Source organism: Arthrobacter sp. NicSoilC5 (assembly GCF_019977395.1).
Lineage (GTDB): Bacteria > Actinomycetota > Actinomycetes > Actinomycetales > Micrococcaceae > Arthrobacter.
The window spans coordinates 1,939,507-1,997,177 of sequence record NZ_AP024660.1; the positions used below are offsets into that span (position 1 = coordinate 1,939,507).

The window sequence follows — 57,671 nt, forward strand, 5'->3', positions numbered from 1 at the left end:
ATCAGCACAGCTAAGTCAGCCTTGATCTTCACCATGGCGGCCCTAGCAACCCTGGGCGCCGGCGTCGTCCTTGAGCGCAGCGGTGACGCCATCGCCGGGCATATCGGCCTGTCCGGCGTCCTGTTCGGCGCCACTTTCCTGGCCCTGGCCACGTCCCTGCCCGAGATCTCCACCGGCCTGGCATCCGTGAAGCAGGGCGACTACAAGCTGGCCTTCAGCGACATCTTCGGCGGCAACGCGTTCCTCCCGGTCCTGTTCCTGGTGGCGGTCCTCATCACCGGCAAACCGGTCCTGCCCCAGGCCCAGGCGACGGACATCTACCTCACCGCCCTGGCGATCCTGCTGACCCTGGCCTACCTGCTGGGCCTGCTGTTCCGCCCGAAAAAGAAGCACCTGGGCATGGGCATGGACTCACTGGTGGTCCTGGTCCTGTACCTCGTGGGAGTCGCCGGACTGTTCGCCGTGGCCACCATGTCCTGACCGCCACCGACGCACACCTTCAGGACGTTTGCGACGCCGCCGCGGACGGATCCAGGTCGGCGAGCGTGAGCGGGTGGGCAGGTTGGTCCGGGAACGGGAAGGTGCAGGTCACCGCCAGGTCCGGACCAACGTGCACCAGCTCCCCCGGCGCCAGGGGACGCCATCCGGGGTTGTGGTCCATGGGTTCGGTGGCAAAGAGGACGGACCGGGCAGCGGACAGTTCCGTGCTTCGCGAGTGGATCCGGTGGCTCCGCGCATCCAACGGTGCCACCGGGGCCGGCTCCGCGGACGGGTCGCGTTCCAGGATGAACAGCGGGTGGGTTGCCGGGTAGCGGAGCGCCCAGAGATCGGTGGCCGTGGTGACGATCAGGTTCAGGGCCAGGACAGGAAGCTCCGCGGCGATCCAGCCCACCGCACGTGCGATTCCTTCCGTCACGTCCCCGCCAGCGCGCCGGGTCTCAGCGGTGATCAGGGCGAAGAGCCGTTCGCTGTCGGTCTGTCCCTGCACCAGCTCCACCACGCCCAGCTCTACCAGCCGCGCGTCGAGCCGGTCCAGCCCGTGGAAGGCGCCGTTGTGGGCGAACAGCCGCCCGTCCTGCTCGAACGGGTGCGTGTTCACCAGGGTGTGCGCGCCCGTGCTGGCGTACCGGACGTGGGCCAGGAAGGTGGTGCTCACCAGCTGCCGGGCCTCCCGGGCAAAGGCGTGGTCCTCCCATGCGGCGAGCGGCCGTTTGCTGACCCGCGCGCCGCCGTCGGCCTCAAACGTGCCGATCCCCGCGCCGTCGGGCTCCCTCCTGCTCTGCTGGGACAGGCTGTCCGGGGCGTCCAGCAGCCAGAAGGTGGCGCGGACCGGCCGGGACCCGGCGTGGAGGCCGAACAACCGGCACATGGCCGCTCCTCACAAGCTAGTGGTGGAATGCTTCCTTCTGCTGCTCCGTCGGCATGGGCCCCGTCAGCGCATCCAGGTAGGCCACTTCCTTCTGGAGGTCGGCCAGGAAGCTGGCGGCAAGGTCGCGGGTGAAGCCGTTGCGGACCACGATCCGCTGCACCGTGATGCTGCTGAGCCCGTCCGGCAGCGGGTAGGCCGGGACCAGCCAGCCGTTCATGCGCAGGCGCTCGGAGAGGTGGTGCAGGTTCCAGTTCTTGGTGTGGCCGTCGGTGAGCTGCCAGGCGAAGACCGGGATGTCGGACCCGTCACTCCAGAGGGTGAAGGCGTCCATGGCGCCGATCTCGTGGGACAGGTACCGGGCCACGTCACGGCAGCTGGCCTGCACGGACCGGTAGCCGGCAAAGCCCAGCCGGAGGAACAGGTAGTACTGCAGCAACACCTGGGCGCCGGGCCGGGAGAAGTTCAGGGCGAAGGTGGGCATGTCCCCGCCCAGGTAGCTGACGTGGAACACCAGGTCCCCGGGCAGTGCGTCAGCGTCCCGCCACACGATCCAGCCCAGGCCCGGGTACACCAGCCCGTACTTGTGGCCGGAGGTGTTGATGGAGGCAACCCTGGGGAGCCGGAAGTCCCACACCAGTTCCGGCTGCAGGAACGGCGCCACCATGGCCCCGGACGCGCCGTCCACATGAATGGGGATGTCCAGGCCGGTGCTCGCCTGGATGGCGTCCAGCGCGGCGGAAATCCGTTCCACGGGTTCGTAGGCGCCGGTATAGGTCACGCCCATGATCGCCACCACGCCGATGGTGTTCTCATCCACGTAGCGTTCCAGGTCATGGCCGTCCAGCGTGGGGTGGTCGGCGGACACGGGCACGTAGCGGGCTTCCACCTCGAAATAGTTGCAGAACTTCTCCCAGCACACCTGCACGGCGGAGCTGAGGACGATGTTGGGTGAGTCGGTGGGCTGCTTGGCGGCACGACGGCGGTGTTGCCACCGGCGTTTGAGCGCCAGGCCACCGAGCATGCACGCCTCAGACGAACCAACAGTTGAGGTGCCGACGGCGGCGGCCGGGTCCGGGGCGTTCCACAGGTCCGCGAGCATCCGCCAGCACCGGGTTTCGATCAGCGCCGTCTGGGGGTATTCGTCCTTGTCGATCATGTTCTTGTCGAACGTTTCCGCATAGAGCTGGGAGGCTTCCCGCTCCATCCAGGTGCCCACGAACGTGGCCAGGTTCAGGCGGGAGTTGCCGTCCAGCATCACCTCGTCGTGGACCACCTGGTAGGCGGTGCCGGGCAGGGATTCCCCGTCCGGGATGGTGAAGCGGGGGAAGATGGTGGACTCCCCCGGCCGGCCGAAAAGGGGGTTTAGCTCTACGCTCGCCGCGGGCTCATGCCGTGCGCTCCGGTGTGACCTGGCCATGTCCGCTTCCTTCGCCCGCCGTCGTGGCAGGCTTGCCCCTGCCGTTGCAGATCCGCTGTTCCCAGCACTCCGTATTATTCATGCACCCGGGGAGAACGGCAGCAGGCACGGCGTTGCTATCAATCCCTGAATCCGCCGTTCGCAGCTTTAAGACTTTTGCTTGTTCTTACAACCGAAATGGGCTTGATAGCATCACTAAGCTCCAGTATCACAATTTTCCGCGAAAGTAGACCCATGCCGCGACTCCCGCAGTCCACGTCGGCCGTGCTGAACACAGCCCGGCCGAGGCTTCTCCTCCTCGACTGCCTGCGTCTCACGGCGGCCATGGGGGTGGTGCTCTACCACTACACAGCTTTCGCCGGCTCGGAGTTCTGGGGTGTTCCTGCCAAGGAGGTGTTTCCGCGCCTGTCTGGAATCACTGCTTACGGCGCGCTGGGGGTCCAGCTATTCTTCATCATCAGTGGATTCGTGATCCTCATGTCTGCTTACGGGCGGTCTGTAGGCCAATTTGCCGCTTCCCGCATCTCGAGGCTCTTCCCGGCCTATTGGACTGCAGTAATCCTGGCGGCAGTCCTGCTTCTCGTCATCAGCCCCGGGAACCTGAATACGGTGTCGTGGGCTGATGCCGCACTCAACCTCACCATGCTGCAGCAGGCCGTCAATGTCCCGTCCTTGGACGGGGTTTATTGGACCCTCTGGGTCGAGTTGCTGTTCTACGTGACCATTGCTCTCTTTCTCTGGCGCGGAATGACGGAGCGGAAACTGCTCGCATTCATTTTTCTCTGGCCACTCCTTGGGATGCTCTCCATCCAAGCGGACGCCGAAATGGTTCAGGCACTCCTCATCCCCGTTTATTCACCGCTTTTTGCTGTCGGCATGGGTATCTACCTGATCCATGCTTATGGACATAACCTGGTTCGTTGGCTGGCCGTCGCCGTCAACGTCCTGCTCTCCTGCCACCAGACATCGGTGGGTTTCCTCCCCGCCATGTCTCACAGCACAGGCCAGGACCTTTCGCTTGGGGTGATGTGGCTGGCGATCCTGGCCTTCGTCGCTGTTGTGGCCCTGATCACCACCACCCCGCTGCGCCACCGCGGTTGGAAATGGATGAGCGTGGCCGGAGCGTTGACGTACCCCTTGTACCTGGTTCATGAGATGTGGGGCTGGTGGATCATCAGGACCGTGCATCACGCCCTCGGCCCTTGGCCTTCCGTTGCCCTCGCCGCGGCCTTCGCCGTCACGCTGGCGTGGCTGATCCACAGACTGATCGAGCGGCGCTTCGCATCACCGTTCAAGAAGGCCCTCAGCCGGGGACTCTCACCGGCACCTGTTCATCCCGATCGATCCCTGAGCGACGCAAACGCAACGCCGGTCATGAGCTCTTCCCTAAGCTGAAAGCCTGAACCATCGCGCTGCGTTTCCCCTTGGCGGTTGACGCGAACTCCACGGAAGACACCTCCAGTACCCGCCCACCGCGACGGCCTGGACCCGCCAGACGTACGACGGCGGCCGGGGCTGGGGAACCGGCGGCAGCCCCTGTAAAGCGTGCGGTGTGGACCGCGGCCCGGTCGCCCGGAGTTCCGCCGCGGCTCATAACGACTGACCGGCCCGGCGGAAAGCAAAACGTGCCGCCGCCTCAACTTGGGGGGTTATGAGGCAGCGGCACTGCATCCAAGGTACTCCCGGACACATCCGATCAGCCGGGATCCGGCCGTCACGGCCGAAACCTTGACGAATTTTTTACGCCGCGGTTCCACGTCCGGCACTCCGCACCATTAGCGCGCTGGGACGGGCGGCAGCATGCACAGCGCCTGCACAGGGCCGCCCTAAACCAGTGACAGGCAAGGCCCCGATGCTTGGTGTATTCCCTCCAGCGGGAGGGCCAACATCTAAGGAGCCCCCATGAAAAACAGCATGAAGTCAACGCTGGCCGGCCTGGCCCTGGCAGCAGCGATCGGCGGCGGCGCCCTGGCAACCACCGCGTTGCCGGCGAATGCCGCCAGCACCGACTCAAGCCAGTCGGGCTCAACCCAGTCCACGGCCCAGGCGCAGCCGCGCGACGAGTCGAAGGGCGGCCACCAGGCCAACGGGATCACGGAAACGCTGCTGACCGGTGACACGGCAACGAAGGTTACCGACGCCGCGCTGGCCGCCAACCCCGGCGCCACGATCCAGCGGGTGGAAAACGATGCCGAAGGTACCGTGTACGAGGCGCACATCATCACGGCGGACGGCACGCGCGCCACCGTCTACCTGGACGCCTCCTTCACCGTGACCTCCACGGAAACCGGCGGTCCTGGCGGTGGCATGAAGGGCTGACTAAACGCGTGCGGAACGCCGGATGATGATGATCCGGACGGCAACTCCCGCGATAACCATGAAGACTCCCAGGGCCATGAGGGTCCAGACCGGGACGGAATCGGCGTCGATGTTCTTGTAGCAGACGGCCGCCGCCCCAATACCGGCCTTCTGCAGGCCTATCAGTTCCGCCGCATGGCTCTCCCGCAGCAGCGGACTGCCACAGAGGGGGCCCGATGGCTGGAGTCCGATGACGAAGCCGAGGATGTACACGTCCAGTCCGGCAGCAACAATCCACATCCACATCCGCCGCCGCCACAGCCCTTGGTTCCCGGGGGCAGTGGGCTTCGCGGGAGAATCGTGCATTGCCATGGTTCGAGCATAATCGGCCCTCCGAACGGGCGGGTAAGGACCGGGTGAAAGTCAGAGCCTGCATTCAGCTTTTCCCCAGCCTGCGCTCTTACAGTGAACGCGTGCCGGTCCATGCAGTCGGGCCTGGGCGCACGCGCAAATTGTGGAAGGACACACCGTGGTGAAGCCATCAATCCCGTCAATGAAGACCCGCATCGGAGTCGGAGCGGCAGCTCTCCTGGCCGCCGGCGCCATGGCCGCGGCGGGCGTGGGTGCCGCGTCCGCATCACCCAGCACAACGGCGCCGGTCTCGGCCGCATCCACGTCCTCTGCTGCCACCGGCGGGGCAAAGGCGGAAAAGGGCGCCGGAGGACTGCAGGCGTTCCTGAGCCTGAACGCGGACAGCCCGCAGGCTGCCGGGGACCGTGCGGCCAAGGCAGCCGCGGCCCTGGTCAACCACCCGCAGCTGTTCGCCAAGCTGCCCGCGGCCCTGCAGGCGGACGTGACCACGCTGAAGGATGCCGCTCCGGCGGACCGGGTGAAGGACGCCTACAAGATCAAGACCACCGCCCTCTCCGGCGGGTACGGCGCCGAGATCCAGAAGCGTGCCGAGGCGCTCGAGAAGACCGCCACCGGCCTGGCCGGCCTGCGCCAGGAGCTGCGGACCGCGTTCAGCTCTGATAACCCCGGCGCTGGGCTGCAGCAGGTGGCGGACCAGCTCATCAGCCACCCGAAGGTGTTCGCCAAGCTCCCCGCGAATCTTCAGGCGGACCTGACGGCCCTCAAGGACGCCGCCCCGGCAGACCTGGACGCCCAGGCGAACAAGATTAAGGACACCGCGCTGAACGGTGGCTACGGTGCAAAGGTGCAGAAGATGGCGGAAGCGCTGCAGAAGAAGGCTGCGACGCCCAAGACGTAGGGAGGCCGCGCCGGGAAAGTTCGACGGCGGGTCCCCGGCTGAGGCCGGGGACCCGCCCACGTCGTGGCATTACTGCGGTGCAGCAGGAATCGTCCAGTCGTAATTGCGCGGACGGGGATCGCGGCAGCACCATGCACGCCAACGAGGACCGGTTTGATGCCCTGATGCTCCGCCAGCGGTCCATGGTGGACCTCCGCGGCCTGACCACCTCCACCACCGTGCTGGGCCATTCCCTGGCGATGCCGCTGATGGTGGCGCCCATGGGCATGCTCACCATCTTCCACCCGGGATCGGACCCGGCCGTGGCCAGGGCAGCGGTCCGGGCAGGCTCAATTTTCATCCACAGCGCCTGGGCGGGCTGCTCGCTGGAGGAGGTGGCCAAGGTGGCGCCGGACAACCTGTGGGCACAGATCGCCTTCTGGAAGGACCCGGCGGAGACGGCCAGCTACATCAGCCGGGCACGGGCCGTGGGCGTGGAGACGCTGGTGGTGGCGGGCGACGTCGGGTCCTCCAGCAAGCGCGAACGGGACCTTCACCACGGGCTGTCCATGCCGCCGCACCCGCCGGTGGCGGACTACTTCAACGCGGCCACCCGCCCGGCCTGGCTGTGGCACTGGCTCACCGGCCGGAAGATGACGTACGGGAACTACCAGATCAACGGCCGCCCGCTGCGCATGGATGAGATGAACAACTGGATGGCGTCCAACAAGAACCCGGGCGCCAACTGGGAGGACTTCGCCAGGCTCCGTTCCGAGTGGAAGGGGAACCTGGTGATCAAGGGCATCATGGACGCCGAGGACGCGGCCCGGGCCGTGGACGAGGGCGCGGACGGCATCTTCGTCTCCAACCACGGCGGGCGGCAGTTCGACTCCCAGCCCGCCACCATCGACGTCCTGCCCTCCATCGTTGACGCCGTGGGCGGCCGCGCGGAGATCTACCTCGATGGCGGCATCCGCCGCGGGCACGACATCGTCAAGGCAGTCGCCCTCGGCGCCAAGGCGGCCCTTGCCGGCCGGCCGTTCGCCTACGCGCTGGCCACCGGCGGGGAGCCGGCGGTGGACCGGGTGTTCGGGATCCTCCAGGAGGAGTTCAAGGGCGCCATGGGATTCGTGGGCAAGTCCTCGGTGGCGGACTTGGACAGCAGCATCTTCGCGGCGCAGGCCCAGCACGCGGCGGCCGAGGGCATGCTCGTGTAAGGCATCCCCGGCCACCGATAGGCATACGATGCCCGCCCGCTCCCGCGAGGCGGGCATCTTGCATTGCGGGTCAGGAGTGCGACGGCGGCGCGCACCGAGCGGGAAGCGCTAGTTGATGAGGTAAGAGTCCTCAGGCTCTGCGGGACCGACGACCTTCTTCGCAAAAGGCAGGCTACTCACCACGGCCTTGACTCCAATCGCCGGGAGCAGCACTGCTGCGGCAGTCACCGACAGGGCGGTGAAACCTACCATCTCCAGCGTCTTGCGCTTAGGTAGGCGGCGACGCTGGCGCCCACCGTCCATGAGTTCCATCATGATGACGAGCTTAGGGTTCCGCAGCGAGGATTACCCCGGTACCGGATACCTGTCTTTGGACCGAAGCACTACTGGAGACTACCGGTACCCGTCCACGATGGCGGCGGCTATCTCCTTGTACGCCCGCCGAGTCTCGGGCTTCAGCACGTCGAGGGTCACCAGGTCGCCGTCGGCCACGCCGCGGTCGTGGGGCACAGCAATTAGTTCACGGCAGATCCCGGACAGATGCTCCTCGATGGCGTCCTTGTCCACGCGGGAGGACACCTCGTCTTTGTCCGTGATCACCACAATCGCGTTGCGGGCCAGGTCCTCATACCCGTGGCTGGCCAGCCAGTGGAGGGTGCTCCGGGCACGCTTGGCACCGGACACCGCGTAACCGGCGGCGATCACCAGGTTGTCGGCCGACTGCAGGATCCCGCTCATCGCGTTGTGCGTCACACCGGTGCCGCAGTCGGTCAGGGCCACGGAGTAGTAGCTGGAGATGAGTTTGCGAATCCGCAGGTATTCCTCAGCCGTCAATGAGTCCGAGACTTCCGGGTCCTGCTCTCCCGCGATCAAATGCAGCCGGCCCGCGTGGTGCATGTAGCGGGCGAGGGCCGTCAGCGAGTCGACTGAGTCGATGTTCTCCAGCAGGTCCGTGATGGTCCGCGGGCTGGACTGCTGGTAGATGCCCTCACCCAGCGCGCGCTCCACCAGATCGCCTGAATCGGGGTTGGCGTCGATGGCGCAGGGAGCGTCCCCGCGGTATTCGGCCAAAGTCAGACCGACACCCACAGTGGTGGAGGTCTTGCCGATACCGCCCTTGAGGCTCAGGATCGCCGTGTTGTAGCTGCCTTGGAGCTGGCGCGAGATCCGTCGGCCCAGCTCGTCCTCCTGACGCTGCTTCCGCCCGGGGCCTAGGTTCCAGGCGCCACCGGTCAGGTTGTACAGGGCTCCGCGGATGCCTCCACGGGGGCGCGGCTTCTGCTCCTTGACGAACAGGCCCGGCGAGCTGATGAAGTCCGGCATGGGGCTGTCCGCGATTCCGTCGGCCACGGTGGGCCGGCTCCGGCGGAAGGACGGAGCGTCCGACGGCGGCACGGAAGCTTCGGGAGCAGGCTCGGCTGTGCGTTCGGCCAGTGGAGTGGCGGGCGGCACGGAAGCGATCGGGGGCGCAGAGGGTGCGGCAGCGGGGGGCGCGGGTTGCTTTGCGGGCTGTGCTGGGGATGGGTCGCGGGACGGTTTCGTGGCGTCGGCCGCGGCAGCCGCTTCAGCCCAGGAGGACCGGCGCGTCACCGGCTTCCCGGCATCGTTGGAACTGGTCATATCGGGTCTTACGGCTGGCATGGTTCCTGTCCAGGCATCCTCCACTGAGCCGTCGGCACGACGAAGGTCGCGGCGTCGACGCAATTGCGGCTGCCCTGCATCCTCTGCTTGGGCGCCTGCATTCTGATCCGCCGGATCTGGCATGTCTGTCCCCCCGGACGTTTTCGGCAAACGGTTCTGCGGCACTGGTTCAATCAGTAAGTCTAGGTGCTGGGTCCGGGTTGCCCAGCCAGCTTACTTCTTAGTGGTGAGTGAGGGCGGCCGCTACCACGGCAACGGTGAGTGCCAGGAGAACGGCAAGTACAGCGTAGCCAACCCATTTGGGGCGGCCTTTATGGGGGTTGATATCGACATACGGCATGATCAGCGTTGATTACCTCTGGGTGCGGGTGCGGGCCGGATGGGGATCCGGAGTGTGCGGCGCTTAAGCCGCAGCATCTGATAGAGAACTGCAAGAGGGATCAACAAGCTGCCGAGCAGCGCGGAGAGCGCCAGTGCATAGTCAGAAATAGCCATAACAGCCTCCGTTGGTGATAGTGAGCCCCCATAGACCCAACCATTGGACAAAGAAATTGACAAATTGAGTCAATAACTCAAGGTTTGCTCAAGAAACGGGCGCCACCTAACCGTGGCTCATGATTCTGAACTCTACGATGGGAGACAAAACCGCAGACCACGAGGGGGTTTCGCTTTGCCTGAAGATCATTCCACGGACAAGTCCGTGTCCCGGCACGAGGAGATAGCGGAGCGGGTCAGGTCCTGAGGGAGCGGCGGTGCTGGCCGTGGGGGGATCGGGGTGGCCAGCATCTCCAACGGCCTGGCGCAGCGGGCCCGCACCCCGACTGCTGACCAAAGCCAGGGCGCAGGGACGGGGACGGACCTGGCCACGTCCGGAGTACCCGCCTGCCTGGTGGCGGACCGTTCCAGCGGGCCTGGGGCCGCACCAGGGCGGGCTGTTCGGGGTAGACCTGGATACGTCCGCCAAGCCCCTGGCGCAGTATGCCGCCGACTGACCTGGGCCACAAGCCCGCTGTCACGGTCACGTTCGTTGATTTCCCGTACAGGGACCACGACCGTGCCGACCTGCAGCAGGTTGCCGCGCAAATCCGCACCGACGGGCAGTTGATGTTGCTGACGCCAGAACCCAAGCAGGGCCTGGCCGCCGTCACCGTTGACGCCGTCGCCGCCCTGGTGAAGGACCTGGCAGCCCTCAATAGCCGGGGCGTCCCGGTGCAGGTCCATCTTGGCCAGGAGATTAACGTCTTCCGGTTACCGTGGGCCAAGCAGCAGGTGGACTACCCGGGGGCGTTCACCAAGGTGGCCACAGCCGTCCACGCCGGGGCTCCCAGTTCGGCCATGATGTGGGCGCCGTCCTATGCCGGCGGCTACGCCTACCCGGGTCGGATGAATGATGCCAGGCCGGGGACGCCGGATTTCGCGGCCCTGGACACCAACCAGAACGGCGCCCTGACCATCGCCGATACCCCGTACGCCCACTATTACCCGGGGGATGCCGCGGTGGACTGGGTGAACCTATCTCTCTTCCATTGGGGTGTCACGTATCCGTGGGGCGTTCGCGGCCCAACTAACGGGCAACTACAACGGCCCGGGCGGGGACGAGCGCCCGCTCCCCGACTTCTACGGCGAGTACGCCGTGAAGCACGACAAGCCGCTGGCCATCCTGGGCACGGCCCCCCTGTACAACCCGCCCGTGGGCGCCCCGGCCGAGACGGAGATCAAGAAAGCCTGGTGGGACCAGGTGCTCGGCGCCCAGACGCACGCCCAGTTTCCCAACCTGAAGATGGTGGCCTGGTACGAGTGGGACAAGGACGAGGCCGAGGTCAACGGCCAGATCGACTGGACGCTCACCAGCACCCCCGCCATCCGGGAAGCCTTCAGGGCGGCACTGCCGGACTGGCTGCAGTACGGCACCGCAACCAGCTGCCGCCCGGCGGGGTCCTGATTCACGATAATGTGGCCTTCTTCGGAGACAACGGCATCGGCTACGGCCATGTCTACAAAGCTGGCCTTCGCGCCGTTCGGGAAAGCGGTCGGCATCGCCGCCACAGCAGCCTACAGGTTTAGGAAGCTCGATGCCGCCTACGCGGGCAACGCCGTGCAGGTTCGCCGGTCCAGCGACAACACGACGCTGGACACCGGCTTCGCAGCAAGCGCCGACTCGGATACCGAAACGCTCCTGGCTTTCGAGGGGTCACAGTCTGCCTACATTGATAATGTTGTACGACTAGTCTGGCAATGGGGCGAACGTCGCACAGGCGACTCCATCCAAGCAGCCGGCAATTGTCTCGGCAGGCACCTTGAACACGATGAACGTCCGCCCGAGATCGATCTTCAACGGGACGGTAACGAACCTGACCGGGGCCAGCGCTATCCCGTCCGCCACGGGCGCGACGGTCATGGCTGTGGCGCAGACGCAGAGCAAGGCGACCGAACAGGCGCATACTCCAGTCCGGCGGAAGCTAGACAGACTAGGCTCCTTGTGCAGTTCGCGAACGCAACGAGCCGTGGCATTGTTGTGTTCAATGACGCTGTACCGGAATCAGCACGGGTTGTTCTGCTCCCGACTTGCCAACCGGGCGAAGATGAGCTTCGCAGACTACGGCGCCACGCGAAGAACTTCACGAACGGCGGCATCACGACAGCCATCACAATGAGTACCCGTGGGACGACAACCCTCACCCGATGCCACATTTGTTCACGTGGCGGAACCACCAAATGGAACCTCGGCGCTATCTTTGAAGTTGGCGGATACTACACCCAGCCGACCGACACTGGGCACCAAGCTGGAGAGGCCAATGAGAAGGCCTAGTTAGCGACCCCAAAAGGAGCTAGTCAGCTAACACGAAGGGCGGAAGCAGCACGCCCCGACCCTTCGTGTTAGATCTAGGCCCCCTGCCGCACCACGCGATTTAGCGCCACCCGAAAAGCCCACGCGATCCGGTGAGGCTTGCGGAGGACATGCACGGCTAGTGACGCTAGGTTCTTCGCCTGCCCTGCCCGAAGCGCAAGCTTCGATACGGGAGCGGCCTCCAAGTTCACAGTGAAATGCTGGCGAAGCAGTGAGGGGTCAGCCTGAATACCCACCAGCGCGTTTCCAAGATTCAGGTCATGCACCATCTGGAGCCACATGGGATGCGCATGGACCTGTCGGATCGGGCCGTAATCGGCAATCTTGTCGTGGCGGCCAACGTAAACGCCCCTCAAGCCATCCTCTCGCTTCTCAATGAGCGAGATGAATGGGGAAGCCGGATCGGACCGGCTGTACAGAAAGCCATCCTTACTGAACTGGACGCCAGACTGGAAATTTATGAACTCGAACGCCTGCCTTTCGAACTGCGACTGTGTCACTTCTACGTAGTCCCTGGCAATTGCATCGTCATTATCGACGCGGCTGGTAATAATCCATGGCGATACAGCCAGTTGGGCAACGTGGTCCGCAATACCTTGCGGGCTGATGCCTCCGCCTTCCAGCCATACCGGTGTGAAGATACCCTCGGACAGGCGGTCGATCTCGGCCTGAAACCACGGCTCCCGGTCACCGTCGAGGAACACCAGCCACCGGAAATTCTGGCTTGTCTGTCCGGTTATCGATGGCAAGCATAGCGCCTCGAAGTAGTGGAGTCGGTGACGCAGCCAGCTTTCACTCGCCGGCACGGCGCCCTGGCGGATGTTGAATCGGGTCAGGATGAAGTGCTCAAAGTCAGGCATATGGAGTTCCCCCAAAAAGATTCGATTGCGGATAGTCTACGGCCTAAAGCTGTGGCCGCACCTGCCCTTTTTTATTTACCCTTGACGTTCTCTCACCCAAGCGCGTAAGCGTTCAGAGCTCCGAACAAGAACCCTAGGTAGAGCAGTACACCGCAACCGATCATAAAGCCTTCCGTGATCCCTCATGAATGTATGTGAAGACCATAACGAAGGTCCCGGTCATCAACTCAAAGACCGCCAACCCGCCTTAGCACGGCACGCGGTACGTCTTGCGCATCCGTGTCGCCTGTCTGCTCTTCAGTGCTCATCGGGACTTGAATCGAACCACTTATGGGCTGCGTTTAGCGGCCAGATAAATCCGGTGATGTACCAGCAAAAATGTTGCGCCCCATCCCATCGGAGGCAGGGGGCAGGGTGCCACCGGCTGGTGTGGGAGGCAGCCGGCCCTGCCTGCAGTGGCTGCGGCGGTTACTGGAGCGGCCGGGGGCTGTCGCCGGCGCGGCGGCGCAGCCGCAAGCTGGAGCAGGACGGCGTGAGACTAAAGCTCACTGCCGGGTAACGTAATAATGTGCCTCCATACTTGCGGGGCTTACTCAATTACCCTGCCGACTACCCTCAAGGTTGGTTAGGGAGGGTACTTGCGCGGGCGAGGTGTGCATATGGGGGCTATGCGCAGAACGAGCGGCGTCGGCGTTCCATGGCCACCGCACCACTCCGATGGCGGCCACCGCCAGGGTAGACAGTGCCACGTATGAGATCAACCGCAGCCTGCGCTGCCGTGTAGCCCGCATCGAATAGTGAACGTCGCAACTTCCCCCTCATGCACATGCGCGGGCTATCAGCATTTAAGCTCGAGATTGGCTGGGTACTGTGATTTATTACGAGGCGTGGCTGTTGCGCCAGTTTTCTTGGAGCCGCTTAATGAACCACCGGGACTGCTCGGGGCCGTATGGCAGAACGGGAATGGCTTTGGTGGCGTCGTTAGGGGTGTCTCGGATGGACTGCCGGGCCTGGCGGACAGCCGTTGTCATGGTGTTGGCCATGGTTTTCACGAACTGGTCGCTGCACGGCTTTCCATGACCCGGTATCAGGAATTCGTAGCGGTGCCGGAGGGCTGAGATGTGGCGGAGGGCATCAGCCCATTCCTCGGGGTAAGAGTCCTCGAAGGAGGGGTGGGCGCCGTGTTCCACCAAGTCGCCCACAAAGAGCGTCGTGGGCGTCCCTATGAGGAGGTCTCCATCAGTGTGGCCCCGCCCAAGGTAGAATAGAGTCGCAGTGAGGCCGCCGAGGTCAACCAGGACGGGCTGGTCCTTGACGATGGCGTTGGGAACCACAAGCTCCACGTTCCCGCCCTCACCGGCGGCCATCTCCGGCTCCAGGGTTCCAACGTGAGGGCGCTGCACATCGCCGCGCTGGTCGATTTCGGTGGCACAGTTCTGGTGGGCCCAGAACTCTGTCACACCAGCTTCGGCAAAGACTGCGTTACCGAAGAAGTGGTCGTAGTGGGCATGGGTGTTCACCACCACGAGGGGAAGGTCGGTCTTTGCCCTGACCGCTTCCAGAATTTCGCGACCCTGACCAGGGCCACAGCCAGTATCGATGACCATTGCGCGTTCGGAGCCAACGATCAGGCCCGTGTTTACCAAGGATCCTTCAGTGACACGTACATAGTTGTCCGTGCCGACTTCGAGCCATTCCGACATTGTTTCTCCGTACCTCCGGCGAAGCAGTCTGCGTTCGTCTTGGTGACCGATTCTACCCGCGACAGCTGCGGACGCTGACTTTGCGCCCCTGGTGGCGGGGCTGAGGGAAGATCGAATGGTCTGCACGAATGTTTCTAGGGAACGAAAACAACCTTCGAGGCCCTGACCTTCGGAAGAAGCAATGATTCTTGAAGCCGGCCGACCGTTCTCGCGGCGATCCACACCGAAATAGACAACGTCAGCTTGACCTCCTGCCAGCGCAGTACGGAATGGTCCCTGCCACACCATCCGAAGATGCATTGATCTGGCTCAGGAATAATGCAGACGCCGCAAACAGAGTGGATGCATGCGGGTAAGCCACAGTAAAAGGCTAAAGTAGGCCCGAGACAGGTTTGCGGTGCTACCCTCAGCCCCATTCGACAAATCGAAGGGAGCGCTTGGGTTAAATAAACCAGGGGGCGCCGCTCTTTGCATCACTCCACTCATAGGTCAGGTCACGGTTGCGCTGCCCAATGACCTTAGCCGGGATCCCGCCGACGATTGCGTACGGTGGCACATCCTTGGTTACGACCGATCCCGCGGCAACGACCGCGCCCTCCCCCACAGTCACGCCAGGCAGAATTGTGGACCGGAAGCTCAACCAGGCACGGTCGCCGACTACAACAGGGCCCCCGACATTACCGAATTCGGGGTCCCGGTGGTCATGTTGCAAGGTCCAGATAGCGACCTCGCTGGAAATATTCACGAGGTCGCCGATCATTATGCCTCGCCGCCCGTCCAGCGAGGACCAGAGCCCCACCACACTGTTTTCCCCCACTGTAATTTTTTTTGCCCCACGAATCTCTCGCCACCGGTAAAGCTGCGCGGACTCGGCGAGATTCAGGCCGAGTACTCTCTTCGCCAAGGTGTTGCGAACGCCGCGGACTGGTACCCTACCGAGCGCATCAGAAAAGAGGAACTGAATACCGGCTACAGCCTGCCGAATCTTCGACGCGTAAGGTGATGCCTTTATTGCTTCTCTAAGATTCACAGGAATACGCTCTTCATGGAACCAATGTTTGAAACCTTTCGGAGCCTTGCACATGGGCGTTCCACGTCAAGATGGAGCGTCGCGGAATCTCTGATCCCCCGAGCGCCCGCGCTCAAAGCACAGGCTGATTGAGGGAAAACATCGGTGGCTATGGTTCTCACGGGGTTATCCTAGTCTGCGCTGGGCCGGTTATTTGCTGGGCTGAAAGCAGAGGCGTAAAGGCATCCGAAAACGAAAGACTCTGCGAGAATCACAGCACATAATGCCCAAAAGATGGGCTGTCCCTTGCCAGGGAGCGCCACAACAAGAACCATTCCCACTGTTACGAAGGCAAGTACTCCAAGAACACAGAGGGTACGCCGACCTAGCAGCCTCTGGCTCCCACCAGCAACGGTTTGCTTCTCAGCTTCTTCCACGCTCACAAGGAACAGTCTACCGACAACATTCGATATTCCGAGCCTCACGTCTACCTGCAGGCCAACCCAGTAGCGCACAGGTAACGGCGATATAGCGAGACGTGGCAATGATTCCCTTTGAACATGTCTCCCCAAGAAGCGGGACACCAAAAATGCCGACATAAGCTAGTGTCTCGACGCAGAAGATCCGCGTAACCCCCGTCGTCTCTGAGACCGGGCTGTCATAGAATTCTTCAGGAAAGACGTGCTGGCATCAAAGAATCAGCAGGTCAACTATCGCGTATGACCAGCCTGCTTCGGTGAACTAGTTAGCCCAGTTCGTGAATAGTGACCCGGCCTACGTCGTTCAAAAACCAGGACGGTAGCGGCTGACCAGATCCGTTCGCGACTTTAGGAACGCCTCCAAATTCGGCTGCGAGATCCCAACTGCAGGCAAGTACATCCTTAGGTGCGCATCAACCGCCCACGCAGCAGCTGTGTCGATTTCTCGGCTTTCAGATTTGCTAGCACCTTCTCATCGGATTTCTTCGAAAGCCCATATTCATTCAAAGCACCACTCTTAGCCGCGATATCAGCTATTCCTACGGCGCATAACCAAAGAAGACCGCAGAGACCGGTCACAGTTGAAACGAAGGGCACAGTAACACTTAGAACGGCGACGGCAACTAACGAAGCAACTAGCGAACGTCGTAGTCGCTCTCTAGTGGAGAGTAGACGCAACGAGAGAATAAAAAAACCGCTCACAAAACAAATAAGACCCAAGTATCCGGATTTCAAAATGATGTTATTGTAGGCATTATGGGTCAAGTTTTTCACTTGGTGAATTGCGGAGTCATTGAATGAAACAGACGACCCGGGACCGGTTCCAATCAAAACCACAAGCGGGTCCTGGTTGTAGATTCGATCCAACGTATCCGCCTCTACGACGCGGTATTGCACCGAAGATTGCCCAAGTCTCTCAGCGACATTGAACCGCGCCGTTGTATCTGCATTGGCAAGACCCGTAGTCTGCTGGCCGCCCAAGGCGGCAATAGCGCCAGCAATCAAAGCAACGGTAACCAAAGTCCGCTTTAGCGACGTTAACGCTCTCCAGTTTAGAAGGAGTGCAATCAACGCGCCCGCAGCCGCCGCAATCACAATGCTCAGCGTCTGGCTAGCCAGTATCTCACCCACAAGCAAAAGATAGGACAAGAGTCGACTTCCAAGGGCCAATGGAGCCGAGCCCGCTACCAACAGGACAATGACAATAGGAATCAGAATCTCGCCACCGGGCCTTACGTCGCCGGCACCTCCTGCAGATACATTCACAAGCAAGTAGCTGCCAGGGGAAATTAACTTCAGCCGAGTGAGTACCAACGCTAGTATTGCAACAGCCGAGGCCGCGTATGCAGCATAGACACCAACTCGCAGTAAGAAACCAATTCCTTCACGTGTAGCAAGAACCCACATTGGAATTAAAACAAAAAAAGCGGACAATACTCGCAAATCGACCAGCGGCGACCCGAAAATGACACTTCCTATTTGCGGCATTAAAGTTCTGACGAGCATCCAAGTCGGCCAGAGTAAGATCGGCAGCCACATAGACAATGTGGCAGGCAGTGGTCTAAGGCTTTTGTTGCGAATAAAACAAGACGCAAAAATGCTCAAAATAATTAGTACATCAATTTCGGTAACCGTCACGCCCCCCAGAGATGTCTCAAACAGTCGCGTCCCGGGACGGATGATTAAAACAAGCGTGATGGAGACGACGGCAGTTGTTTTTGGAAAGAGTACCGATACCAAAAGTACAGCACAAGCAAGGGGCGCGATCGGAAGCGCTCCGGGTGACAAAGTAAGAACAAGGGTCGCTGCCGCCGCAATGACTATCAGTGTCGCATATGACACAGAAAACTTCGGTGCCATCGCACGAGGCTTCTTAGGAGGTATCAAGTCTCTAAATTCCTTAGGCGCAGTTATGAGTTAGTAGCAAAGAATGCCAGCATCTTGCAACATCTTTGCCTGGAGAGACCACAGAACATTAATTGCTTTATAATTTGCACTTCTCAAAACTGTCCTGGCAGGGAAGGAATCGGTATCACGGGTAATCTGTATTTTGATCTAATCTCGCCGCTGCTGGAAATCGACTTTTGCGATTCGTCTCATCATAATTAGCCCAAGCATTCAAATCGGCATCGGATCGAGATTTTTCACCTCTCTTCTTGGGAAGCGCAGGGTTTGAAGATGCGTCATCTTTCGAGTAGTAAGTGTAGGAATAGGAATCAGGGCCTTTTCCAGGCAGTCGATTTAACACCAGACCCAAAACGTTAGCACCGACTAGGTCGAGTGATTTGAGGGATTTCTGAAGGTCTTGTCGCCTTATTCGCTGCGAGCCAACCACGACTGCGACCCCACCCACATGTTGAGCAAGGACGGCAGCATCGGTCACCGGAAGGAGCGGAGGGGCGTCGATGATGACGGTATCGAATGCGTCCTCAAGGCCTTGAATGAGCCGTCGCATCTCTTCTGATCCCAGAAGTTCGCTGGGATTGGGAGGGATGCGTCCCGACGTCAATACGTAGAGATTGTCTGTACCCCACGAATGCAGAAGTTCATTCACGTCTGCCATGCCGACAAGAGCAGTCGTCAAACCGGCTGTTGCATCGAGGCCAAGATACTCGCCGACCATCGGCCGACGAAGGTCCGCATCGATCAGACACACCGAGTGGCCGGCCTGCGCCAATGCGATTGCCAAGTTTATTGCCGTCGTGCTCTTTCCCTCCCCCGGAAGAGATGAACTGACCAAGACAGTCTTGGCATGACCGGTGATATTGGCGAACTGCAAGTTTGTCCGAAGCTGGCGATACGACTCAGCTCGACGGCTGTGTGGAGGCGACTGAGTAAGTAGCGGCCTTCTCGTTGCGTCCGGATCGAAAGCAATTCCGCCGAGAATTGGCAGCGTAGTTATCTCCAGGACATCAGATTCACCACGCACCTTTGTGTCAAGGGCCTTCCGGCCGAGCGCTAGGGCCAAGCCACATACTAAGCCCATGCAAGATCCTAGAATCAGGTTTAACTTGGTATTTGGACTAGTTGGGTTTCCTGGAGGTGTGGCAGGCGTGATGACGGATAGCTTTACAGGTGACGCACCGCCTAATTTTGGCCTCTCTAGGTCATCAACAACCTTGATCAGACTGCTTGCTATAGCCTGCGCAACAGCGGCGGCTTGCACCGGTGAGTTGTCGAGAACCGAAATATTAATGACGACAGTATCTAAGTCAGTGCTTGCCTTCACCTGCTTCGCAAGTTGTTCGGCTGTAATCTCAAGTCCCAGTGAGTCGATGACTGGTTGAAGGACGACCGGCGTTGTAGCTGTCTTGACATAGGACTGGACGCGTCCTTGGCTGAATGTATTTCCTTGCTGTAGCTCTGTCACAGTTCCCGAACTCTGAATTGCCACGAACAGTTCTGTCTGAGCCGAGTAAGTCGGTTTGCTGAGGATCGAGAGAGCACCGCCTCCCAACAGACCAGCCAGCGTGACGGCTACAATCAGAGCCCAGCTACGTCGGACAACGTGCAAGTAGTCTTTCAGGTCCAAGCTGGGTCCCCCCGTGTTATTCTCGCCGTCGCCGGTCGACGTCGAGTGATTCAAGTTATGCAGTCCACGCAATTCTACCTATCTATCCCTCCATCGCTGCGCCATGTCGGCAACCCGAACCGTCGACATCGGCCGGGATGATCTCATTAGGTCACTAGTCCTTCTACGTCGGTGTCGCAGGGCCACGCGCGGGGAATCACCGGACTGATGATCTGGCCCTCGGCACGATGGCGGCTTTGCCCATGAAAATTCGTTGCAATCCCGCTGTTCGGCAGGCATCTACAAGGCGTCGAACAAACAAAATGCCAAGCCAGCCATGCCGCGCGGTCGAAGTAGGCCGCCAAACACTAGTGGCTGACGGCACACAATCGCCGCCAGCCCCAAGGCCGTCCGCTCAAGACGCGCTAGAAGGGATAGGAGCCGAGCCTGGGACCGAATTCTGCAGAATCTTTGTCTGCAAGACATAGAGAACAGAGTTTGCTGCCTCGCGTCGCAGCTGGAGCGAGTTTCGCATGGCACTTCCTGCAAACAGCTTCCGGATGAGCTTTTGAGTCACTCTTGGGTTTTTCCACGTAGGATATCTGGGCGGCCCTCAGTATCTTGGTCCGAAGCGCAACGATGATTCTCATACGCCGAACCTAGCGGCCTTCAAGAACTCTCTGAAGAGTAGCCGGTACCTACTTCTTAGCTTATGTACTACCTGCTACTAAGATGGCTCACCTTTGGATACTCGCTCTCTGCGCAAGGCCGCCCACGACTGGCATACCCAGACGGCAAATGCGGATAATCGGGCAACAACTAAAAGTGTGGCATGAATTTCGATGACCAGAATCTGATGATATCTCCGCCTGATGCGCAGATGTAGAATTACCGATCTGCAAACAGTAATTTTGCCCGCGCCGGGGTCAGAATGAAGAAATGCCAAAGAGGAACTCGGGCAAGATGCTTGCGGGCTAGAACAAGGAGAGCGATCAGACTTAGGCAATTCCCGAAGAAGTTCGCAGCAGCAGCAGCAAATATTCCATATACTGGGAACAAAAGAAGAACGGCGCCGGCAGTAGTTATAAGAGCGATAGCCTCTCCAATAAATGGCGCACCGGGGCGGCCAGCACCAACTAAGCAGAAAGTCAGTACAATGACACCCGACAGGGGAATTTGGGCCCCAGCAAGCATGACCATCAAGGGCACAGCTGAATTGAACGCTGGTCCGAGTACCAGCGGAACTACCCAGCCCAAATTTAGACTCAGGACTACAGCCCCTCCAAATGTGAGCAACTGAACCAGTGCAACCGTTCGGGCGATCCCCTCGTTGTCGCCGGTTGCCACCTTATTTCGAGCGGGGATACCCACCGCAGTAGGAATAGCGTTGAGGACTGAAGCTACGGTCGTAGCTACCGCGTAATAGCCTAAATCTGTTTTGGCTGCCATCGCGGTAAGGAGAAGTAGATCAACGCGCTGATTTAGCAGCCCTAGAGCCCCTGTCGTCCATCCTCGTAATCCGAAAGACACAGCTTCCCTGACGTTTCCGAAGTCTAGCTGTCCTTTAGGTCTTATAGCTTTACCTAAGAGGGGCAGCAGCAGACCGACTAAGCTACTTAAAATCAACAGAGTGCCGACCGTCAGGGCGTTTGCGGAAAAAAATGACATGATCAGCAAGCCACAAATAGTCAGAGCCTGCGGGAGTATCTTCGTAATTGCCACATAGCTCCACTTGGATAGACCCATGCAAATGGCTACAAGGCAATAACCAAATATAAACAGTGGGGTGGAGGAAGCATACAAAGCGAGAAGCCACCACGCATCCGTCTCGGGACGCGCAAGAAATTGCACCAAGAGAATATACGGCCATATCGCAACGCACCCGATCGCAGTGCTGAGAACTAGAGCGAGCTTGGCCGCTTTACCTCCGTTGCCGTCCCTAGCAGCGCGCCGAGCAAAATAGTCTGGGAGACCAAGGCACAAGAGCATCGACAGTACCGTCCCAGGCACAATCGCTGTGGCCAGCTCTCCCCTTCCTTCTGGACCGAGAATGCGAGCTTGGATGGCAGCTGAAAACACACCTAGCCCCATGGCAAAGATGTTCGTGACTGTCAGCATACTGCTCGGTCGGCGCAGGAGCGCAAGCATCAACGAAGTCTCCTAGCACGAGCAAAAATATTGAGAACAAAGGAAGCCGCAAGAGCCGCATACGCCGTGCAAGAGTGCAATCCAAGGCCTACTTCATTCATATATCTTGAAAAAATAATTTCACGCAATTGTTGGCAAAACAAAGATAGCGGAAGTGCTTATAGGCCACTGGAGACTAGCACCCCTGGCCGGTTGCTATCTAACCGCAACCTCTGAAAGATTTCGGCTAGAAAAAGATGTTCCGCCAATTATAGTCTCTTCTTTGAAGAGATACGCGAAGCTAAAGCTTCAAAAAGCAAAGTCGGCATCACTGAAGCGGCTTGAGCTATTCGGGGAACGAAACGTTTGGGATCCTGGAGTGTCCTCTGGAGCCATTCAAGGCCTAACGATTGAAATATACCGGGAGGAGGTTTTCGGAGCCCAACCGCAGTTTCTATGGAGCCACCCACTCCGATGACCGTCACCTCCGCAGCGTCTGCAATTCTCCGCCCCCAGAGCTCTTGCTTCGGGCTTCCCAAGGCAATGAAAACGAGAGAAACGGAATGCCTTCGGATACTTTCTATGACACTCGCCAATCTTTCCTCATCGATTGTGGTGGCAAACTCTCCACCGAAACAAATCCATCCTGGTTTTGCCTCGTGGACCCTATCCAGCGATTCTTGAGAAGAACCTAAAATCGCAATTTTATGTATGGTCGGTTTACTAAAGTGCCACTGCACTATCGAACGCCCAGTTACCAGCGGAAGATTTCTCCCTGCAAGCTTCAGACAAACATTTAACCAGCGGCCATCAATAGTGACCGCATCAGCTTCCCTGACAGCAGCTGCGAAAGCAGGACTCCGGCGTGCAAGCCACAACTGCCACGGTGCCAACGTAATAACCTGGCGTGATCCCGGCCTAATAGCCGATGTCAACGATCGTTCGTCCGCCACGTTTTCCACAAGCGACAAGAGAGACTTCACGACCCTTGAACCACTCTTTCGTAGATTTCGGAGATGCGAAGACTCGTTGCTTCCCAGGAGTATTGTTGAACAGCTCGCTCGTGCGCGGAATTCTGAAGTTCCTTGAGCTCATCCGAGAGGGCGAGCTCATCAAGGCGGAGGCGGAGATCTTCGACGTTGCCCCAGCGGAAAGGCTCCGTGATGCCTCCGCTGATCTCGGGGAGAGCCCCAGAATCCGACACCAGTGGCACGCAGTAATTAGCCATCCCCTCGACAAGTGCCCTCGAAAACTGCTCGCTCCAGCCCTCAAGCTCGTGGGACGGGACGCAGATAACGTCTGAGCGGCGCATGATTGCGGCAGCCTCATCTATCGAAACAGCCCCTGTGAAAGTAATCCTGCCTGCCAAGCTTGGGAGTTCAGCGACCCGGGCCCTCAAACCGCTTTCTAAGGGACCGGTCCCAACAAGCGTAAGGTTCACATGACGCTGGCATTTGGCAACCGCCGCAACAAGGTCCTGCACACCCTTACGCTCAATAAGCCGACCAACGCACACGACTTCCAGAATATCTGCAGGAGAAGAATCGACACGCGGTTCCTTTGGAACCGCCACCCCATTGCCCACAACCGTAATGGGGCGGCGAAAATTCTTTTGTCGAAGTACCTCAGCGGCTTGCGCAGACGGAACATACGCCTCGGCGCTCACACGGAAAACGTAGCTTTGAAATGCGGAAAAGGGGAATGGATATCTTTTGTACTCATTTTGGCTCGATCTAAAGATCACTCTTGCCCTCGATCGAGCCAGGCTTCTGCCGATAAGGATAGACATCGCTGCAAGGCTGTACGGCTCTTCATGAATATCAATTACATCGGCACGAAATTTCAGCATAGACGCTGCAATCCGAAATGGATTGTAAAAAAAGAACGGATTGCGACGCAGCCCGTAAAGGCCAATGGGCGTCACCTTAATAGAGTCATTACGACGCAAGGCAACTGTAGCAGTTGGCAGTTCCCGAAAGACCTTGGGCACCAAGAGGTGGACGTCGTGTCCCAGAGCCGCGAGTTCTTCATCTCTGCGCTGGTAAGCGGGCACACCTCCCCCATGGAAAATCCTAAGTACTTTCATCGCTTCTCCTTATGCCTTCGAAATACTGTCTCAAGCTAAGCCGGCGATCACCGAATCTCGGGTCGATTGAAATCTTCGACAGATTGGTTAGCACCGCGATCAGACCCTCGAGATAAGTAAAGTGCTTGAACATGTAACGTGTATGCCCCACCATTCGCTCAACAGAGCGCCATCGATCCGTCACTCCTAAAGAACTCGCACCGCCAGGCGTCTCCACCACTACGTCGCGGCTCACGGCAGTGCGTCCACCCGAGTCTTTCAGCCGCCTGTGCAGGTCCATCTCTTCACAAAACATGAAGAAGTCGCTATCGAAGCCGCCGAGAGCTTCAAACTTGGACGCCGTGAGAGCCATACAACACCCGCTTATGGTCTCGGCAAAGATCAACGTTCCGTCTTCTGAATATCCACGATCTCTACGCCGCCATGGTGGCCTAATCGTCCGACCCCACGTCATTTTCTCGCGACCATCAGGACCAACAACCCGAGGGCCCACGCAGTCCAAATCCCCGGCTTCCGCTATCGACACTAGGGTCAGGAGTTGCTCAAAACTCACCGACACGTCAGGATTCACAAATGCCAGCCATCGACCAGTTGCAGCCGCTGCACCTAAATTCGAACCTCTGCCGTAACCAATATTCTTTTCACTGACTACAACAGTGGCCCCAGCCTCCCTCGCGACTTGGACAGTGGTTTCAGTATCAGCCGATCCGGAATCCACGATTATGATCTCACAATCAGGATGATGACTAAGATCTAACCTCTGGACAAAATCACTCAGAATATGACTCGAATTGTAGGTGACAGTCACGAGCGAAAGTCTCATCACTCGATCCCGCCCAGAACTGCATTAGCGACGGCGGTCCAGTCAGTTAAACCTACATTCGCAAGATTCCAGGAAGAAATTTGATGGCGAAACTCCTGATCTTCCACGAGTCGTCTAATACTCTGCGCAATAGATGAAACCGAATACGGATCAAAAGTACTGGGAACTCGAGAACTTCCGTAAACAAATCCAAGGTTTCCCAGCGCGCTAACGACGGTGGGTGCGCCCGCAGCGGCTAGATCCAGGGCAGGTATGCAAAGTCCCTCGTCAAAAGATGGCTGAACGTAGCCCGAGCATCCAGCAAGAAGGGATTCATACGCATAATCGTCCAAACCCGACACTACCTGAACCGACTCGTCCAAACCTAGCCTCTTGATGGTGTCCCGTATTTCAGGACTAGCCGCTCCAGGGCGCCCACAGAGGACCATGCGCCACCCGCTCACACCAGCCTCACGCCAAGCCTCCACAAGTCTTGCAAGATTCTTGTGGGGTTCCTGCGCAGCGACACACAGTAAGTACCGATCGTCTGGGGCGGGTGTCCACTTGATCGGATGAATGGCCTGAATTGGCAACGGCAAGACGGAGGTCGACAGTCCAGCCTCCGCAAGCTCGTTTGCCGTGTACTCCGATATTGCGACGATCTCGCGACACCTGACTGCGTACTTCGTCGTCAAATCTCGTATCAAATGCTTCGAGTAGAACTGAGGAACCCGCAAAAAACCGATGTCCATAAAGACAGGGATGGATCGAACAGCAGAAATGAACGGCACTGTTTGTCTCGGAATAATGATGCGGTCTGCCCTATGGCGTAGAGCGGCAAGGGGGAGACTGAGGTGCATAAAGCCCTTAGAGGGCAAAATGATATCGATTTCGTCATGCGCTCTATCGCCAGCAATGACGAGATCTAGCTTGCCATCTTGTGCCAGTCGTCGAAAGCCCTCAACCAAGCCCAAAGTGATATCACGCACGCCCGACGGCTTCGAAGTCAGAAGTCGTCCATCAAAAATTAGCTTCATTTGAGAGCCCCAACTTTCGGCCGTCTAATGCTCGCAAGCTTCTCCACAGCCTCGGCTATGGTGACCGCAACATTTCCCGGAACTCCAAGCCACTTCCGAGAATAGATTCTTCGACTCTGATCGCTGTACTTTTTCAATAATTGAGACGGCTCTTTACCATGACCCTGGTCATGAATTGCCTTCGCACCGGAGACCGTTGCGACTCGAAGGTCCGCCTCCCATGCCTTGCGGCATATGTCCACATCTTCAAAGTAGAGAAAGTACTCAGACGAAAATCCTCCGATTTTTTCGAATGCGCTCCTTCTCCACAGCATAACTGCCCCGCAAACCCAACCCACATTCAATATTTCATTGTCAGCAGGTATCTGCTCTCTTACCACTCGTGAAGCGATGGTCCAGGGCGTAGGCAAGGCCCGCGCAGACGAAACAGGCCGCCCGTCGCTGGTGACAAGCTGAGGGCCGACGCACGCTAGTCGACTGTCCGAGGCCAAAGCAGCCTCCAGGACCGGCAGTGTGTCGGGTCCTAGCTGCACATCGGGATTGACGATTAAAAGAAATTCGTTTCCACTGTCGAAACTCTTGATGCCTTGATTCATTGCTGCGCCAAATCCGATGTTTTCATCATTGGCAATAACCCTGAGGGGTCCGCCCCACTGCAAACCCTCGGCCACTGCAGGCGACCCATCCGAGGAAGCGTTGTCTACGATGACGACTGACCCGTTAAGGTGCATTCCAGAAAGGCTGGATGCGAGCCTCGGAAGGTATTGGCTCGAGTTATATGAAACGACTACGACATCAAGGCCCATGTTAATCTTTCCAAAATCGATGTTTCCGATCATAAAAGCGCTGCAATGATCCAATCTCCTGAGAGATATTACTGCTAGTCAAGAGATGCCGCTTGTAATCCAATTCTTCATCTCTGAAGCAAATACGCTTTTGTCGAACCTCCAAGCTTGCGCTACGCACTCAGCGCCGCCGAGCGATATCGCCGAATGAACCGCATCAGCGAGATGCTGGGATTCAAAGCTTTCAAGCAGGTATCCCGTTTTGCCGTGAATGACGGTTTCAGCTGCGCCACCCACGGCATTTGCAAGCACAGGTGTTCCTGTGGCCATCGCTTCGACCGGCATTATCCCAAAGTCCTCAACCGGAGGGAAAACGTACAAGAGCGATCGGCGGTAAAGCTCGCGAAGCATCTGGAACGATGGCGCTTCGACAAATGTTACGTGGCCAGGATATTGGGCCGCACAATGCTCTAAAAAGCGAAGGCTGGGCCCGCTACCGGCAAGGACAACGGGAATACCTGCGGCAGCGCCAGCCTTGATGACGAAATCGAGTCGCTTGTATGGGATGAAACGGGAAGCCCCGAGAATGAACTCTGAGGGAAGCTGATGCAGCAGCTCTTCCTCCCTAGAGGACAAGGTAATCTCTCCACCGGCGTAATCTGCCACGCTTACAGGCGGATAGATGACTTTTGCACTTCGGCCCCAACACTTCTCAATTCGGTCTCTAACGAAATGACTTATGCCGGCTATGGAAGAGGGTTCCTGGGCCCGAGCCTTGTCGAGACGCCTGAGCGGCACCGCGGCAGCGCGGGCCGCTAGTGACTCCCCGCGCTCGTCCAACTCCGGGGTCCAGATATAACGGGCCGGTGTGTAGGCGTATATAAATTTCGAAGCTTCACGAGCGGGACCTGAAAACCTCGCATGATGGGCGAATAGATGCGAACTGCACAAAATCCACTCCGCATCTTCGATTCCCAAATTGCGCCACGTGATTGGCATGAAGGGAACTGCAAACTTCTTATTCTTACGAAGTGGAGTCCGCGCTAGCCACGTCTCTGTTACACGCCCTTCCGAAAATCTTTGCGGGGCATCATCCCATAGAGACCGAATCGGTGCATCGGGAAATATCTCCGCAATTTCTTCCATGACCTTTTCGGCTCCGCCATGAGGTTCGAGCCACTCGTGTACTATTATGCCGCTCATACCTCGGGCTCCTGGTAGGCCGGTGTCGACAGGGATCGCTTTTCAAGTATGATGTCGTTTCGCACCATACGTGCGACCATCTCATCAAAAGCTACTGTTGGTTTCCATCCCAGCAAACGTTGAGCTTTCGAGGAATCTCCACGCATCTCGTTAGCATCCGCAGGCCGGACAAACCTCTGATCAATCTCTACATATTGTTGCCAGTCGCTTATGCCCACGGCGCCAAAAGCACTAGAGACAAAGTCAGCAACAGTATGAGACTGCCCCGTAGCAATAACGAAGTCCTGGGCATCGGAATAAGTTGCAATTCGATACATTGCATCGACATAGTCAGGGGCCCAACCCCAATCACGTCGAGCTTCCAAATTGCCCAATAGTAGGGAATCAGCTCGACCTAGGGCGATGCGGGCCACTTGAGAGGTTATCTTTCTGGTGACGAACGTTACTGGCCGACGCGGAGACTCATGATTATACAGAATTGCCGAAGCCGCAAACATTCCCCGATTGCGGTAAATCTGCACCAAATTGTGGGCCAGCGCCTTAGAAGCGCCATAAGGAGAAACCGGGCAAATTATGCAGTTTTCATGCTGAGGAATCTCCGTGGCGTTACCGAAAATTTCCGCGCTCGAGGCCTGCACGAAGCGGATGTCGTTTCCAGTCGTTTCACGAAGGCGCCACGTCGCCTCAAGAAGCGCAGCCACGGCTGTCGAATTCACGGAGACAGTTTCTGCCGGATCCTCCCAAGAGCGAGCTACCGAACTGCTTCCTGCGAGGTTGAAGACGACGTCTGGCAAAGCAAGTTCAAGCGCTCCCTGCAGACTCTCATGATCGGTCAGGTCACCCGGATGGCTACTGACTCCCATCGGCAGCTGCGCTGCTGCGGCCTGATCATTCCTTGTCAAAGCATGTACGGACCATCCTAGATCCAGAAGTTGCTCAGCGAGGTAACTTCCATCTTGGCCGCCAACTCCAGTTATAAATGCTGTCCTCACTGCTACCGGACTAATGCAGATTGTTCAGCGAGGTCATTTTCGACCATCATCTGAATCAATTCCTGGAATGCAACCTGAGGCTTCCATCCCAAAACTGCCTTAGCCTTCGAAGGATCCCCAATCAAAAGGTCAACTTCAGCCGGACGCATAAACCGAGGATCTTGGCGAACATAGGGTTCCCAGTCTTCGACGCCGATACTCTCGAAGGCAACATTCAGCAGGTCACGAATGGAGTGAGTCTCCCCTGTAGCGATTACATAGTCATCGGCTTCCGGCTGTTGGAGCATACGCCACATAGCCTCGACGTAATCCCCGGCGAAACCCCAGTCTCGCTTTGCATCGAGATTACCAAGCACAATTTCTTTCTGAATTCCCAGCTTGATCCTCGCAACTGCCTGAGTAACCTTTCTGGTTACAAATTCCGGTCCGCGGCGGGGGGATTCGTGATTAAAAAGAATGCCGCTCGAAGCGTGCATTCCGTATGACTCACGGTAGTTAATGGTCATGTAATGGCCGAAGACTTTGGCTACGCCATAGGGGGATCTGGGCCAGAGCAGAGTGCTTTCGCTCTGAGGGACCTGCTGAACCTTCCCAAACATCTCCGACGACGAGGCCTGATAGAACTTGACGCGATCGATGTCATCGCCGGCATACTGTCGTGTTGCCTCGAGCATGTTCAGCACTCCCTTGCCCGTAACATCCGAGGTCAACGACGCATTCTCCCAGGAGTAGGCGACGTAGGATATCGCTCCGAGATTATAGACCTCGTCCGGAACAGCAACATTAAGTACTCGCGTCAGTCCGGCGACGTCCGACAGGTCACCGGGGAGAAGTTTCACTTCAGGTGCGACAGCAGCAACCAGATCCCTCTTGGGATTATTTTGTCCACGAATCAGGCCAAAAACTTCGTAACCCTTTGCAAGCAGCAGTTCAGATAAATAAAGCCCGTCCTGTCCCGTTATACCCGTAATGAGTGCCCTTGGCATGCTTCCCCCTGTGTAAATAGAGCCGTCCCCGGATATCCACGGACATCGATGGTTGTGATTGACCCGCCGACGACGTTCACCGCGCGATATACGAGCGGCCTCGTCAAACAAGAGCCTTAGATGCACCTGCTTCAGGCTACGGCGCCCGGTCCTTAGGCAATAGTAGCCCGTCTGCCTCGGGGGAAGAAAAGTTGTGAACTTTACGCTCTTGGGGTTGCCTCCCACGTTTTCCACCCTAGACAGTAGGCGATAGCTCCGTAATCGGCCTTGAGACACTGCCCTGTCCGAGTCAACAACCGGGCACCGCTATGATTGCTCGCGGGGTCCTGTGCCCAGATGTTCAGTTGCAGTAGATGGGGAAAGCATGGGGGGCAGCAAGAGCTGGAGAGCGCGTTACGCTCGGCGGCTGGCCGTGATCGACGCATTTGTTATTACGTGGGCCGTTGCAGGTGCGTACATATTGCGCTTTGGACTGGATTCGGAGAAAGGCCTCCAGAACCAGGACGCTACTTATGTGGCGACCTCTTTTGTTCTGGGAATCACTTGGTGGCTCATGCTGGGCGCCTGGAGTAGTCGCGAGAGCCGGATATTAGGGGCGGGCGCCGACGAGTATAAACGCGTGGCCGCCGCATCGCTGTGGTTGTTCGGATTCATAGCGATCATCTCCTACGTGCTCAGGATCGACACCGCGCGCGGTTACGTGGGCGTGGCCCTTCCAGTGGGTCTTCTTGGTTTACTTATTTCGCGTTGGTTACTCCGGCAGCATCTAACCCTTGACCGGGCCCGGGGCCACAGTATGTCGACCCTGCTTCTTCTCGGGGGACCCAGCGCCATAGCTCATTTAGCTTCATCCCTTGAACGTTCCAAACACGCGGGATACGTCCCAATCGCAGCGTATGCCCCTACGAATTCTCCCGACTCCTATGCCGACTCAATAGCGGGACTTCCTCTGCTGGGCTGCAGTCCGGACGCGACCTCGATCTTATCGGCAATTGACTCCTGTAAGGCTGACGCGGTCGCGGTTTCAGCAGGGGTTCAGCTACATCCCCAGACATTGAGACATCTGGGCTGGGAGCTCGCCGCACGTAACGTGGGCCTGATAATGGCGCCCGCTCTAACAGATATAGCTGGCCCCCGTATCCACACCCAGCAGGTAGCGGGGCTTCCCCTAATTCACGTTACGACTCCTACTCTTGAGGGTGGACAGCGTGTAGCAAAGCGCCTGTTTGATATAACAATGGCAGGCCTACTCATCATCTGCACTGCCCCCATAATGCTTTTACTAGCACTTCTTATAAGGCTGGATAGTCGAGGACCGATACTATTTCGGCAAGAGCGAGTTGGAATTGAAGGTGTTCCATTCCACATGCTCAAGTTTCGTTCCATGGTTCAAGATGCAGAGTCCAAGTTGCCTGAATTAATAGACCTCAATGAGGGCAGTGGCGTGCTCTTCAAGATGAAGAATGACCCGCGAGTAACGCGGCTCGGGCGAGTACTGCGCAGATATAGCATGGATGAGCTACCCCAGTTATATAACGTTTTCGCCGGGTCAATGAGCCTGGTCGGACCACGACCACCACTACCACGCGAAGTCCAATCGTACGAATACGATGTCCGGCGGCGACTATTGGTGAAACCCGGACTTACAGGTCTCTGGCAAGTTAGCGGCAGATCCAACCTCTCTTGGCAAGATTCTGTACGACTCGACCTCTACTATGTCGAGAACTGGTCGCTGGCCGGTGACCTCATCATCCTGCTGCGAACTGTCCGAGCTGTATTTGGGAGTTCCGGTGCGTACTAACCACTCTCACTTTGGCCATCCACCCCTCGGGGAAGGAATAAGTAATGCGAATATCAGTAATCGGCTGCGGCTATCTCGGAGCGGTCCATGCGGCTTGTATGGCAAAGCTGGGACACGAGGTAGTCGGCATCGACGTTGACGAAAATAAAATTCGTGCACTCTCGGAGGCACGAGCGCCCTTCTTTGAACCCGCATTGGATGACCTTCTTAAAGAAGTGCAAGCTACTGGACGCCTGTCCTTTACTTCCGATATGGCCGCAGCACACGGAAGTGCAGTGCATTTCATCTGCGTCGGGACTCCGCAAAAGAAAGGAGAAAATGCCGCAGATCTCAGCTACGTTGATGCAGCAACATTTGCTCTTCTCCCCCATCTCGAGGCAGGCGATGTCGTCGTAGGAAAGTCGACTGTACCCGTTGGTACAGCAACTCGATTAGCGGCGCTCATACAAGGGGCTGAACCAGGTACCCATTTGATGTGGAACCCAGAGTTTTTGCGCGAAGGGCATGCAGTTTCAGATACTCTCCGCCCGGATCGGCTTGTTTATGGCGTAACAGGAGGGTCGGAGGAACACGAGGCCGTCCAGACTCTGGATGCGGTTTACGCCACTCAACTTGATTCGGGCACGCCTCGATTGGTTACCGACTTGCCGACCGCTGAGTTAGTTAAAACGGCTGCCAATTCCTTCCTTGCTACCAAAATTTCGTTCATCAATGCCATGGCAGAACTCTGTGACGCTGCCGGTGCCGACGTGACACTACTGGCCGATGCGATCGGCATGGATGAAAGGATCGGCCGAAAATTTTTGAATGCCGGAATCGGATTCGGTGGGGGGTGCCTTCCCAAGGACATACGTGCGTTCATGGCGCGTGCTGGCGAGCTTGGCGCGGACCAAGCACTCACGTTCCTGAGAGAGGTTGACGCCATCAATATGAGACGTCGAACTCGCGTCGTGGAATTGACCCGGGAAATTTGTGGCGGATCGCTTTTGGGACAGCGGATTACCGTCTTAGGAGCAGCTTTCAAACCCGAAAGTGACGATGTAAGAGATTCTCCCGCGCTCAGCATCGCCGCTCAACTTCAACTCCAGGGGGCTGTAGTGACTGTAACTGATCCCGAGGCACTACAAAACGCCGCGCTGCGCTTTCCCGAATTGCACTATGAAAAATCTACGGACGCGGCCCTTAACCGTGCAGATGCTCTCCTGCTCTTAACTGAATGGCGGGAATACCAATGTCTGGATCCATACGAGACAGCGACTAGAGTGTCTCGCACGAAAATACTCGACGGAAGAAACGTACTGGATGCTACCAAGTGGCGAGCAGCTGGATGGATGTACCGAGGGCTGGGCAGGCCCTGACTATGAATGATGGTGGATTGCAGCAGACGAATCCAGCCTTTGGAGAAGCCGACACCCGTAAATGCAGGCGCCGTGCAAGACGTCGCCTTCTTCTGAGAACTGGCATCGCCCTTGTCGCTCTCGTTCTGGTGCTGGGCGGCAGCACTGCATGGATAAGTCTCAAGGCGACTTCCGTCAAGGCAAACCTGGAAGCCGCATCGAATCTTGTCCCACAGTTGAAGCAAGAAATTGCTGTATCGGACTCGGATTCGGCTGCCGACACCGTGGCGCAGCTGCGGGACTACACGTCCAAAGCGCGAAGCGACGCAGAGGATCCCATATGGACCGTCGCCTCAGGACTTCCATGGCTGGGACCCAATCTTGCTGCCGTTTCGGAAGTGGCACGCACCGCGGATGACGTCGCCGTCCTCGGCCTGACACCATTGGTCAATGTATACGAGTCCCTAAACTGGGATGCTCTGATGCCTTCGGGCGCCGGATCGAATCTCGAACCGATTAGGGCGGCCGCCCCAACTGTAGCTTCATCTTCGTACGCGGTGCAGGTGTCCTCCGAAAGGCTTCAGGGGATAGACACATCGCAACTCTTGCCACAAGTGACAACCCCACTGGTAAAAGCGAGTGCAGAACTAAATCAAGTAGTCGGAGCTCTGAGTTCGGCTGCGGATGCTGCCAGCATAGCTCCAGCCATGCTTGGCGCCGACGGGCAGAGGAGCTTTTTGCTCATAATTCAGAATAACGCCGAAGCCCGGGCTTCCGGAGGAATACCCGGCGCCTTGGCCATCCTCAGTCTTGACCACGGCAAACTGTCACTGGGCGCACAAGGGAGTGCCGCCGACGTCGGAATTATGAACCCAAGTTTGCCTGTAGATCCAGAGCAACAACAAATTTTCTCCACAAGGCTTGGCAAGTATATCCAGGACGTGAATTTAACGCCTGATTTTCCCACAGCTGCCGCAACTGCTAGGGAGATGTGGGAGAAGAAGACCGGACAACGCGTAGATGGAGTTATTTCCATTGACCCTGTCGTCCTCAGCTATGTCCTTCAATCTACGGGACCAATTTCAGTCGACGGCCCCGAACTGGCGGCGGTCAAGTCGTCAGGCCTGCCAGCGCAGCTGACTGGTGCCAATGTTGTGGCAACTCTGCTTTCAGATGTTTATGCAAAAATCCAACAGCCAAAACTGCAGGACGCTTATTTCGCCGGAGTGGCCAAAGAGATTTTCGCCGCCCTTTCTAGCGGCAAGGGAGAAGCCAAAGGACTCATCAGCGGGATCACACGCGGGGCGCAAGAAGGTCGTGTCCTTGTGTGGTCAGCTGACAAGTCCGAGCAGTCCATAATTTCAAAATACGCGTTGAGCGGCTCTGTTTCCGGGCCCAGTATTTCGCCGGCCCAATTCGGCGTCTACTTTAACGACGGCACGGGGGCCAAAATGGATTACTACGTCAAGCACACGGTGCAGTTAATCAAGCAGTGCCAGAAGGATGGCTACGAACAGACGACGGTTCGTATCGAAAGTACGAACACCGCACCCTCTGATGCAGCAACCTCACTCCCGAGATATGTAACGGGCGGAGGTGCCTTCGGCGTACCTCCGGGTACCGTGCAAACCAACGTCGTTTCCTATGGGCCCGCTCAGGCGAACGTGGAATCAGCAACCGTCCAAGGCCAGAAGGCCCCGTTTGCCCCCTACCTTCACGCCAACAGGCCGGTGGGCGTGGTTGCCCAGCAACTCGCTCCAGGTGAAAGCAAGACCGTGGAGTTCACCTTCGGTAAAATCGTTCAGCACACGGAGCCTAACGTGGTTGTCACACCTACGGTCCAACCTGTAAAGGACGTTGTCCTTCCGACGGAAAATGCGTCCTGCGGCTAAGTCCGTAACAGCGCGGTTAACACTATGTAAACCGACTGGATTGAGGTTGGTCACAGCTAGTTATGGATGGTAACGTCTTTTTGGGATATCTATCCGTAGTTCCGTACATGGTCTCGTGCGGAGGGGGAATCTCCCCAAAATCGGGTACCACAACTTAAACGTCTCCGGGGGGACACACATGAAGAAGACTCTTGCTGCGCTCGCACTTGCCGGCTCCATCGCACTCGTCGGTTCCGCGCCTGCCATGGCCGCAACCTACCCTGCCCTGCCGCCGCAGGCCGCCGTTTCGGACGGCACTGTTGGCCCGGGTGAAACCTTCGTCTTCCGCGGCCAGGGCTTCCTTGCCGGCGAAGGCCTTACCATCACCGTCACGCCGGGTCAGGCTCCCGCCTCCAACGGTGCCGGCCTGGGCCGCTCCGTCGGCGTCAAGATTCCTGTCTTCCAGGCACCGCAGACCCTGTCCGCAACGGCTGACGCTCAGGGCGCAGTCTCCCTGCCGATCTCCATCAGCGAAGCAGGCACCTACTCCCTGACCGCCACCGGCAACACCTCCGGTGTCACCGTTGGTCCCGTCACCGTTACCGTGGCTGCCTCGCTGGCCAACACTGGCGGCAACGCTGCCGGCAGCGCTCCGCTGGCAAACACCGGCTTGGCCAACACCGGCGCCGACTCCGGCCTGATCCTGTGGACCCTTGTGGGCGCAGGCGCACTGGCCGCCGGTGCAACCTCCGTTGTGGTGGTTCGCCGCCGCGCCAAGGCTGAGGTTTCCGCCTAAGCACAAGGCTCCATAGCACCAACGAAGGTGGGTGCATCTCCGGGAACGGAGATGCACCCACCTTTTGCTTTTGGGTCAGGACTCCGCTTTAGGTTTCCGCAACCTTGAATTCAACAAGCTCAACCACCGATGCTTTTGTGATAACTATTAGGGCTATGGGGAGACATTGGCGCAAAGCACCGAGAGAGTACGACTTTTCCGTGCCGTTACCCCGGCCACAGGTGCTGGGCTACGCCCTACTTGTCCTCCTCGCGGCCTGCGCCCTAGGCACTGCGGCATTCGCCCTCCTGCGGTCGTCCTGAGGCCTTCTTGAAGCACCTTCGCAACAGCCGGCTGTGGCAGCCGATCCTCTTGGCCATGGTGGTACCGCTGGCCCTGGTCGCGTTCTGGCCGTCACCCGTAGACAAACCCGTCTCAGGACAACTCGCCGCCACACTGGGATTCCTCCACCACTACGGCGTTCCCCGCTGGGTCAACTACAACTTCGTAGAGGCCTCAGCAAATATCGCCCTATTCATCCCCCTCGGATTTGTAGCCGCGCTGGCATTTCCTTCCAAAAGATGGTGGCAAATCGGCGCGCTAGGCATGCTGATGTCCGGCTGCATCGAACTGGGACAGTTACTGTTTCTTCATGACCGCTTTGCAAGCCCGTCAGACGTCACGACAAATACGTCAGGGGCTGTCATTGGAGCCCTAATAGCTGCTCTGGCGATGCAAAAAGGGAGGCCCGCCGCCTTCCGGCAACGGACCTCCCAAGAACAGTAAAGCTTCGAAATTACCCGATGAAGCCCTTCATCCAGGTTTTCAGGTCCTCACCGAATTCCACGCGCTCGGACGCGAGGGTGATGACGGCTTTGAGGTAGCTCAGCTTGTCACCCGTGTCGTAGCGACGGCCTTTGAAGACCACGCCGTACACGCCGGAGCCTTCGCCCTCGCCCGCTGCGAGGGTCTGCAACGCGTCGGTCAGCTGGATCTCGTTGCCGCGGCCCGGCTCGGTGGTCTCCAGGACGCTGAACACGTTGTGGTGCAGCACGTAGCGGCCGATGACGGCCAGGTTGGAAGGTGCTTCGGCAACGGCTGGCTTCTCCACCAAACTGTTGACGCGGACGTAGTCCTCGCCGTCCACCGGAGAGATGTCTGCACAGCCGTAAGCGCTGATCTGTGTGGGATCAACCTCGATCAGGGCGATCACCGACCCCCCGGTCTTCTGTTGCACCTCCATCATGGTGCTCAGCAGGTCCTCTGCCTCGTCGATGAGGTCGTCACCCAGGAGCACGGCGAAGGGCTCGTCACCCACGTGCTGCTGGGCGCAGAGCACAGCGTGGCCCAGGCCTTTGGCCTCACCCTGGCGGACGTAGTGGATGGGGCCCAGATTGGAGGCGTACTCCACCAAGCCCAGCTTGTCCTTGTCGCCCTTGGCCTCCAGGGCTGCCTCCAGCCCCGGTTCGCGGTCGAAGTGATCCTCCAACGCGCGTTTGTTACGGCCAGTGATCATCAGCAGATCTGAGAGGCCAGCATTAATTGCTTCCTCCACCACATACTGAATGGCCGGGCGGTCAACCACCGGCAACATTTCCTTCGGCATTGCCTTGGTGGCGGGCAGGAAGCGCGTTCCCAATCCGGCAGCAGGAATGACGGCTTTGGTTATAGCTTTCCCCGTAGTCATAGGTGAACCTTAACAAATTTGTTGGGCGAAACGGCAATTGAATGCTGATCTCGTCAGGCTCAATCACCGTTAGATCGGAGTTTCCTGAGGTCCCCAGTGAGGCGGGGCAGGGCGACTAGAAAGCGTACCCACCTGGCGCCATGTTGTCGGAAACGTCCCGGAAGGGACATATCCGCGTAAATGTTCGCGCCCAGGAGTACTTCTCTGCCGGGACGCACGGCGCGCCACAGTATGTTTGGTTTTTCCCCCCACGGTGCCTGGACGATGGCTATGATCCGAGCGCTCCCAGGCGCCTGCGCGGCAACGCGGTTGCGCCACTCTCGGGAAGGCTCCGGCCATGCCGGGGCAATGGGTTCGGGCAGAAGACCCTCAAGGAAGGGCCTCACGGCCGCCAAGGCGCCGGTGGCTGAAGCGAGCTCCAGGAGCGCCTCTGCCTGGGAATCCCGTCGAGTCAGAACGGCCAAGTACTCAAGCTCCTGTCGGCATGCCGGCAGCTCATGCGACCGCAGGGCGTGCAACGCCAGAAACAGGATGCCGAGAGCCTTCGTAGGGACCCTAAGCCGTTGCCCTGCGAGCTGCATGTGGACAGTGTTTGCCCACAGCGCCTCAAAACAGTCATAAGCGGTCCTTTCCATTCCGGGGAAGCGAAAGTGCACGTCGATACAGCAAGGCCACGCTGCGTGGTGGACAGTGACCGAGTGCTTCGGGAACGTCCTATCATCCGGGTCCGCCGGGCGTTGCCGCCATCCGCGTTCATGGAGCCCCTGCAGCAACTCCTCTACTTTGGAGGGGTCCACGAAAACGTCCACATCCGCAGAGATTTTGGCTTCTCGCAGCCCCTGGGTGACGCTTGCTGGCCCCTTGATGAAGAAGACCCGGATGCCCAGGCTGCCCGCCAGCCGCGCCACGAGGGCGTGGCCGAGGAGCACGCCCTCCGGAATCATGAGCTGGTTTTCGTGGCGGGCAGAAGTCATGGCACGCCTAGATCCTGGCCCTGCGCCCGACGAGGTCGGTTTCCACTGCGGCGCGACTGTCCGTTTCGGAAAAATTGTCAACCGCTTCCGGTTCCGCAGGCAACGGTGTGGGCCTCGAGGTATAAGTCCCGTAGTAAGAGTAGGCATCCGTGCCCTTGGTGGGAACGTAGTTGAGGACGGCTCCCAGGACGCGTCCCTTCACCTTTTCAAGGTTCCCCAAGGACTGGTCCAGCTGTTCTTGGGTGGTCCTGCCGGTGCGAATCACGAGGATGGCACCGTCGGCTGCCCGGGACAGGACGGCAGCATCGGTCACCGGAAGAAGCGGCGGTGCGTCGATGAGAACCACGGCATCTTTCGCCAAGGTGGCCAGCAAGTTCTTCATCGCCCGGGACCCAAGCAGTTCGCTGGGGTTGGGAGGGATCCGCCCCGATCCCAACACCGAGAGGTTCGGCAGGGCTCCCCACGGCTGCAGGACGTCGGCCAGATTGGCCGTGCCCGTGAGCACATCGGTGACCCCAACACCGGGAACAAGGTTGAAAACGTCCACCAGCGTTGGCCGGCGGAGGTCGCCGTCGACCACCACGACGTTTTCACCCGCTGCTGCCATAGTTACTGCAAGATTGGCTGTCACAGTCGATTTGCCCTCGGTCTGGAGCGAACTGGTGACCACGATAACCCGGGGTGGTTGGTCCACGTCCAGAAAGCTGAGGTTCGTACGCAGTTCGCGTAGAGCCTCAGCCATGGCGCCCCCGGCGTCATGCATCTGCGCCGCGGAGCCGGCGTCCACGATGGTGCTGTTGCCGTCCAGCCGGTGGTCCACCGGGAGGGTGCCGATGACGGGGACGCCGAACAGCCGTTCAATATCCCCAGCCCTGCGGATCCGGCGGTCCAGGTGGCGGCGGATCAGGGCATAGGCCACGCCATGGGCCAACCCGGCGAGGGCGCCAAGGGCCAGATTGAGCTTAGTGTTAGGCGACGTGGGGCTGGCGGGCAGGACGGCTTTACCCAGTGGGAGGACACGGACAGCCGTGGCTGCACCGGCTTGTGTTCCGGCGTCGGGCGTTGTTGCGGCGCCGGAAACCGCCTCGGCGGAGGGCGCTGTCTCGATGGCCTCTACCTGCGCTGCAAGGCCATTCACCCAGGCGTCCGCTACCCGCTGGGCGGTTGCGGGATCAGTCGACTGTGCGGTGACCCTGATCTCTGCCGTGTCCAGCGGAACTTTGACGCTGATGCTGCCGAGCAGGGCATCAGCAGTGGTCTTGAGGTCAAGCGCATGGATGACACGGTCAGCGACGAGCCGTGACTTTGCCACCGACTCGTAGTTCTTGACCTTGGCCTTGGCCAGGCTGTCGCCGGCCAGCGCGAGGCTGACGTTGTCCGAGCCCGGCGTGACCACGATGCCGCTGGAATCGGAGGAGTAGACCTTTGGCTGGAGAGCAGTCCATCCCGCGGCTGCCAGGGTGGCCAGCAGGGTGAAGGCCACAATGGCCTTCCAGTACGTCCGGAGGACATTCAAATAGTCTGCCAGGTCCAGCCCTACGGATACCTCGGCCGGGGCTGCTGTTGTGCTCATGGTGGTTTCCTAAACTCAAGTAATTGTGCTCGGCGTGCTGGAGATTCAGCTGCCGGCCCGATCGAGAATGGACATAGCGACGAGTTGCTCTACCGCTCCCGCGATGGCGGCCCGGTAGCCTTCCGGTTTGCCGTGCACCCGTGCCACGTAATCAGTCAGCTGGCCCAGGCTGACAGGGCCCGCGCAGGCTTCCCAGACCGCCGGACCGATGCCGGACAGGCGCACGATCTGGTTGTCCAGCATGACGAGCAGGTCCCCGCCTATGGACACGGCATCCTGCGGAGCGGTGCGGTGAATGCTGCCAGCCGGCGTGCGCGGTTCCTCGGCACCCGGAACTACTACCGGTTCCCACTCCGCGTACGCCGCCGCTTGTGGGCTGAACAGGGGCTCCAGGGCAGCCGGGAGGTCTGCAGCCTCGCTGTAGGTCACCTGCCACACTCCCCCAACGCTTTGGATGAGGCGGCACAGCGACTGCAGGGGATCCACGACTTCTTTCTGCGAGGAGGAGTCCGGGATCAGGGCCAGCACCGCATCTGCCAATGGGACCCGCTCGAGCACCGGGGTTACCGGACGGTCCCCACGGACCCGGTTCAGCAGCACGATCGACTGGATGTAGGGCGACGCCGGCGCCAACTGCAGCCCAAACTCGTCCGGAGATGCCTGCCGTTTTGGAGAGCCTGCCTCCTGCTTCACGGACAGCGGTTTGGGATACGGAACCACGGAACCGTCCCAGGCAATGGCAACCGTCTCGTCCGAGACGTAGCCATAGGTCCTGGCGAGTACAGAGGCCGCGGTGGTCTTCCCGGTTCCCGACCTGGCCACCAACGCCACCACTGCCCCGGTAGCTGGATGCGCGACCCCGCAGGCGTGGAGCATGGTCAGCTCTCCGGCGTTAGCCATGATGGCGGCAACGGTAAGCCGGGACGTCAGGTTTTCTGCCAGCTCCTCGAAGGAGCCGGCTGCAAGTTGGAACGTTGCCGCAGGATGGTTGGCAGAGGTGCTGCAGACCGAGGCGGTGAAGCGGCTTCCCGTCGCGGGCTCCGGCGGCACTGGTGGCAGCTGAGGTTCCCCGGTACTGATGCACCGTGCCCATGCCGACCTCATACTGACGCGCTGCTGCCAGCTAACCCCGTGGCCCCAGCGGACCACGAACTGCTGCCCCAAAACATCCAAGGGCAGAAGATCACTGCCCTTTGCCAGTTCCTCGAGCAGGCGCTGCTCCCAGGCCAGCTCTACGCTTCCCGTGATTCCCGCTGCCATCATGCCGTTAGTGGGAAACGCCGCGGGCAGCCTCGATGAGACGCTGCTCTTCGAGGGTGGCAAGGAAGCTTTCCACCTGGGCCTGCATCTGCCCCGATTGATCCTCGAAGGTTGCCTCAAGTTCGACGAGGATGTCCTTCTCACTGCGCTGTCCATCGATCAGGTCCCAGATCACAGCCGCAGTGCCCTCCAGGACCACAGGCTGGGTTGCATCGAGGTGCAGCAGGGCAACACGGGACCGGGGCTTGGTGCAGACTTCTGCGACCAAGCCGCCACGTTTCCAGACCATGCTTGTGGTCACCCAGCCTTCGGCAGAACGATCGTAGTGCTCGGGGCCGATGGCATTTGGGTGGAAATTCCGTTTTGGACGTAGGTAATCACGGTGGTGACCGTGTAAGTGCCTGAATCTTGTTTCTTGCCCGTGTAGCTGTAACCGCTGAAAGCAAAATCGAGAGTGGTGGCACCCGCGGGCAGCGTAGCGCTGAACTCGGCTGCGTTGCTCTGCGGCCGCGTGATGGCCAGAGTCGAAGCCCCTATGCTGACAGTCGAGAAGGAAATTGCAGGTGCAGCTGACGATGGCGGTGTGATCGTAAGTACGACCCTGACCTGGCCGGTGACGCCGCTGAGGTTCTTGAGGCTCAGAAGAGCCGGTAATACCATTCCTGTCCGGTCATGGGCAGTACTTACCGTCGACGTCATGTTCTGGGTACCGGAAGTAAACGAGCCAGTTGCCGGAGTTGCGGTAGGCGTGGGCGTTGGCCCGGATGCCGCAGCAGCAGGAGCAGCGATGGCGGTGGCAATGACCGGGAGCGACCAGGCGACCCCGGCGGCGACCCGGCGCCGACTTATGCCGCCGTTTTCTTCCTGACCGATTTCCTCGTTCAAAACCTCAGACAATTGTGCCCCCAGAGTAGGTTTCCGGATGCGTCTGCCCAGGTGAGACCGGCAGGGCGCATCGACCGGTTTGCCCGGCTTCGCCTACTCTTGCGAACGCAAATAAAGATTTCTGAAACGGCCTTGCAAGGTTTACTCAAGAATTCGGCAAGGCTTCATAAAGGAGAATTACACCAGCGGAATTCCCGTGAACTTCGGCTCCCGCTTCTCCTGGAACGCCCGGAATCCCTCTGCGTAGTCCTCGGTCTTGCAGAGGCGCGCCTGCTCCTCGTTTTCCTCCTGCATGGCCTGCCACAGGCCCAGCCGCTGGTCGCGGATGTGCGCCACCAGCTCCTTGGAGGCAACAAAGGCGCCCGTGGCGCCGACAGCAACCCGCGAGACGATCTCCCGCGTGGACGCCAGCAAGGAGTCAGCAGGCATGGCACGGCTGAACATCCCCTGCGCCACCGCCTCCGCACCGGAGATCAGGTCCGCCGTGTAGATCAGGTCCAGCGTCCGGTGCATGCCCAGCCGCTCCGTGAAGTACCAGTGCCCGCCCGAATCCAGCGTGGCCCCCAGCTTGGCGAACGGCGAGCCGAACTTCGCGTTCTCCGCCACGTACACCACGTCGGTGGCCAGCAGGAGCCCCAGCCCCACTCCCAGGCACGCGCCCTGTGCCGCAGCAAACGTCGGCGCAGGGAAGGAAGCCATCCTCTGCAGCAAAGGCTCCACCAGCCCGCCCAGGTACGCGGCGGCGTCATCGCTCTCCGGGGTGACCCCCGCGATGTCCCGGCCCGCGCAGAAGGCGCGTCCCTCTCCCCTGAGCAGCAGCGCCCGCACCTCACCGCGTGAGGCGGCGGCAGCAGCGTCGTCGTACGCCTGTGCTAAATCCCGCAGCGCCTGCTCATCGAGCGAGTTCAGCTTGTGCGGTGCGTCCAGCACTACCTCGGCGATGCCGTTGCTGATGGAAAGGGAAATCATGGGGCTCCTTGGTTGGGGCGGAAAACGGATTAGACGTCGAAGTCGACCGTGACTTCCTTGCTGGTGGGGTGGCTCTGGCAGGTCAGGACGTAGCCCTTGTCCAGCTCATCCTGCTCCAGCGCGTAGTTTTCGTCCATGGTCACGCTGCCGGTGACCACCTTGGCCCGGCAGGTGCCGCACACTCCCCCGGCGCACGCGAACGGCACATCCGGGCGCACCCGCAGCGCCGCGTTCAGGATCGACTCGCGGGCGTGCGTGGGGCTGGCCACCTCGCCCTGCAAACCGTCCAGCTTGAACGTGATCTTGTACGCCTCCTTGGACTCGTCCACCACCACGGGACGGCCGGCGTGGCCCTCCGGGCGGTCCGGCTTTCCGGAGGTGAACAGCTCGAACCGGACGTTCTCCGGCTTCACCCCGCGCTCGGCCAGGGTGTCCCGGCACAGCTGGACCAGTTCGAACGGCCCGCACAGGAACCACTCGTCCACATCGTCCGCGTGCAGGGCGGTGCCCAGCAGCTGCTGCAGCTTCTCCGAATCGATCCGGCCGGACAAGAGCGGCGCGATCCGCTGCTCGCGGCTCAGCACGTGGTGGATGGCCAGCCGCTGCGGGTACTTGTCCTTCAGGTCCGCCAGCTCCTCCAGGAACATCACGTCCATGGCGGCCTTGTTGGCGTAGATCAGGTCGAACCGGGTCTCCGGGTTGGCCGCCAGCAGCGTCCGGGCGATGGCGATCACCGGGGTGATGCCGGACCCGGCCGCGATGGCCACGAAGTTCCCCGACTCCCCCGCGAGGTCCTCCGGGTGGTTCATGGAGTTCATAACGTTCTGCTCCACGGCCTGCCCGTCCCGGCCGTGCTTGGACACGAACGCGCCCATGGGGCTCATCACGTCCAGGGTGTCCCCCGCCTTCAGTTCGGCGTTGGCCCACGTGGAGAACAACCCGCCCAGGTCCTTCTTGATGGCCACGCGGATCTCGCTGGTGCCGTCCGCGAAGCTGCGCGGCTCGGCGCAGATGGAGTAGCTGCGGCGGATTTCCTTCGGCTCGCCGGTTTCGTCCGGCAGCGAGGTGCGCAGGGCCACGTACTGGCCGGGCAGGTAGTCGAACTTGCCGGCGAGCTCGGCCGGCACATGGAAGCTGACCTCAATGGCATCGTCGGTGAGCCGGCGCACCTCCTTCACCGCAAGGGTGTGGAAGGACGGACGACGGCGGCCGGTCACCTCAGCCTCTTCGGCGGCGGTCTGGCGGACAACAGGCATGGGGGCTTCCTTACAGGACTTTGAAGTAGTCGAACGGTTCCTTGCAGTCCTGGCACACATACAGCGCCTTGCAGGACGTGGAACCGAAGCGGGTGAGTTCCTTGGTGTTGAGGCTGTTGCACTGCGGGCACTTCACGGCCAGGCTCAGCCGGATGGGGCCGGAGTGGCCGCCGGCCCGGGAGTTACCGCTGGGCGGGGCGATGCCGTATTCCTGCAGCTTCTGCTTGCCGGCCTCGGTCATCCAGTCCGTGGTCCACGCCGGGGCCAGGACCAGGTCCACGTGCACGTCCCCGTAGCCTTCCTTCTTGAAGGCGGTGTGGAGATCGTCACGGATGGCGTCCATGGCCGGGCAGCCCGAGTACGTGGGCGTGATGGTCACGGTGACCTCGCCGCCCGCCACGTCCACCTTCCGGAGGATGCCCAGGTCCGCGATGCTGAGCACCGGGATCTCCGGGTCCACCACGGTGGCCGCGATGTCCCAGGCCTTCTGCTCCGGGGTACGGGTCCGGGATTCAAAATCCGAGATGTACACGGCAGTCACCAGCTGGCCCCGGGATGCTCGCGGGCCAGCACCTGCATCTCCGCGAGGATGTAGCCCAGGTGCTCGGAGTGCTTGCCGTACCGGCCGCCGCCCGGGGCTGCGGGCACGTCCGGAACCTCGATTTCGGCTTCGGCCAGGACCTCGGCGATGAGGCGGTCAAAGTCTTCCCGCAGGCTGGAAGGCGCGACGGCGGCACCCGCCTCAGCGAGCCGCTGCGTCAGGTCATCGTCCTGGAACAGTTCGTTGACGTACGGCCACATGGTCCGCAGGCCGTGGATCATCCTGGTGCGCGATTCGTCCGTGCCACCGGCGAGGCGCAGGACCCACTGGGTGCTGTGGTCGCGGTGGTAGTCCACTTCCTTGACGGCCTTGGCGGCGATGGCGCCCAGGGTGGCGTCCGTGGATTCGGTGAGGCGGCGGTAGAGCTCGTACTGGTAGTAGCTCACCACGAACTGGCGGGCGATGGTGGCTGCGAAGTCCCCGTTGGGCTGCTCGAACAGCTGCACGGAGCGGAACTCGTGCTCGCGGCGGAAGTAGGCCAGGTCATCCTCGGACTTGGCCGTGCCGTCCTCGTTGGGCATGCCGGCGCCGGCGTAGGTGAGGAAGCTGCGGGCGTGGCCCAGCTGGTCCAGGGCGATGTTGCCCAGGGCGATGTCCTCTTCCAGCTCGGGTGCACGGGAGATCCAGTGGCCCAGTCGCTGCGCGAGGATCAGGGCGTCGTCGCCCAGGCGGAGGGCGTACTCGGCGACGTCTTCGGTGGGCTTGGCCAGGCCGGTCTTGACCTCGAGCGCGATGTCCTCCGGGCGGAGGGCGTTGCCGGGGGTGATCCGGGTGGCGGAGGCGTTGCTGTCTCCGCCGGCAACACCGGTGGAGATGTCGCCGTGGCCTGTGGTGGGTGCGTTCACAGGTGCTTCACTCCTTCGCTCTTGGTGTAGTACGTGGCGTGCCGGTAGTCCTTGCCCTGCGGGGACTCGAAGAAGGAGCCCTTGGAGTCGGGGTCGCTGGCGGCGATGGCGTCAGCGGGGACCACCCAGATGGAGACGCCCTCGTTGCGGCGGGTGTAGAGGTCCCGTGCGTTCCGGAGGGCCATGGCGGCGTCCGGGGCGTGCAGGGAGCCGGCGTGGACGTGGCTCAGGCCGCGGCTGGACCGGACGAAGACCTCCCAGAGGCCCCAGGTGGAGCGGTCGTGGTGATCCGGTGCCGGGCTGGCTTTAGGGGCTTCGCGGTTGATCTCGACTGCACCGCTTGCGGGGGTTTCCGGGTTGCCGTGGGGGCTCATGCTGCGTATTCCTTCGTCTTCTTTGACTGTTTTGCTGCGTAGGCGGCTGCTGCCTCGCGGACCCAGGCGCCGTCGTCGTGCGCTGCCCTCCGGCGCTCAAGGCGCTGGGCGTTGCAGGGGCCGCGGCCGGCCAGGACTTCGTGGAACTCGTCCCAGTCCAGCGGACCGTGCTCCCACTTCCTGGTGTCCTCGTTGAAGCGGATCTGGTCATCCGGGAGGGTGAGGCCCAGGACCTTGACCTGCTCCACCATCATGCCCACGAACCGGCTGCGGAGCTCGTCATTGCTGAACCGCTTGATGTTCCAGGCCATGGACTGCTTGGAGTTGGGGGAATCGTCATCCGGCGGCCCGAACATCATCAGGGCCGGGGCGTACCAGCGGTTCACGGCATCCTGGGCCATCTGCTTCTGCGCGGGGGTGCCGTTGGAGAGTTCGAGGAGGATCTCGAAGCCCTGGCGCTGGTGGAAGGACTCTTCCTTGCAGACGCGCACCATGGCGCGGCCGTAGGGGCCGTACGAGGCGCGGCACAGCGGGACCTGGTTGCAGATGGCTGCGCCGTCCACCAGCCAGCCGATGGCGCCCATGTCTGCCCAGGTGCGGGCCGGGTAGTTGAAGATGCTGGAGTAGCGGGCCTTGCCGGCGATGAGGTCGTCCATCATCTTGTCCCGGGACTGGCCCAGGGTTTCCGCTGCCGAGTAAAGGTAGAGACCGTGGCCGGCTTCGTCCTGGACCTTGGCCATGAGGATGGCCTTGCGCTTCAGGCTGGGGGCGCGGGAGATCCAGTTGGCCTCCGGCTGCATGCCGATGATCTCGGAGTGCGCATGCTGGGAGACCTGGCGCAGGAGCGTCTTGCGGTACGCCGCCGGCATCCAGTCGCGGGGCTCGATGCGCGAGTCCTCGGCGATAATCCGGTCGAAGTGGGCCTGGCCTGCGGCGTCCTCTTCCGGGGTTAGCTCAGCCGGCACTGACTGCAAGTTTTGCGCTGCCATGGTTGCTCCTATGCAAAGACCTGTCGGGCGTCTCGGAATTATTTACCGACCGTTCGTTCAGGATATGCGGGAGCGTGCGGAGGCGTCAAGCGTGTCCCCCTCTTTCAACGCCCCATCACCTCCGGCCCCCTTTCCACCAACGCCCCATCACGTCCCGCCCGCTTTCCGCCAACGCCCCATCACCTCCCTCCCCCTTTCCGCCAACGCCCCATCACCTCCTGCACACCTTCAGCCAACGCCCCATCACTTCCTGCCCACTTCCCGCCAACGCCCCATCACTTCCTGTCCACTTCCCGCCAACGCCCCATCACGTTGCGTGCGAAAGGCGCGGCCGCCGTCGTACGTTCCCCCACTTCACCCGCAGCCCCCTGCACTGACACGGATACTCGCCCACGCCGGCAAATATGGGGTGCGCGAATGAGTCTGCGCAGCGGAAAGGTGCGGTGCCTTCGGGGAGTCAGTATCCCAGGAAGGATGAGCCGGGCCGGGCCCTCAAGCGCCAGACTGCACGGAAGCCCGGAGCTCCGGGATTATTTCTTCCAGGCCCGCCCCGGCGTCTTGGACAACGTGGCGGCCACAGCCAGGGCACCGGCCACCTGCGCCACACCAAGCATCCGGGTCAGGCCCGGGCGTTGCTTGAACCAGCCCATCAGCGGAGCCCAGGGACCGAACTCCCACCGTGCGCAATGCTCCACCGGGTACAGGGCGGTAAGCACGCCGTCCCCGATCTCCGCCATGACCAGCGACTCCACGACCCGAACGTCCATCAGAATTCCTCCCGAGCCTGGTCCGATCCCGACTGATCGGGCCCTTGGAAACAGTGTGCGGCGGGCAGCCACGGCAGCTTAGGGCTGAAAGCCCTGAATGGGGTCGGACCTCGCCAATTCGAAGCGGACGTTCATTACGGAGGCCCGCACTTCTTAAGCCTTTCTTAAAACCCAAGGGGGAGAGTGGAAGTACGGGCCGGACAGCGCCCCACGCCACGCCTCCCCAAGGAAAAAATGCACCGATCAGCCCACGATGACCGCCTGAACCAGCACACCGCGCCCACGGCACCCCCGGCCGTCGGCACCCAGTTCAGGGCACTCCCCCAGCCCCGGCACTGGCTGCCTGTGGGCGTAGTGCTGTGCGCCGCCGTCGTGGTGCTGGGCCTTGCCGTGCAACTGGTCCCCGGCGACACCACCGCAGAACTGGGCGTTGACCAAAACCTCAGCCTGCACCATGTTGCCGTGCTGACCGCGGTGGCGATGGGGATCAACCTGCTGTTCGGCCCGGTGGTGGGCCTGCTCCTGATAGCGGTCACAGCCCTGGCCATCTGGCTCTTCCGGCGCGACCTGGTGACTGCCGTTGCGTTCGGGCTCACCGCGTGCTCGGGCTGGGTGGCGAGCGAGGCCTTCAAGCTCCTGTTCGCCCGGCAGCGGCCCAACCCGGCGCTGCTGTTCGACCCGCTGGCACCGGAAACCGGATCGAACAGCTTCCCCAGCGGGCACGTCAGCTTCGCGGTGGCACTGGCCTTCGCCCTCTACTTCCTGGCCCGCAGGACCCGGTGGGCCAAGCCCGTTGCCGTGGCCGGGGCCGCCGCGGCGCTGATCGTCGCCTGGTCCAGGCTGTACGTGGGAGTCCACTACCCCACCGACGTCGCAGCCTCCTTCTTCGCCGCCAGCGCCGCCGCTGTCCTGCTCGCCGGGCTCTGGAACCGCTTTGCCCCCGCCCTGGTGGAACGCGTTCCCGCCAGGATCCTCCGTCCCTCCCGCCGGGCGTAAGGAGTGACCATGCACAGCCTCTTGACCTCCCTGGCAGCAGCCTCCGGCCCGCCGTCGTTGCTTGATCCTGCCGGCCTGCTGGAGGGCTTCGGCCCGGCCGCGCTGGGCGTCATCGCCGCGATGGTGTTCATCGAATCCGGCGTCCTGTTCCCCTTCCTGCCCGGCGACTCCCTCCTCTTCACCGCCGGCCTCCTGCACCAGCAACTGAACCTGGCACTGCCCCTGCTGATCGGCGTGATCACCGCGGCCGCGGTCGGCGGCGACCAGGTGGGGTACCTGCTGGGGCGCAAATTCGGCCGACGCTGGTTCAAGGACGATGCCCGCATCCTCAAAACCTCCCACCTGACCGTCACCGAAGAGTTCTTCCGCCGCCATGGAGGCGCCGCCGTCATACTGGCCCGCTTTGTGCCCATGGTGCGGACCTTCGCGCCGGTCACCGCCGGTATTGCCCGCTACGAATACAAGGCGTTCACGCTCTGGAACATGGTGGGTGCCCTGGCGTGGGCGACGTCCGTGACCCTCCTGGGCACGTGGCTGGGACACTACGAAATCATCGCCAAGAACATCGACGTCATTGCCGTGGTGATGGTCCTGGTCTCCGTGGTGCCGTGGATCGTGGAGTATTTGAAGCGCCGCCGGAAGAACAGGCTGGCCGCCGCGGAACAGCCCGTTGACGAAGGTGTTGAGGCGGCTGCGGAAGAATAGGCGGCATGACAACTGGTGAGGGGCTGGCCCTGCTGCTGGTGGAGGACGATCCCGTCCTGGGTCCGCTGATTGCCGAGCTGCTGGAGCCCGACTTCACGGTCCGGCTCGCGGCGAACGGGCAGGAGGGCCTGCACCTGGGGCTGACGCAGCCGTGGGACGCGATGGTGATCGACCGCGGCCTGCCTGTCATGGACGGGATCAGCCTCATCACCGCCCTGCGGGCCAAGGGCATCGGCACGCCCATCCTGATCCTCACCGCGCTGGGCGACACCAACGAAAAAGTCCGCGGCCTGGACGCCGGCGCCAATGACTACCTGACAAAACCGTTCGACGGCGGCGAGCTGGCTGCACGCCTGCGCGCACTGACGCGCAGCTACGGTCCGCCTCCGGGACAGGGTCCGCCCGCCGGGCAGGTGGGCATCGGCACCTGGGAATTCCACCCGGCGTCGCGCGCTGTCCGTTCCCTGTACGGCGACACCGTCTCGCTGACCGCAAAGGAAGCCGAGGTGCTGGCCGCGCTGGCGGCGGAGCCGGACCGGGTGTTTACCAGGGACGAACTGCTCGCCGCGCACTTCCAGGGGACGGACCAGCCGGGCGTGATCGATACCTATGTCCACCACCTGCGCCGCAAGATCGACAGGACCGTGATCCGCACCGTCCACGGCGTTGGCTACCAGATCGGCAACCCCTCATGACTGCTTCCGGACCGGGCACCCCGCCTCCTGCCGCCGGCGACCCGGACCGGGACATCCTGCGCCGCGCGTCACTGAAGGTGGCACTGCGGATCAGCGCCGGGGTTGCCGCGCTGGTGCTCATCCTCCTGGCCGCCGCCACCGCGTTCCTGATGTACAAGCTGGCCCATCCGGTCCTTCCCGCTTCTGAACCCGGCAAACCGTACACCTACCTCGATTCCAGGGACCTGATCGAGGGGATGATCCTTGCCGGCCTTGGAGGCGTGGTGCTGGCCGGCGTGGTGGGGTGGCTCAGCGCGCGCAGCGCCATCAGGCCCCTGGGGGAAGCGCTGGCCCGGCAACGGCGGTTCGTCCAGGATGCCAGCCACGAACTGCGGACGCCCCTGGCCATCCTTGACACCCGCATCCAGCTGGCCCAGCGCAAAGCCGAACCCGGATCCGAACCGGCACAGGCCCTAGTAAAGATCCGGGAGGATGCGTCCACGCTGACCGGGATTGTGAACGAGCTGCTCCTGGCGGCGACCGCGGCCGAGCCCGGACCGGAGCTTGCGCCAGTGGATGTGGCTTTGGCTGCCGGGTCCGTGGCCGGCAGCCTTCAGGACCTTGCCCGCCAACAGGGCGTCCAGATAATGTTCGACGGCGGCGGGCCGGCTTTGGTGCGGATCGACCCAAGTTCGTTCCGGCGGGCCGTGCTGGCCCTGGCGGACAACGCGCTGGGGCACACGCCGGCGGGCGGAAGCATCAGCATCTCCGCCGCGGTTGAGGGTTCCCGTGCGCTGGTCCGGGTTTCCGACACCGGCTCCGGGATCAGCGGCCTGGACCCGGACCGGATCTTCGACCGGTTTGTCCGTGCCGGCCGGACCGGCGACGCGCAGGGCCGGCGGAGCTTCGGGATCGGCCTGGCCCTGGTCCGCGAAATTGCTTCCGCGGCAGGCGGCACCGTGAAGGTGGTCCGCACCGGGCCGGACGGGACCACCATGCAGCTGACGCTTCCCCTGGCCCGGGACTGACGCTCTCTACGTGCGGACTGACCCGCTTTTCCATCATCCTGGCCCGGAAACCCTTGACTCAGCACGCTTGACCCGAGAAGCTGAGCTGCCCCTTGGCCCGCCACTGAATGGAGCACTGCGATGACCAAGACCCAGGAAACAGGCACCGTGTCCACCGTGGTGTCGCCCGACGGCACCTCCCTCAGCGTCGAGCGGATGGGTACCGGACCCAGCCTGGTCCTGGTGGACGGGGCCTTCTGCGGCCGGAACTTCGGGCCCTCGCGTGCGCTGGCGAATGCACTGAAGGATTCCTTCACCGTCTACTTTTACGACCGGCGGGGACGCGGGGACAGCGGCGAGACCATGCCCTACGCCACGGAACGGGAGATCGAGGACCTCCAGGCGGTACTGAACGAAGCCGGCGGTAACCCCTACGTGTACGGGATCTCCTCAGGTGCCGCCCTGGCCCTCGAAGCGGCAGCAGCGGGAGTCCCGATGCGTGCGTTGGCCACCTATGAGGCGCCCTACACCGGCGTGCAGGGGCCGGACGGCTCGCCCGGAAGCCATCGCGAGCACCTGGAGGCGTTGCTCAGGGACGGCAAACGCGGCAGCGCCGTGTCCTACTTCCTGGTCAAAATGGTGGACGCACCGGCTTTCCTCCCCTACCTCCTGCGCATCATGCCCGGAGTATGGAAGAAGCAGACGGCGGCCGCGAACACCCTGCCGTACGAAACCCGGGTCACCAACGACTTCACGGCGCCGGTGGAGAGGCTCCGCACCATTACCGTGCCCACCCTGGTCATGGTGGGCGGGAAAGCCGCCGGCCCCATGGCCCAGGGGCAAACGACTATCGCGGGCGCCATCCCCGGCAGCGAACACCGCGTCCTCGACGGCCAAACCCACCAGGTTTCCGCTGCTGCCATCGCCACCCAGCTCAGGAGTTTCTTCGACGGCGGCAAGTAGCCCGCCCGGGTTACTCCCAACGCCCCATCACTTCCTGCCCCCTTCCCACCAACGCCCCACCACCTTCCGCCCCCTTTCTCCCAACGCCCCATCACCTCCTGCCCCCTCCCGCCCAACGCCCCATCACCTCCTGCCCCCTCCCGCCCAACGCCCCATCACTTCCCGCCCCCTTCCTCCCAACGCCCCACCACCTCCTGCCCCCTCCCGCCAACGCCCCATCACTTCCCGGGCCTGATCCCCTAAACCTGTCGGCCGCGCCGGGGAATGAACGCAGCGGCGGTGAGGATGCGTGTCGTCAGCATGGCTGGGCAACGCCGGTTCTGCGGTACGGAGCCGGTTGTGTGGGTCAAGGGCCGGTAATGCGGCCTGCCCGTACTGCCTTCCGCCGCGGGAGGCCACGGGGCTAGCCTGAACCATGGCCACCGAAGGGCCCGGTTCCGGCCTGCAGCTGCAGGCGGGGCTGCAACCCGAGCTGCGCGCGCTGCCCGGCCTGCTGAGGGCCCTGGGCATGCTGGCCATGACGCACGCGGAAGTGCAGCTCGCCACCGAACGAGCCCTTGCCGACAACCCTGTCCTGGAGCGCGCCGAGGGCCACCCATGTCCGGGGTGCGGCCGGCATGTGGCGTCCGGAACCTGCTTCCGCTGCCGGGGCCAGTCGGGCGTCTCGCAGTTCCGCGATGGCCCCGAGCCGGCCGTCAATCCGTTTGCATCGCTGGAAGCAGACGCAGGCGTTGAAGTCCGCCCGGACTGCCGGCACGCGCTGGACCTCGTGCTGGCTCATCTGACCTCCCGCGGACTCCTGGACTGCGAACCGGAGCAGATCGCCCGGCAGCACGGCCTGCGCCCCGACCAGGTGCACGAGGCCCTTCGCGCCATCCGGGCCGTGGGCCCGCCAGGCATCGCCTCCACCAGCGTCGTGGAACTGCTCGCCATCCAGGCCGAGGCGCTGGTGGACGCCGGCGACGCTCCGGACTGGCTCCCCCACCTGGTGCGCGCGCACCTGGCGGACCTCGCCGCGGGAAGCACCGCCGTCGTGGTCCGTGCCATGGGACTTCCCGAGGAACAGGTCCTTGCCGGCCTGGCCATGGTGAGGGAGCGGCTGCGGCCCTTTGTGGCAGTGGACACCGGCACCGCGGCAGCCGGCGTCCCTCCGGCGGACGTGTTCCTGTACCGCCGGCCGGACGGGTCCCTGGAGGTGGAGGTTCCCGGGAGCGCCTGGTTCGGTCTCCAGGTGGCTGACCTCTCCGCAGGTCTCACCGCGGCGTCCGGGGCGAAGCAATGGCTGACGGACCACGAACTGGCTGCCCGGCGGCTCCTGTACCAGATCGACCGCCGCGCCGGCGCCCTCCTCCGCATCACTGAGTGCGCCGTCGCGTACCAGAAGGACTTCCTGGACCACGGCGACGCCGGACGCCACCAATCCTTGACGCGGACCGCCGTCGCCCAGGAACTCGGGCTGCATCCTTCCACGGTGAGCAGGGCCGTGAGCAGCAAGCGGCTGCGGCTGCCCTCCGGAACCGTCACCGACCTGGCATGCCTCTTCGGCAAGGGCCTGGCCGCACGGGCCGCGCTGCAGGAGTACATGACGACGGCGGCGGGCGGCGCTGCCTCCGACGAACAACTCCGCGCCGAACTGGCCCGCAGCGGGTTCGTCATTGCCCGCCGGACCGTGAACAAGTACCGGCGCTCGCTCCAGCCGGACGCGTAGGCAGGCACCACCCGTAGGCGGGCCCGCAGGCACCCCAGGCAGCCGCGAATTCCTTTTCGCGCCGGCGAAATCCGGTTCGGGCCAGGGCTGCCGGCGCCGCCGTTTCTCCCCCGCTTCCGCCCGTGCTGAGCCCGCCCGAATTGGCACGAATTGTGCAGTAAGAGGGTATGCGGTGTTCCGCGGTGGTGCCTCCCAGGGCACCTGCAACTCCGGAAAGGAAATACTCATGCACGACATCGATAGGGCACTGTTCGAAGGCCAGGACGAGGGCACCTGGGGCGAGGTGATGGATGAGGGGCCCGGCTACTCCTACGAGGACGAACAGTCACCCTTCCAGGGCGAAGAGGCCAGCGAAGCCGGGGGGCTCTGGGGCGAGGCCGACAGCCAGGAAACCGACGAGCTTGCCCTCGCCGCCGAACTGCTCGAAGTCACCGACGAGGACGAACTGGACCAGTTCCTGGGCGACCTGGCCCGGAAGGCAGTCTCGGCCGCCAAGGATTTCGCCGGGAGCGCGGCAGGACAGGCAGTGGGCAAGGTCCTCAAGTCCGCCGCCCGGAAGGCCCTCCCGCAGCTGGGCCAGGCCGTAGGCAACTACTTCGTTCCCGGCGCGGGCGGGCAGGCCGGACGCCAGGTGGGCAAGTGGCTCGGCAGCAAGTTCGAATCCGGGCTCCAGCTGGAAGGCCTGTCGCCGGAGGACCGCGACCTTGAAACCGCCCGCGCCTTTGTCCGCTTCGCCACCTCCACCGCCCAGCGCGCCGCGGCCACGCCCCGGAGCATCCCCGCCGCCCAGGCAGCACAGCAGGCAGCCACCGCCGCAGCCCGGCAGCACCTCCCGGGCCTGCTCGGCCGCCCAGGCCAGAACGGTCCCGGCCAGTCCGGCCGGCCTGCCAGCGGCCGCTGGATCCGCCGCGGCCGCAACATCGTGATCCTCAACGCACGCTAACCACCCGGCACCACCCAACCCGAAGGACATTGCCATGAGCACCAACTACTACGAGACCGAGTCCGCACCCTGGGCGCAGGAAGACGAAGGCGAAGGGAACTTCAGCGGCTACGAGGGCGGATCCGACCGAGAGGAAAACCTCGAGACCGAACTGGCCATGGAACTCCTCAGCATCAACTCCGAGGAAGAACTGGACCAGTTCCTGGGCAGCCTGGCCCGCAGCGTGGTGAAGAACGCCTCCCGGTTCATCAAGTCGCCCATCGGCAAGGCCCTGGGCGGCGCCCTAAAATCCGTCGCCAAGACGGCGCTGCCCATTGTGGGAGGTGCCATCGGCTCCTTCGTGGCTCCCGGCGTCGGGACCGCCATCGGCAGCAAGCTTGGCTCCATGGCCGGCGGCCTGCTCGAGGCCGAGGAAGCCGAAAACATGGACGAATCAGAGGCTGAGGAAGAAGCCGCCCGCCGCTACATCCGGTTCGCCCGCGCCGCCTACCGCAACGCCGCACGGACCCCCGTATCCGTCCCGCCCAACGCGGCCGCCCGCGCCGCTGCAACCGCCGCCGCCCGCCGCTATGCCCCGTCCCTGCTCCGCGCCCGCCAGGCAGCCCGGCGCGGGACCCGCAACTACCGCGGCGGCGGCACCCGGATCTACAACACCCAGTACTCCGGTGCCGTGTGGGGCGCCCCGGACGAAGGCTGGGACAGCCAGCAGGACGGCAACGGCAACGGCAATTCCGGGAGCGGCGCCGATGAAGGCCGCTGGATCCGCCGCGACGGCCGCGTCATCCTCCTGGGGATATAACCTGCCGGCGGCTGACGGCAGGCGATCGGGATGGAAACGAACACCATCAGCACCGCGCTCATCGAGAGCGAGGCGGACGGCCTGGTGTCCCGGCTGGACCAGATCAAGCCGTTCGTCATGCAGGAAACCATGGTCCTGGCCGCCGCACTGCCCCGGGACGCCCAGCTGCTGATTGAACGCTTCCTCCACGCCGGACGCCACGAGCTCCGGGTCCAGGTTGCCGAGTTCCTGGACTGGCTGCACGGGGACGGCCGGACCGCCAGTCCCGCCGAACAGCAGCGCCGGTTCGTCCTGATCCGCCTCCAATTCAACGTGGTGCTGGCCCAGTTCGACCTGTTCACCGAGGTGGTCACCCAGCGCAGCGAGCACTCCACCGGCGTCTGGCTTTCCGGGCTGGACATCCTGGCCCAGGACGCCTTGCGGCTGGACGGAAACCACGACGACGGCGACGCACGGCTTGTGGTCTACCTCGCCAGGGGTGCGGGTGCTGCCATCCGGCGGGCCAAGACCCGCCTGCCCGGCGGCAAACCGAACCCGGTGGGGATCATCAGGCTGCCCCGGGAGCGGATGGTGGGCAGCGGGATCGCCTCCTCCCTGGCCCACGAGGTGGGACACCAGGGAGCGGCGAAGCTGGACCTGGTGACGTCCCTCCGCGCGGAACTCGACCGGCGTGCACAGCAGGACCCGGACGGCGGGTGGGACGTGTGGTCCCTGTGGATCAGCGAGATCATGGCGGACATGTGGTCCGTCGCCACCGTGGGGATCACCTCCACCGTGGGCCTGCTGGCGGTGGTCAGCCTCCCCCGCTACTTCGTCTTCCGGCCCGGCGGCACCGATCCGCATCCGATGCCCTACCTCCGGGTGCTGATCTCCGCGGCGCTGGGCGACGCCCTCTACCCGCACCCCCAGTGGCGCGGGCTGGCATCCGTGTGGCGGGCCATGTACCCGCCCGCCGGGCTGCCGGCGGAGCATCTCGCCTGGATCGGCAAGTGCGAGGCCCACATCGGCGACCTGGTCTCCCTGCTCATGAACCACCCCGTCCCGGCGGCCGGGGGCCGGAAACTCGGCACCCTCTGGCCCACCCGCGAACGGCGGCCCGAGCGGCTGCTCCGCCTGCACCAGGACTGGGGCGGCGACTTCGGGGTCATGGCCCGGCAACGGCCCGCACTGGTGTTCGCGGTCCTGGGCCAGGCCAAAGCCGCCGGCCGCATCACCGCCGAGGAGGAAAGCTCGCAGCTGTCCTCGCTGCTCACCGCATGGGCGGTCCGCAGCAGCCTGGACGACATGGGCGCCCCCGCACGCCTGGCCGGCAGCCCGGCACACTACCTCACCACACCAGCACTAACAACAAGGAGATAGCCATGGATTTCAATCGACGGCCGGTTGCACCGGTGTATGCCGGACAGGATGTGGGAATCCGTTTCCAGCTGGAAAGCTCGGACCCCCTGGGCGACTACAACTTCCAGGTCCTGGACGAACGGGGCAGGAGCATCCCCATCGGCGGGAACAAGGGCGGCATTTTCACCAAGACCATGAGCCGGGGCAAAGCGCTGGAGCTGAAGGTACGGCTCCCCGACCCGCTGGAATACCGGGTGCGGTTCCGCCCCAACATGCGCGGCATCGTGGGGAACTGGACCATCATCGACCGGATCGACGTCCAGGCACCGGACTCCGAACCGGTCATCAAAGTGGCACTGGAGCCCAACGCCGCCCCCAACAGCGGACACGCCCAGCTGTGGGAGTTCATCTCCGGGGTGGCCGGGAACCTGACCTACACCAACTTCGCTGCCTTCGCGAAGACCAAGGCCAAGACGTTCGGCTCGCTCCCGCCCTTCGGCGGCCTCACCTACCAAAACCTGCACGCGCTGTCCGTGGAATTCATCTCCAAGGGCGCCCTGGGGAACAAGTTCGATCCGCTCCGCAAGAAGGGCTCCGGCTGGGGGCCCGCCAACCACAGCGCCCAGGCCATCCCCCTGTCCTACGTCAGCGACCAGGACAACGACCTCGCCCGGCCCTTCCCGGACGGCATCCCGAACGGCCAGTACCCGCTGGAACAGGTGCCGTTCGTCGAGCTGATTTACGTGTACTGGCTGGAGGAAGGCATGCTCTTCCAGTCCCTGAACAGGATCCTGGCCCGCTTCCAGAACCGGCGGTCACAGCCGGACGGGGACCCGCTCTCGCGGCTGGCCGTCAGCCCGCTGCTGCCGCTGCGCGGGCTCCTGTGGGGACTGGCCGAGGCCGAGAAGGACAGGCTCTCGCTGCGCCGCCGCGCCGCGGAGTACGAGTACCAGTA

General features: G+C 61.6%; 53 protein-coding genes (2 of these 53 only partly in view). 22 read left to right on the forward strand and 31 right to left on the reverse strand.

Going from position 1 to position 57,671, the window contains the following annotated elements:
• Positions 1–480 carry the 3' end of a sodium:calcium antiporter gene (locus LDO22_RS09080; protein WP_224026831.1) on the forward strand. Its footprint begins 585 nt before the window's first position, so 480 of the gene's 1,065 nt are visible here — the last part of the coding sequence; the start codon falls outside the window, past its left edge; its stop codon occupies positions 478–480.
• A gap of 19 nt (positions 481–499) precedes the next feature.
• Here LDO22_RS09080 and LDO22_RS09085 read toward each other — a convergent pair whose 3' ends face one another.
• Both LDO22_RS09085 and LDO22_RS09090 read right to left on the reverse strand, forming a co-directional pair.
• Entirely contained in the window at positions 500–1,369 is an 870-nt protein-coding gene (locus tag LDO22_RS09085) for a class II glutamine amidotransferase (RefSeq protein WP_224026832.1), read from the reverse strand.
• Between the two features lie 16 nt (positions 1,370–1,385).
• The gene (locus LDO22_RS09090; RefSeq protein WP_224026833.1) at positions 1,386–2,786 is read right to left on the reverse strand and encodes a glutamate decarboxylase; all 1,401 of its coding nucleotides are present in this window, start codon (positions 2,784–2,786) and stop codon (positions 1,386–1,388) included.
• A gap of 264 nt (positions 2,787–3,050) precedes the next feature.
• Between LDO22_RS09090 and LDO22_RS09095 the strand changes: the two genes are divergently transcribed.
• Together LDO22_RS09095 and LDO22_RS09100 are read left to right on the forward strand one after the other, a co-directional pair.
• The gene (locus LDO22_RS09095; RefSeq protein WP_224026834.1) at positions 3,051–4,181 is read left to right on the forward strand and encodes an acyltransferase; all 1,131 of its coding nucleotides are present in this window, start codon (positions 3,051–3,053) and stop codon (positions 4,179–4,181) included.
• 507 nt (positions 4,182–4,688) lie between these two features.
• Positions 4,689–5,105 carry a hypothetical protein gene (locus tag LDO22_RS09100; RefSeq protein ID WP_224026835.1) on the forward strand — a complete coding sequence of 139 codons (417 nt, stop codon included), beginning with the start codon at positions 4,689–4,691 and terminating at the stop codon, positions 5,103–5,105.
• Here LDO22_RS09100 and LDO22_RS09105 read toward each other — a convergent pair whose 3' ends face one another.
• Positions 5,106–5,456 carry a hypothetical protein gene (locus tag LDO22_RS09105; protein ID WP_224026836.1) on the reverse strand — a complete coding sequence of 117 codons (351 nt, stop codon included), beginning with the start codon at positions 5,454–5,456 and terminating at the stop codon, positions 5,106–5,108.
• A 157-nt stretch (positions 5,457–5,613) separates the two neighbouring features.
• Here LDO22_RS09105 and LDO22_RS09110 point away from each other — a divergent pair, with 157 nt between their 5' ends.
• Together LDO22_RS09110 and LDO22_RS09115 are read left to right on the forward strand one after the other, a co-directional pair.
• A complete protein-coding gene (locus tag LDO22_RS09110) occupies positions 5,614–6,354 on the forward strand; it encodes a hypothetical protein (protein ID WP_224026837.1) in 741 nt (246 codons plus the stop codon).
• 77 nt (positions 6,355–6,431) lie between these two features.
• Complete coding sequence (locus LDO22_RS09115; RefSeq protein ID WP_263422199.1) at positions 6,432–7,550, forward strand: alpha-hydroxy acid oxidase; 1,119 nt, start codon at positions 6,432–6,434, stop codon at positions 7,548–7,550.
• 108 nt (positions 7,551–7,658) lie between these two features.
• Here LDO22_RS09115 and LDO22_RS09120 read toward each other — a convergent pair whose 3' ends face one another.
• Together LDO22_RS09120 and LDO22_RS09125 are read right to left on the reverse strand one after the other, a co-directional pair.
• Positions 7,659–7,865 carry a hypothetical protein gene (locus LDO22_RS09120; protein WP_224026839.1) on the reverse strand — a complete coding sequence of 69 codons (207 nt, stop codon included), beginning with the start codon at positions 7,863–7,865 and terminating at the stop codon, positions 7,659–7,661.
• Positions 7,866–7,943: 78 nt separating this feature from the next.
• Positions 7,944–9,314 (reverse strand): MinD/ParA family protein, encoded by a 1,371-nt coding sequence (locus LDO22_RS09125; RefSeq protein ID WP_224026840.1) that lies wholly within the window; start codon positions 9,312–9,314, stop codon positions 7,944–7,946.
• Positions 9,315–10,722: 1,408 nt separating this feature from the next.
• On the opposite strand from LDO22_RS09125, the gene LDO22_RS09130 reads away from it, so the two are divergent.
• Both LDO22_RS09130 and LDO22_RS09135 read left to right on the forward strand, forming a co-directional pair.
• Complete coding sequence (locus LDO22_RS09130; RefSeq protein ID WP_224026841.1) at positions 10,723–11,133, forward strand: hypothetical protein; 411 nt, start codon at positions 10,723–10,725, stop codon at positions 11,131–11,133.
• 48 nt (positions 11,134–11,181) lie between these two features.
• The gene (locus tag LDO22_RS09135) at positions 11,182–12,000 is read left to right on the forward strand and encodes a hypothetical protein (RefSeq protein ID WP_224026842.1); all 819 of its coding nucleotides are present in this window, start codon (positions 11,182–11,184) and stop codon (positions 11,998–12,000) included.
• 74 nt (positions 12,001–12,074) lie between these two features.
• Here the strand turns inward: LDO22_RS09135 and LDO22_RS09140 are convergent, their stop codons facing one another.
• From LDO22_RS09140 to LDO22_RS09205, 13 genes are all read right to left on the reverse strand, one after another.
• A complete protein-coding gene (locus tag LDO22_RS09140) occupies positions 12,075–12,899 on the reverse strand; it encodes a glycosyltransferase (RefSeq protein ID WP_224026843.1) in 825 nt (274 codons plus the stop codon).
• An 878-nt stretch (positions 12,900–13,777) separates the two neighbouring features.
• Positions 13,778–14,602 (reverse strand): MBL fold metallo-hydrolase, encoded by an 825-nt coding sequence (locus LDO22_RS09145; protein WP_224026844.1) that lies wholly within the window; start codon positions 14,600–14,602, stop codon positions 13,778–13,780.
• A 442-nt stretch (positions 14,603–15,044) separates the two neighbouring features.
• The gene (locus LDO22_RS09150) at positions 15,045–15,686 is read right to left on the reverse strand and encodes an acyltransferase (RefSeq protein ID WP_224026845.1); all 642 of its coding nucleotides are present in this window, start codon (positions 15,684–15,686) and stop codon (positions 15,045–15,047) included.
• An 806-nt stretch (positions 15,687–16,492) separates the two neighbouring features.
• On the reverse strand, positions 16,493–17,950 hold the full coding sequence (locus LDO22_RS09155) for an O-antigen ligase family protein (RefSeq protein ID WP_224026846.1): 1,458 nt from the start codon (positions 17,948–17,950) through the stop codon (positions 16,493–16,495).
• A 172-nt stretch (positions 17,951–18,122) separates the two neighbouring features.
• On the reverse strand, positions 18,123–19,622 hold the full coding sequence (locus LDO22_RS09160) for a polysaccharide biosynthesis tyrosine autokinase (protein ID WP_224026847.1): 1,500 nt from the start codon (positions 19,620–19,622) through the stop codon (positions 18,123–18,125).
• Between the two features lie 867 nt (positions 19,623–20,489).
• A complete protein-coding gene (locus LDO22_RS09165) occupies positions 20,490–21,749 on the reverse strand; it encodes an oligosaccharide flippase family protein (protein WP_224026848.1) in 1,260 nt (419 codons plus the stop codon).
• Between the two features lie 958 nt (positions 21,750–22,707).
• Entirely contained in the window at positions 22,708–23,814 is a 1,107-nt protein-coding gene (locus LDO22_RS09175; protein WP_224026849.1) for a glycosyltransferase family 4 protein, read from the reverse strand.
• Positions 23,801–24,622 (reverse strand): glycosyltransferase family 2 protein, encoded by an 822-nt coding sequence (locus tag LDO22_RS09180; protein ID WP_263422200.1) that lies wholly within the window; start codon positions 24,620–24,622, stop codon positions 23,801–23,803. Before LDO22_RS09180 ends, LDO22_RS09175 begins: the two co-directional genes overlap by 14 nt.
• A 14-nt stretch (positions 24,623–24,636) precedes the next feature.
• Entirely contained in the window at positions 24,637–25,605 is a 969-nt protein-coding gene (locus tag LDO22_RS09185) for a glycosyltransferase (protein WP_224026851.1), read from the reverse strand.
• Between the two features lie 44 nt (positions 25,606–25,649).
• Positions 25,650–26,492, reverse strand: coding sequence for a glycosyltransferase family 2 protein (locus tag LDO22_RS09190; RefSeq protein WP_224026852.1), 843 nt, complete (start codon positions 26,490–26,492; stop codon positions 25,650–25,652).
• Positions 26,493–26,537: 45 nt separating this feature from the next.
• Positions 26,538–27,641 carry a glycosyltransferase gene (locus tag LDO22_RS09195; protein WP_224026853.1) on the reverse strand — a complete coding sequence of 368 codons (1,104 nt, stop codon included), beginning with the start codon at positions 27,639–27,641 and terminating at the stop codon, positions 26,538–26,540.
• On the reverse strand, positions 27,638–28,633 hold the full coding sequence (locus tag LDO22_RS09200; RefSeq protein WP_224026854.1) for a GDP-mannose 4,6-dehydratase: 996 nt from the start codon (positions 28,631–28,633) through the stop codon (positions 27,638–27,640). Before LDO22_RS09200 ends, LDO22_RS09195 begins: the two co-directional genes overlap by 4 nt.
• A 2-nt stretch (positions 28,634–28,635) precedes the next feature.
• A complete protein-coding gene (locus LDO22_RS09205) occupies positions 28,636–29,619 on the reverse strand; it encodes a GDP-mannose 4,6-dehydratase (protein ID WP_224026855.1) in 984 nt (327 codons plus the stop codon).
• Positions 29,620–29,983: 364 nt separating this feature from the next.
• On the opposite strand from LDO22_RS09205, the gene LDO22_RS09210 reads away from it, so the two are divergent.
• The 5 genes from LDO22_RS09210 to LDO22_RS09230 all read left to right on the forward strand — a co-directional run bounded on the left by LDO22_RS09210 (position 29,984) and on the right by LDO22_RS09230 (position 36,189).
• Entirely contained in the window at positions 29,984–31,420 is a 1,437-nt protein-coding gene (locus tag LDO22_RS09210; protein ID WP_224026856.1) for a sugar transferase, read from the forward strand.
• A gap of 44 nt (positions 31,421–31,464) precedes the next feature.
• Positions 31,465–32,778 carry a UDP-glucose/GDP-mannose dehydrogenase family protein gene (locus tag LDO22_RS09215; RefSeq protein WP_224026857.1) on the forward strand — a complete coding sequence of 438 codons (1,314 nt, stop codon included), beginning with the start codon at positions 31,465–31,467 and terminating at the stop codon, positions 32,776–32,778.
• Positions 32,779–32,780: 2 nt separating this feature from the next.
• The gene (locus LDO22_RS09220) at positions 32,781–34,649 is read left to right on the forward strand and encodes a DUF4012 domain-containing protein (protein WP_224026858.1); all 1,869 of its coding nucleotides are present in this window, start codon (positions 32,781–32,783) and stop codon (positions 34,647–34,649) included.
• 178 nt (positions 34,650–34,827) lie between these two features.
• Positions 34,828–35,424, forward strand: coding sequence for an LPXTG cell wall anchor domain-containing protein (locus tag LDO22_RS09225; protein WP_224026859.1), 597 nt, complete (start codon positions 34,828–34,830; stop codon positions 35,422–35,424).
• A gap of 357 nt (positions 35,425–35,781) precedes the next feature.
• Positions 35,782–36,189 carry a VanZ family protein gene (locus LDO22_RS09230; protein ID WP_224026860.1) on the forward strand — a complete coding sequence of 136 codons (408 nt, stop codon included), beginning with the start codon at positions 35,782–35,784 and terminating at the stop codon, positions 36,187–36,189.
• A gap of 10 nt (positions 36,190–36,199) precedes the next feature.
• Here the strand turns inward: LDO22_RS09230 and galU are convergent, their stop codons facing one another.
• The 13 genes from galU to LDO22_RS09295 form a co-directional block, all read right to left on the reverse strand.
• Positions 36,200–37,090: a UTP--glucose-1-phosphate uridylyltransferase GalU gene (galU, locus tag LDO22_RS09235; protein WP_224026861.1), complete on the reverse strand. Its 891-nt coding sequence runs from the start codon at positions 37,088–37,090 to the stop codon at positions 36,200–36,202.
• Positions 37,091–37,149: 59 nt separating this feature from the next.
• The gene (locus LDO22_RS09240; RefSeq protein ID WP_224026862.1) at positions 37,150–38,064 is read right to left on the reverse strand and encodes a nucleotidyltransferase family protein; all 915 of its coding nucleotides are present in this window, start codon (positions 38,062–38,064) and stop codon (positions 37,150–37,152) included.
• 7 nt (positions 38,065–38,071) lie between these two features.
• A complete protein-coding gene (locus tag LDO22_RS09245; RefSeq protein ID WP_224026863.1) occupies positions 38,072–39,637 on the reverse strand; it encodes a polysaccharide biosynthesis tyrosine autokinase in 1,566 nt (521 codons plus the stop codon).
• A 45-nt stretch (positions 39,638–39,682) separates the two neighbouring features.
• The gene (locus LDO22_RS09250) at positions 39,683–40,900 is read right to left on the reverse strand and encodes a hypothetical protein (RefSeq protein WP_224026864.1); all 1,218 of its coding nucleotides are present in this window, start codon (positions 40,898–40,900) and stop codon (positions 39,683–39,685) included.
• Positions 40,901–40,904: 4 nt separating this feature from the next.
• Positions 40,905–41,165: a PqqD family protein gene (locus tag LDO22_RS09255; protein WP_224026865.1), complete on the reverse strand. Its 261-nt coding sequence runs from the start codon at positions 41,163–41,165 to the stop codon at positions 40,905–40,907.
• Positions 41,166–41,194: 29 nt separating this feature from the next.
• Entirely contained in the window at positions 41,195–41,782 is a 588-nt protein-coding gene (locus LDO22_RS09260; RefSeq protein ID WP_224026866.1) for a hypothetical protein, read from the reverse strand.
• A gap of 177 nt (positions 41,783–41,959) precedes the next feature.
• Complete coding sequence (locus LDO22_RS09265; protein ID WP_224026867.1) at positions 41,960–42,751, reverse strand: enoyl-CoA hydratase-related protein; 792 nt, start codon at positions 42,749–42,751, stop codon at positions 41,960–41,962.
• 29 nt (positions 42,752–42,780) lie between these two features.
• Positions 42,781–44,007, reverse strand: a complete 1,227-nt coding sequence (paaE, locus tag LDO22_RS09270) for a 1,2-phenylacetyl-CoA epoxidase subunit PaaE (RefSeq protein WP_224026868.1) — start codon at positions 44,005–44,007, stop codon at positions 42,781–42,783.
• Positions 44,008–44,017: 10 nt separating this feature from the next.
• Positions 44,018–44,548, reverse strand: a complete 531-nt coding sequence (gene paaD, locus LDO22_RS09275) for a 1,2-phenylacetyl-CoA epoxidase subunit PaaD (protein WP_224026869.1) — start codon at positions 44,546–44,548, stop codon at positions 44,018–44,020.
• Entirely contained in the window at positions 44,545–45,453 is a 909-nt protein-coding gene (gene paaC / locus LDO22_RS09280) for a 1,2-phenylacetyl-CoA epoxidase subunit PaaC (RefSeq protein WP_224026870.1), read from the reverse strand. The genes paaD and paaC overlap by 4 nt, the downstream gene beginning before the upstream one ends.
• Positions 45,450–45,827 carry a 1,2-phenylacetyl-CoA epoxidase subunit PaaB gene (gene paaB, locus LDO22_RS09285; RefSeq protein WP_224026871.1) on the reverse strand — a complete coding sequence of 126 codons (378 nt, stop codon included), beginning with the start codon at positions 45,825–45,827 and terminating at the stop codon, positions 45,450–45,452. Before paaB ends, paaC begins: the two co-directional genes overlap by 4 nt.
• Complete coding sequence (paaA, locus tag LDO22_RS09290; protein WP_224026872.1) at positions 45,824–46,816, reverse strand: 1,2-phenylacetyl-CoA epoxidase subunit PaaA; 993 nt, start codon at positions 46,814–46,816, stop codon at positions 45,824–45,826. Before paaA ends, paaB begins: the two co-directional genes overlap by 4 nt.
• A 530-nt stretch (positions 46,817–47,346) precedes the next feature.
• A complete protein-coding gene (locus tag LDO22_RS09295; RefSeq protein ID WP_159633144.1) occupies positions 47,347–47,583 on the reverse strand; it encodes a hypothetical protein in 237 nt (78 codons plus the stop codon).
• A 234-nt stretch (positions 47,584–47,817) separates the two neighbouring features.
• Between LDO22_RS09295 and LDO22_RS09300 the strand changes: the two genes are divergently transcribed.
• From LDO22_RS09300 to LDO22_RS09345, 10 genes are all read left to right on the forward strand, one after another.
• Complete coding sequence (locus LDO22_RS09300; protein WP_224026873.1) at positions 47,818–48,579, forward strand: phosphatase PAP2 family protein; 762 nt, start codon at positions 47,818–47,820, stop codon at positions 48,577–48,579.
• Between the two features lie 9 nt (positions 48,580–48,588).
• Complete coding sequence (locus LDO22_RS09305) at positions 48,589–49,284, forward strand: VTT domain-containing protein (RefSeq protein WP_224026874.1); 696 nt, start codon at positions 48,589–48,591, stop codon at positions 49,282–49,284.
• Positions 49,285–49,289: 5 nt separating this feature from the next.
• Complete coding sequence (locus LDO22_RS09310) at positions 49,290–49,979, forward strand: response regulator transcription factor (RefSeq protein WP_224026875.1); 690 nt, start codon at positions 49,290–49,292, stop codon at positions 49,977–49,979.
• Entirely contained in the window at positions 49,976–50,986 is a 1,011-nt protein-coding gene (locus LDO22_RS09315) for a HAMP domain-containing sensor histidine kinase (RefSeq protein WP_224026876.1), read from the forward strand. Before LDO22_RS09310 ends, LDO22_RS09315 begins: the two co-directional genes overlap by 4 nt.
• A gap of 120 nt (positions 50,987–51,106) precedes the next feature.
• Positions 51,107–51,928 carry an alpha/beta hydrolase gene (locus LDO22_RS09320; protein WP_224026877.1) on the forward strand — a complete coding sequence of 274 codons (822 nt, stop codon included), beginning with the start codon at positions 51,107–51,109 and terminating at the stop codon, positions 51,926–51,928.
• 415 nt (positions 51,929–52,343) lie between these two features.
• Entirely contained in the window at positions 52,344–53,636 is a 1,293-nt protein-coding gene (locus LDO22_RS09325) for a hypothetical protein (protein WP_224026878.1), read from the forward strand.
• A gap of 226 nt (positions 53,637–53,862) precedes the next feature.
• Positions 53,863–54,579, forward strand: a complete 717-nt coding sequence (locus LDO22_RS09330) for a hypothetical protein (RefSeq protein ID WP_224026879.1) — start codon at positions 53,863–53,865, stop codon at positions 54,577–54,579.
• Between the two features lie 34 nt (positions 54,580–54,613).
• Positions 54,614–55,378: a hypothetical protein gene (locus tag LDO22_RS09335; protein ID WP_224026880.1), complete on the forward strand. Its 765-nt coding sequence runs from the start codon at positions 54,614–54,616 to the stop codon at positions 55,376–55,378.
• A gap of 30 nt (positions 55,379–55,408) precedes the next feature.
• A complete protein-coding gene (locus LDO22_RS09340; RefSeq protein ID WP_224026881.1) occupies positions 55,409–56,737 on the forward strand; it encodes a hypothetical protein in 1,329 nt (442 codons plus the stop codon).
• A 2-nt stretch (positions 56,738–56,739) separates the two neighbouring features.
• Positions 56,740–57,671: the 5' portion of a hypothetical protein gene (locus LDO22_RS09345; RefSeq protein WP_224026882.1), read on the forward strand. Its footprint extends 634 nt past the window's final position; only the first 932 of its 1,566 coding nucleotides appear in the window; its start codon is at positions 56,740–56,742; the stop codon falls past the right edge of the window.

Bases quoted from the DNA above. Each gene is read 5' to 3' on its own strand.
- LDO22_RS09085 (WP_224026832.1), bottom strand. From the start codon at position 1,369: ATGTGCCGGTTGTTCGGCCTCCACGCCGGGTCCCGGCCGGTCCGCGCC.
- LDO22_RS09090 (WP_224026833.1), bottom strand. From the start codon at position 2,786: ATGGCCAGGTCACACCGGAGCGCACGGCATGAGCCCGCGGCGAGCGTA.
- LDO22_RS09100 (WP_224026835.1), top strand. From the start codon at position 4,689: ATGAAAAACAGCATGAAGTCAACGCTGGCCGGCCTGGCCCTGGCAGCA.
- LDO22_RS09105 (WP_224026836.1), bottom strand. From the start codon at position 5,456: ATGGCAATGCACGATTCTCCCGCGAAGCCCACTGCCCCCGGGAACCAA.
- LDO22_RS09120 (WP_224026839.1), bottom strand. From the start codon at position 7,865: ATGATGGAACTCATGGACGGTGGGCGCCAGCGTCGCCGCCTACCTAAG.
- LDO22_RS09125 (WP_224026840.1), bottom strand. From the start codon at position 9,314: ATGCCAGATCCGGCGGATCAGAATGCAGGCGCCCAAGCAGAGGATGCA.
- LDO22_RS09135 (WP_224026842.1), top strand. From the start codon at position 11,182: ATGTCTACAAAGCTGGCCTTCGCGCCGTTCGGGAAAGCGGTCGGCATC.
- LDO22_RS09140 (WP_224026843.1), bottom strand. From the start codon at position 12,899: ATGCCTGACTTTGAGCACTTCATCCTGACCCGATTCAACATCCGCCAG.
- LDO22_RS09145 (WP_224026844.1), bottom strand. From the start codon at position 14,602: ATGTCGGAATGGCTCGAAGTCGGCACGGACAACTATGTACGTGTCACT.
- LDO22_RS09150 (WP_224026845.1), bottom strand. From the start codon at position 15,686: ATGTGCAAGGCTCCGAAAGGTTTCAAACATTGGTTCCATGAAGAGCGT.
- LDO22_RS09155 (WP_224026846.1), bottom strand. From the start codon at position 17,950: ATGGCACCGAAGTTTTCTGTGTCATATGCGACACTGATAGTCATTGCG.
- LDO22_RS09165 (WP_224026848.1), bottom strand. From the start codon at position 21,749: ATGCTTGCGCTCCTGCGCCGACCGAGCAGTATGCTGACAGTCACGAAC.
- LDO22_RS09175 (WP_224026849.1), bottom strand. From the start codon at position 23,814: ATGAAAGTACTTAGGATTTTCCATGGGGGAGGTGTGCCCGCTTACCAG.
- LDO22_RS09190 (WP_224026852.1), bottom strand. From the start codon at position 26,492: ATGATCGGAAACATCGATTTTGGAAAGATTAACATGGGCCTTGATGTC.
- LDO22_RS09195 (WP_224026853.1), bottom strand. From the start codon at position 27,641: ATGAGCGGCATAATAGTACACGAGTGGCTCGAACCTCATGGCGGAGCC.
- LDO22_RS09205 (WP_224026855.1), bottom strand. From the start codon at position 29,619: ATGCCAAGGGCACTCATTACGGGTATAACGGGACAGGACGGGCTTTAT.
- LDO22_RS09210 (WP_224026856.1), top strand. From the start codon at position 29,984: ATGGGGGGCAGCAAGAGCTGGAGAGCGCGTTACGCTCGGCGGCTGGCC.
- LDO22_RS09215 (WP_224026857.1), top strand. From the start codon at position 31,465: ATGCGAATATCAGTAATCGGCTGCGGCTATCTCGGAGCGGTCCATGCG.
- LDO22_RS09220 (WP_224026858.1), top strand. From the start codon at position 32,781: ATGAATGATGGTGGATTGCAGCAGACGAATCCAGCCTTTGGAGAAGCC.
- LDO22_RS09225 (WP_224026859.1), top strand. From the start codon at position 34,828: ATGAAGAAGACTCTTGCTGCGCTCGCACTTGCCGGCTCCATCGCACTC.
- LDO22_RS09230 (WP_224026860.1), top strand. From the start codon at position 35,782: ATGGTGGTACCGCTGGCCCTGGTCGCGTTCTGGCCGTCACCCGTAGAC.
- galU (WP_224026861.1), bottom strand. From the start codon at position 37,090: ATGACTACGGGGAAAGCTATAACCAAAGCCGTCATTCCTGCTGCCGGA.
- LDO22_RS09240 (WP_224026862.1), bottom strand. From the start codon at position 38,064: ATGACTTCTGCCCGCCACGAAAACCAGCTCATGATTCCGGAGGGCGTG.
- LDO22_RS09245 (WP_224026863.1), bottom strand. From the start codon at position 39,637: ATGAGCACAACAGCAGCCCCGGCCGAGGTATCCGTAGGGCTGGACCTG.
- LDO22_RS09250 (WP_224026864.1), bottom strand. From the start codon at position 40,900: ATGATGGCAGCGGGAATCACGGGAAGCGTAGAGCTGGCCTGGGAGCAG.
- LDO22_RS09265 (WP_224026867.1), bottom strand. From the start codon at position 42,751: ATGATTTCCCTTTCCATCAGCAACGGCATCGCCGAGGTAGTGCTGGAC.
- paaE (WP_224026868.1), bottom strand. From the start codon at position 44,007: ATGCCTGTTGTCCGCCAGACCGCCGCCGAAGAGGCTGAGGTGACCGGC.
- paaB (WP_224026871.1), bottom strand. From the start codon at position 45,827: ATGAGCCCCCACGGCAACCCGGAAACCCCCGCAAGCGGTGCAGTCGAG.
- paaA (WP_224026872.1), bottom strand. From the start codon at position 46,816: ATGGCAGCGCAAAACTTGCAGTCAGTGCCGGCTGAGCTAACCCCGGAA.
- LDO22_RS09295 (WP_159633144.1), bottom strand. From the start codon at position 47,583: ATGGACGTTCGGGTCGTGGAGTCGCTGGTCATGGCGGAGATCGGGGAC.
- LDO22_RS09300 (WP_224026873.1), top strand. From the start codon at position 47,818: ATGCACCGATCAGCCCACGATGACCGCCTGAACCAGCACACCGCGCCC.
- LDO22_RS09305 (WP_224026874.1), top strand. From the start codon at position 48,589: ATGCACAGCCTCTTGACCTCCCTGGCAGCAGCCTCCGGCCCGCCGTCG.
- LDO22_RS09310 (WP_224026875.1), top strand. From the start codon at position 49,290: ATGACAACTGGTGAGGGGCTGGCCCTGCTGCTGGTGGAGGACGATCCC.
- LDO22_RS09315 (WP_224026876.1), top strand. From the start codon at position 49,976: ATGACTGCTTCCGGACCGGGCACCCCGCCTCCTGCCGCCGGCGACCCG.
- LDO22_RS09320 (WP_224026877.1), top strand. From the start codon at position 51,107: ATGACCAAGACCCAGGAAACAGGCACCGTGTCCACCGTGGTGTCGCCC.
- LDO22_RS09325 (WP_224026878.1), top strand. From the start codon at position 52,344: ATGGCCACCGAAGGGCCCGGTTCCGGCCTGCAGCTGCAGGCGGGGCTG.
- LDO22_RS09330 (WP_224026879.1), top strand. From the start codon at position 53,863: ATGCACGACATCGATAGGGCACTGTTCGAAGGCCAGGACGAGGGCACC.
- LDO22_RS09335 (WP_224026880.1), top strand. From the start codon at position 54,614: ATGAGCACCAACTACTACGAGACCGAGTCCGCACCCTGGGCGCAGGAA.
- LDO22_RS09340 (WP_224026881.1), top strand. From the start codon at position 55,409: ATGGAAACGAACACCATCAGCACCGCGCTCATCGAGAGCGAGGCGGAC.